Origin of the sequence: Nocardia carnea NBRC 14403 (genome assembly GCF_000308515.1) — a bacterium.
Classification (GTDB): Bacteria; Actinomycetota; Actinomycetes; order Mycobacteriales; family Mycobacteriaceae; genus Nocardia; species Nocardia carnea.
On record NZ_BAFV01000037.1, the window covers coordinates 1 to 57,298 of the forward strand.

Sequence of the window (57,298 nt, forward strand, 5' to 3'; positions counted from 1 at the left end):
CCGGCTACGCGGTACCAGTCGCCATCGCGTTGTGTGTGCTGGCCAGTGTGGCGGCGTCGGCGTTCGCGGCCCGCGCGGTGTACCGGGTACAACCGATCGAAGCGCTGGTGCCGGTGGGGGCTGCGGCCTCCGATACCGTGCGCCCGGCGCTGCGCTGGGCCGCGGTGGTCCTCGGCCTGTTCATGGTGGGCGCCGCGATCTACCTTGCCGAAACCGATTTCGGGATATGGTCGCTGGCGTCGATCTCCCTGTCCTTCGGTGCCGCGATCGTGCTGTGTTTCGCGGCGACCGGCCCGATTGTGCGCACGGCCGGCGCGATCGCCCGATTGTTCGGTGGTCCCGGCGCGTTGGGCGCCACCACCCTCGAACGCGCACCGCGACGGGTCTGGGCCACCGCGATGACGGTGTTGATCGGGGTGGCGGCCGTCGTGTCCACCGGCAGCGCGACCCGCAACGTCGTCGATTCGGCCGGGGCGAGTTTCGAAAACCTGGCCGCGACCGACTTCTGGGTCACCCCGGGTTCCATGGCGCAGTTCCCGACCGGCCCGCTGCTCCCCGACGGCCTCGAAGAACAACTCGCAGCGGTCCCCGGTGTGGCGGCGGTGAATCCGGCACAGCTGGCATTCGCCAGTGTCGGCGCCGGCCGGGTCCTGCTGCAGGGGTTCCCGGCGGCCTCCGACAATACGAGGTTGAGCTCGGAGATCAGCCCGGAAACCGCCCGCCTGCTCGTCACCGGTCAGGGCGTGGTGGTCTCCCGGGATGTCGCCCGGTCACTGAATGTCGCCGCGGGCAACACCCTCACCCTGCCGACGCCGACGGGCCGCCACGAGGTCCGTGTATTGCAGGTGATCCCGTACTTCTCCGCCATCGCCGGCGTGATCATGATGGATCTCGACCGGATGCGCGGCTGGTATCAACGGCCGGGGGAGACCACCCTGGCCGTCGATCTGACCCCCGGGGCCGACCCGGAAACCGTCCGTGCCGAACTCCGGCGGGTGGTGCCGCCGGAGCTCTATATCGATTCCGGCCGGGAAGCCGTTGCGGCCACTTCGGCGAGCCTGCGCCAGGGAACCGCGCTGGCGACGAATATTCTCTGGATCGTCGTCCTGGTGGCGACCATCGCGCTGCTGAACACCCTGATGCTGTCGGTACTGGACCGCCGCCGCGAGATCGGGGTGTTGCGGGCGATGGGTACCAGCCGTCGTTTCCTGCTGCGGTCGGTACTGGCCGAGGCCGCCGGGATCGGGGTGATCGGTGCAGTCCTCGGCCTGCTCGTCGGCGCCGCCGTGCAGTATCTGTCCGCGATCGCCATCGGCCATGCGATGACCATCGACGTCGTCTACGAACCGAGTCCGCTGCTGGTGGTCTACGGGGTGGTCGCCCTGCTGCTGGCACTGCTCGGTTCGATTCCGCCGGCCCTGCGGGCGGCACGGATGCCGATCGTCGAAGCCCTCGCGGTGGATTGAGGTCCGGCCTACCCGCGTTCGGTCGCGGCCGCCCGGATGAGCCGGCCCAGCGTGTCCAGATAACGCCGCACCGACTCGTGCGCGACCGGATTGTCCGGGTAGATCACGCTGATCGTGGTTTCGGCCGGTAACCGGTTGACCCAGATGAGGGCCTCCTCGCTGGCCGCGCGATTACCGTACAAGCCGCTGCGGGCGATATCGAAGAACTCGCTACCGGCGAAATCGCGGGCATCGACATAGGAGATCATCGGGTTGGACCAGTTCGGCCCGACCTCGATACCGCTCTCGGCCGGTGCCAGCTCGAGCACTCGGTGGATGGTGGTGGTTTTCAGCCGCATACCGTTCTCGTAGGCCCGCTGGGCCCGCGCCACCGTTCGTTCGAACGTGGCACGCGTCCCGATCGGGAACGCGACCGGAACCAGGGCCACATACCAGCCGATGGAGGCCATCTCCTCGAACGTGGCCCGGGTGTTGAGCGGTGTGATGCCGAAATAATAGTCGCTGTCGGCGAGTTCGCGTTCGGCCAGCGCCGCCGCGGCGAACACCCCACCGGCGAACTCGCCGCCATTGTCCCGGCAGACCTTCTCGAAACGAGCCGCCGCGTCCTCATCGAACAATGTCACCGTGCGATGTGCACTGTGGTGCGTACCGCCGTCGCGCAGACCGAGATCCAGCGGGAACGACGGCAGTTCGCCGTCGTTGCCGCGCAGCAGCCGCAACCAGGTGCCGACCTCGGGGGAGGCGAGCGACAGCTGCGCCGAGGCGGCGCGTTCGCGGGCGCAGTACTCGGTGTAGCTGGCGGGCTGCAGGATGGGCGGCGCCTGGTCCCAGGCGTGTTTCGCATACAGGCAAGCAAGTTCGAACGACGAGATGTGCTGACCCACACCGTCGGTGTGCAGGTGATCGATCGCCATGAACACGGTGGTGGATTCGTCGTGTTCGAGGGCCCAGAAGGTGAAACAGTCCCACCGGGTGGGGCCGGGAGTGCGTGCCTGGGCGAGCTCCCGGATCGCGGCGGCGTCGGCGATCGGCCCGTGATCGACGGGCGCGAATTCGATCTCGCCGGGTTCCATCAGGTGCCGCCGCAGCGCGCCGTCGGGTTCGAGGGCGAACCAGCTGCGGAAAGTATCGTGCCGGGTGAGGAATTCGTTGACCGCCCGGGTCATTGCCGCGCGGTCGAGTACGGCCGGGACCTCCGCGGTGACCAGGCACAACCCGGAACCCCGGTCGCCGGTGCCGGTAGTACGGTGCGCCTGTCGCAGATAGTGCTCCTGCTGATGCGACGGCGGTGCGTTGTGCGCCGGTGCCGCGGCGGCCGCGGCCCGCGCGGCGGGGGTCGCCTCCCAGCTCACCACCCGTCCGGGCGCGGGATTCCATTCGTCGATGAGTCCGAAATCGACCATCTCGTATTCCTCAGTTCACCGCCGGCGCGCGTGCCGTAGCGGAATTGTCCGGCGTGGCCGGTTCGGGAAGGGCCAGGGTGACGGCGGCCAGCACCAGTGCGAGCACCGCGATCGCCGACAGCATCACGGTGCTGCCGCCGAGCGTATGGGCGCGGAAGAACGCCGTCGCCAGCAGTGCGAGGCCGACGCCGTTGCCGATCTGTTCGATGGTGGGGACCAGCCCGGAGGCCTCGGCCATCTGCGCATCGTCGAGACCGGACAGCATGAGGGGTTGTAGCGGTACCGCGAAAACCCCGGCGCCGAACCCGCACAGGAAAACCGGCGCGGCGCACAGCAGCATATTCACCTGCCCGCCGGTGATGTTCACATACACGACGCCCATGAGCACACACGCCGCGTACAGCACGAGACCGCCCGCGAGTACCCGCACCCCCCACCGTCTCACCAGGATCGGTGACAGCAGGGCACCGGCGCCGGCGCCGAGCGCAAACGGGGTCATCGCGATCCCGGTGCGCAGGGCCGAGAACTCCAGCACATCCTGCAGGGTGATGGAAATGGCGAAGACGAAGGCGGTGAACAGCCCGAAGAAACCGGTGATCACGATCGAGCCGACCGCGAAACCACGGTCGGCGAACAGATCCAGCCGCACCAGCGGCCCGGTATCGCGGCGGGTGGCGGCGCGTTCGTGGAGCAGGGTGAGCGCGCCCAGCCCGAGCGCCGCCACGGCGATCAGGCACGGAATCGGGCGCCAACCGTGCAGGTGGATTTCCGAGAGCGCGTACAGCAGAGCGAAAAGCGTTGCCGCGCAGAGAACTACACCGGGGAAATCCATCGGAACGTGCTGCTGCGGCGTCTCCAGGCGCAGAAAACGCCAGGCGAGGACGAAGGTCACGACCCCGAGCGGCAGATTCATCAGGAAAATACTGTGCCAACCGAGCCCGGCGATATCGGCGGTGACCAGGCCGCCGCCCAGGATCGGCCCGAGCAGGCCCGCGAAACCCGAGGTGGCGCCGTAGAGCGCGAACACCTGGGTATGCATCCGGCGCGGGAACAGGGCGGTGAGGATCGCGATGGTCTGCGCCGCCATCCCCCCACCGGCCACACCCTGGACGATCCGCGCCAGAACGAGCTCACCGGCACTGTCGGCCGTACCGCACCACACCGACGCCGCGGTGAACGCGACGACTGCGAACAGGAACATCCGCCGCCGCCCGATCCGGGCACCCAGCCGGGCAGCGGCGAGCAGGGTGCACGCGAAGGCCAGCGAGTACCCGGACACGATGAGCAATTGCTGTGCGGAACTCGCGTGCAGATCGGCGGTGATCTCGGGGAGCGCGGTGTTGACGATCGTCACGTCGATCATCTGCATGAACACCGAGAGCAGACAGCCGGCGAAGGCCGCCCAAGCGCCCGCCCCGGCGCCGGCCCGGGTGTCCGCCGTAGTGCCGGTGATCACCGCGGAGCCTCCCTGCCGAGTAACACGCGCGCGCTCCCTACGGACTCGGTGCCGCTGCCCCCTACGGATTCGCCGCCGTTACCTGCCACGGGCTCGGCGCCGTCGCCACCCGCCGTCTCACCGCCGTTATCCGCTGCCGGTTCACCGCTCGTCGGCCCGCCGCCGTTGCCTGCTGCCGGCTCACCACTGGGCCGGTCTCCGTTACTTGTTGCGAACTCCGTGCTGTCGGCTCCTGTCGGGCCGCTGCCATCACCTGTTACGGGTCGGCCGTTGTTGTCGGTTATCGGTTCGCCATCGGTGCGTGGTGCCGGCCCGACGTGATTGTCTGCCGGCTTCCCCTCGCCGTTGCCCGCTGTCGATTCGACGCGGTGTGCTGCCGCCGGCCTGTCCTCGTGGCTGCCCGCCGCCGTGCCGTTACTGTCGGCTTTCCTGCTGTCGGCGGCGCCGTCGGCCCGGGCACTACCGTCCACGGTCCCCGTCCCGTTGCCGAGGGCAGTTCCGGGTTTCCAGGTCACGGCCACCTTCCCGGAGGAGACGGGCGTGGCATCCGGAGAGCCGTCCGGTCCGGGCGCGGAACCCGGCAGGGACGCCGCGAATCCGGCCGCCGGATCGGTGGCCAGAATCAGCTCGGCCACCTTCGGCCCCGCCTGTTCGAGGCTGAACGCGCGCCCCATCTGCAGCGACATGAGCTCGATGCCGAGCTGTTTGCTGACCCGGGAACCGAATTCGACGGCCATCAGCGAATCCAGGCCCAGTTCGGTGACCGGGACGGTCAGGTCGATGGTGTCGGGTTGTACCCCCATGACGACGGCGAGTTGGTCGGCGAGCATCCGGGCCATGGCCTGCCCGCGTTTACCCTCTTCGAGGGCGGTCAGGTCGGCTTTCAGTTTCGCCAGCATCGAGTTGTCCTGGACCGAGGCCGCGACGAGCGCGGCGAGCCGTCCGGTGCGGCTCATCTGCGGGAACGCCGCGGTGAGTTTCGACCAGTCGGTGGGGATGACGGCGGCCCGGGTGACGCCCAGTCGCAGGGCCTGTTCCAGGTAGAGGGTGCCGTCGGCCATATCGATCGGCCCGAAACCGGCCAGCTCCAGGTATTTCGCGACCTTCTCGTCGGCGGCCATACCGCCGGCGGCACCGGACATATGGCCCCAGCCCACGCACAGCACCCGTTCCCCGGCCCGCGACCATTCCTCGGCGAGGGCTTCCACGGCGAGGTTGGCGGCGGTGTAGTTGTACTGACCGAAGATCCCGAACATGGAGCCGCCGGAGGAGTACAGCACGAACATATCCGGTCGCGCCCCGGCCCCGGTGACCGCGTCGTGCAGTATCCGGGCGCCGTGCACTTTCGACCGGTAGACCCGCGCCAGCTGCTCGGCGTCCATATGTTCGACCCGGTTGTCCGCGACCGCCCCGGCAGCGTGGAAGACACCGCGCAGCGGATACCGCGGATCGTGGGCCCGGGCCACCAGCGCGGTGACCGTCGCGGCGTCGGCGATATCGGCCCGTTCCTCGATCACGGTGACCTCGGCGGCTCGCCACGCGGCCAGTTGCCGGCGGGCCGCGGGTGTAGCGGCACCACTGCGACCCACCAGCACCAGCCGGCGCGCGCCCTTGGCGACGAGCCAGGTCCCGGTGGCCATGCCGAAACCACCGAATCCGCCGGCGATCAGATAGGTTCCCGCCGGGTCGATCTCCAGTTCGGGCAGCATCGGCCGGACCGGCGGCGCCTCGTCGGACAGTGACAGGGCGATCCGGCCGATCTTGGTCGAGCGGATGGTGTCGTCGAACGCCTTGGCGACCTCGTGCGTTCCGTACAGCTCGTAGGGCAGCGGCCGGTATTCGCCGGTCTGGAACTTCTCCACCACCCGGCGCAGCAGATCCGCCAGTTGTAGTGGCCGGAACCGGCACATGCGGTCGAGGTCCATCGAGAAGTAGGACAAATTCTTGTCGAATACGGCGAGTTCGAGCAGCCCGCCGGTGTAGATATCGGCCTTACCGACCTCGACGATGCGCCCGAATTCCCGGATGGCCTTGAAGTTCTGCCGCAGGGCCTCACCCGGCGCCGAACTGAGAATCACGTCCACCCCGGCACCGTCGGTGAGGGCGAGGACGTCGTCGGCGAAGTTGAGCGACCGTGAGTTCAACGTATGGTCGGCGCCGAGTTCGCGGATATGTGCCCGCCGCTCTTCGGTACTCGCCGTCCCGATGATCCGCGCCCCGCGCGTTTTGGCCACCTGGATCGCCGCGGAACCCACACCGCCGGCGGCGCCGTGGATGAGCACGGTTTCGCCGGGTTCGAGGCGGGCGAGGTCGAGCAGGGAGTATTCGGCCGTGCCGAACGCGGTGGTGCTGGTGCACACCGCGGGATCGGTACCGGCGGGCAGCGGAATAACCGCGGTGCGGTCGACGATGTGGTATCGCCGCATCATGCCTTTCGCCGCCAGTGCGACCAGATCGCCGACCGCGATATCGGTGACCCCGGCACCGACCCGGGTGACGGCACCGACACCTTCCATTCCGGGACTCGTGCCGAAGAAGGTTTCGGCGAGTTCGCGTTCACCGAGAATCCCCATGACCTTGAGCGGGTCCTTGTAGTTGAGGCCGATGATGCGCATCCCGACCTCGACCTCGCCCGGCCCGGGATCCCGCCGCGGTGTACGCCGCCAGGCCAGTGCGGACAGCAGTTTCGATTTCGGGATCTCGAGCTCGAAATCGGCCTCGGGGTCGGTGAGTGGTTCGGCGGTTTCCAGGATATCGATACGTTCCTGCAGCGGGGTGGTGATCCGCGGCAGCCAGCGTGCGCCGGCGCGCAGTAGCACCTCGTCGGAGTTGTCGTACTGGAATGCGCCCGGGACGCCCAGTTCGATGACGAGGTCGTCGAGGGATGTACCGGGTTCGGTATCGATGAGCCGCCAGCGCAGCGCGGGCTGTTCGTTCAGCAGCACCCGCCGTGCACCGGCCAGCGCCGCCTGGCGCGAATCGGGCGGTGCGGGCGTATCGGGCAGGGCGAAGGCATGTTCGGTGACCAGCGTGATATGGCAGGAACCATCGCCGATACCGACGATCGGGGTATCGCCCTCACCGGGTGCGGCGAATTCGTGGGTGGCGACCGCGATCCGTTTCAGGGTCCACAGATCGGCCAGATCGTCCTCGATCCGCCCGGCCACGATCACCACATGGATGCGGTCGGTCTCGGGTTCTTCCGTGCTCGTGCGCAGCAGCTCGGTCAGCTCGGTCTCGAGATCGGGATCGTCGCCCGTGGTGAGCCGGTACCTGGCGCCGGGCAGGGTTTCGGCCAGTGCCCGGGCTCGGTCGCTGTCGCCCAGTGCAAGGATTACGGTCGCCGGGGTCCCGGTCTCACCGAGTGTCGCGGTATCGATGGGTTCGGCCGGCTCCATGGTGTCGGAGTAGTAGAAGTCGGCCATCCGCTGCAGTGGGCTGCCACCGGGCGTGAGGGCGCCGAGGCGCACCCCGATCAGATGCAGGCAGAGGGTCCCGTCGACGGCGAGCAACCGCACATCAGCGAGGCGCCCCGATTCCGGGTCACGCCGCGCGACAACGGTCACCTCCTCGGGCAACGCCCGGTACATCCGCACGGCCTCGACCCCGACCGGAACCATCGCACCGTCGCCGAGCCCGTCCTGCGCGAACAGCAGTGCGACGGTCTGCATCGCGGCGTCCACCACCGCGGGATGCGCGAGATGTCCGGAGCCGGCGGCGATGGTCGCATCGACGGTGGCAACCACCGCATCGCGTCCGGCACGCACCGCCGTGACCCGCCGGAAAGCCGGACCGTACTGCAGTCCGCGCGAGGCCAGGGCCGCATAGAACAGTTCGGGTTCGAAGTCGACCGCGGACTCCGGTTCCGGCACCGTATCCACGATCGTTTCGTAACTGCCGTTGAGGATGCGGCCCGTGGAATGCACCGTCCACACCGATCCGGTGGCGCTGCGCGACCGGATCAGGAACCGGCCGCCGCCTTCCTCGATACCCAGTTCCAGGAACGGCACATCCGGTTGCGCCATGACCATCGGCGCCACGAACCGTACGTCCTCGAGCGCGACCCGGGTATCACCGGAGCGGGTGGCGGCCGCGCTCAGTGCCGCGTCCAGATACGCCGCGCCGGGCATGATCCGCATCCCGCCCACGACATGATCGGGCAGCCACGGCAACAGTTCGGTCCCGACCTGAAGCATCCAGCCCGGCCGGCCTTCCATATCCGGGTCGCCGAGCATCGTATAGGTGCCGGGGCTGCCGAGCCGCAGCTGTTCGAACAGCGGCAGCGGATTGTGCAGCCGGGTGTTCTGCCACGGATACCGCGGTAGCGGCAGATGTTCGGTGGCGGGGCCCTCCGGCGGGAACAGTGCCGCGATATCGAGGACACCGGCGGCGTACACACCGGCGATCGCACGGCGGATACTGTCGGCGTCGTGCGCTTTACGGTTCAGAGTGGCAACCGTCGCACCGTTCTCGCCGGCGGCGAGCAGCACCTCCCGGATATTTCCGGACAGCACCGGATGCGGCCCGACCTCGACGAACACCCGGTGCCCGGCGGAGACCAGACCGGCGATAGCGTCGGCGAATCGGACCGGCTGCCGGACATTGGCACACCAGTATTCGGCATCGAAACCGTCCTCGGCCTCGACCACCGCCTGCGCGGTCACCGTGGACACCAGCGGGATCCGCGGCGCCCGCGGGGACAGCTCCGCGAGCGCGGTGCGCAATTCGCCGAGGATCGGGTCCATGAACCGGCTGTGGTAGGGCACCTCGACCCGTAGCGCGCGGGCGAAGGCGCCGTCCTCGGTGAGCTTCTCGGCGATCTCGTCGAGGCGGTCAACATCACCGGCCAGGGTGAGCGATCCGGGACTGTTGACCGCCGCGATATCCACCGCAGCGTCGTCACCGATATATTCGCGGACCTTCTCCGCGCCGGTGCCGACGGCGAGCATCGCGCCCGTCCCCGCGGTGGTGGCCTGTAGCCGGGACCGGTGATAGGCGACGGTGACGGCTTCGCGCAGGGTGAGCATCCCGGTCACATACGCGGCCGATACCTCGCCGACGCTATGGCCCACGATCCGCGCGGGAGTGATTCCGTACTGCGCGAGTTCGGCCACCAGCCCGACCTGCACCAGGAAGTTCGCCGGTTGAGCGACTTCGGTCGCGGTGACCCGGGACTCCTTCTCGGGCCGCAGCAGTTCTTCGAGGATCGACCAGCCGGCCACCTCGGCGAACGCGGCGTCGACGGTGCGCGCGGTCGCGGCGAAAACACCGTCGGCGGCGAGCAGGTCGCGGGCCATACCCCACCACTGCGGCCCCATCCCGGAGAAGACGAAGACCGGTTCGTCGGTGCGTTGGGAGACGGTGCGCACCGCATCGCGCCCTTCACCGCCCGCGTACTGCCGCAGCTCCGCGACGAGTTCCGCGCGTTCCCGCAGCGGTACTCCGGTGCGGAACTGGTGGTGCGCCAGCCGGGTCCACGCGGCCTCGGCCAGATGATCGGGGTCCGCGCCCGCCGCGAGGAGATCGGCGAACCGGCCCGCCATGGCACGGACCGCGGGAGCGCTACGCGCCGAGACCGGCAGCACCCCGAGATGGTGGCGTTCGCGGTCGGCCGGGGAAGTGGCGGCGGGCCGGAACTCCTGCAGGATCGTATGCGCGTTGGTGCCGCCGTAGCCGAAGCCGTTCACCGCGATCGTCATCGGACCCGCGTCCGCGGGCAGCGGTTGCGGTTCGAGCTGGATATGCAGATTGAGATCGGCGAACGGGATATCGGGGTTGGGTTCGTCGAGCCAGCCCTGCGGCGGGATGGTGCGGTGCTGCAGGGCCAGCGCCGATTTGATGACACTGGCGATCCCGGAGGCGGCCTCGGTATGCCCGAGCGTGGCCTTCAGCGAGCCCACACCGAGCGTTTCCGGACGGCTCTCGGCGGCGCCGTAGACCGTGCCCAGAGCGCGCAGTTCGATCGGGTCGCCCACCGGTGTGCCGGTGCCGTGTGCCTCGACATAGGTGATCTCTTCGGGTGTGAGCCCCGACCGCGCGCAGACCGCCCGGGCGAGCGCTTCCTGGGAATCGGCGTTGGGCACGGTGATGGCCGCGGTGCGCCCGTCCTGGTTGGACCCGGTCGCCTTGACCACCGCGTAGATGCGGTCGCCGTCGCGCACTGCTTCGTCGAGCTTCTTGAGAACGACGATGCCGCCACCCTCGCCGCGGCCGTAGCCGTCCCCGGCCGCATCGAAGGATTTACAGCGGCCGTCGGCTGCCAGGAAGCCGCCCTTGCACATCATGACGAAGGTTTCCGGCTGCAGCATGACATTCACACCGCCGGCCAGGGCCATCGTGCAGTCGCCGTTCTCGAGCGCCTGACAGGCCAGATGGAACGCCACCAGCGACGAAGAACAGGCGGTATCGATGGTGAGCGCGGGCCCGACCAGGTCGAGGGCGTAGGCGATCCGGTTCGACAGCATGGTGTAGGACGCCGACGCCGCAGTGTGCATATCCACATGTGCCAGCGCCGGGCCCACCACACCGACCACGGACTGGTCGACCACGAAACCGCCGATATAGACACCGACCGATTCCCCGCCGGCCTTACCGGCTACCCCGGCATCGTCGAGTGCCTCCCAGGTGACCTCGAGCAGGAGACGCTGCTGCGGGTCGAGACCGGTGGCTTCACGCGGGGAGATACCGAAGAAATCGGGATCGAATTCCCAGGGATCGGTGGTGAGGAACGCACCCCGTTTGGTGTAGCTGCGACCGGGTGTGCGTTTTTCCGGGTCGTAGTAGCGCCGGTAATCCCAGCGGTCGGCGGGGATCTCGACGACGGCATCGCGTTTACCGGCCACGAAATCCCAGAACGATTCCGGAGAGTCGATTCCCCCTCCGAATCGGCAGCCGATACCGACTATGGCAATGTCCGACATCTACGTGTCCTCCCGGATCCGGGTGAGCTGCGGTGTTCGCCGCCGGCGCCGCCGGAAACATCAGTTGCGATGAAAGTCCGACAGAAGTGCCAAAGGTTCGCAAAATATCCGGTGCCGCTACGGCATCGGGGCCGACGCTACCGATGCCGTTCGAGTGTCTGGAACCGCTTCCGGACAACCTTCCGTCACCACACAAGCGGTCACCGGCCGAATTGTGAAGTAGCCCAGTATGGTTGCGTTCACCCGCGCAACGCCGCAGCGAACAGCGGCCACGAATCATGGAGTTCCCGCTGCCAGTACCCCCAGGAATGCGTACCGTCGGGTCGTAGCGCCACCGTCGCCGGGATGCCCAGCTCGTGCAGGCGTTCACCCAGCCGGGCCGTACATTGCGCCGCGACCGTCTCCAGGGCGCCGCCGATCAGCAGCTGGTCGAGCAACTTGCCCGGATTATGCCGGATACCCGGGCCTTCCATGGTGTCGAGAGCGCCGGGTGCACCGGTTCCGGCGGAGACGTACAGGGCGAGTCCACGTAACTTCCCGGCGTGCAGGAACGGATCGTTGTCCGACCACGCCGGATCCTGCGGCGGACCCCACATGTTGAGTGGATTCCCCCCATAGCTGCGCACTACCATTTCGACCATCGCGCGACCCTGTGGATCACTGGTCCGGACACAGCCGCTGTAGGAGCCGAGCGCACGGTACCGGCCGGGGGCGGCGAGGGCGAGCTGGAATACCGACGCCGCGGCCATCGAGACCCCGGCGAGCGCGTTGGCGCCGCTGCCGCGGTAGGCGGCGTCGATCAACGGCGGCAGTTCCGCGGCGAGGAAGGTGGTCCAGCGCTGGCGGCCCAGTACGGGGTCGTCGGCACGCCAATCGGTGAAATAACTGCCTGCGCCGCCGATCGGGTTGACGACGGTGACCTGTTCGGAGCCGAAGAATTCGGTCAGATCGGTGCGGTCGAACCAGTTGCCCCCGTCGCCGCCGCCGGTGATCCCGTTCAGCAAGTACAGCACCGGCGCCGCGGCCGCCGGATCTGCGGCCGGTAACACCCGTACCGGGATCTCCCGGCCCATAACGGCCGAGTACACGGCCAGTTCGACCGCGCGCCCGCCGAGTGCCCGGGTGCCGGTTATCCGGGATTCCGGCGTCCCCGGCCGGTCGGGCGCGGCGGGCGCACCCGGGTACGGAGGTGCGGCGGAGCCGGGGGAGACCGCGACGGGTACGAGAGCGAGCACGGCCACGAGGACGAGCAGGATCCGGCGCGTGCGGCGTGGGTGACGCATCGCCGGAAGTTATTGCGCCCGGCGGCCTGCCGGACGGGATTCGGCTCAACTCTGTGATGTGGGCCAGCGCGTGATGGATTTTCCTGCCACCGGTCCCAAGCCGGTCCGGCCGGCGGGGGCGAGCCGGAGATATGGACATACGACTGGACAGGTGTCACCATCGGTGCGCAGCCGGTATTCCGTGGCTGTGCCGAGCGACGAGAGGAACAGACGCGTGGACATCCGTGCGAATCGGGGACCGGAGCACAGGATCGGCGGTGGCCGGCGATGAGCACCATGCGTCCTTGTGAACGGGTCGGGCTCGAATTCCTCGAGAATGCGCCGGTGCGGTGCAGTAACAGCGTGGACCTGGCGATCACTCCCGAGCAACTGTTCGAGGTACTGGCCGATGCCGAATCCTGGCCGCAGTGGGCGAGCGTGATCACCAAGGTCACCTGGACCAGCCCGGAGCCCCGTGGCGTCGGCACGACCCGGATGGTCGATATGCGTGGCGGGCTCGTCGGTGACGAGGAATTCCTGGTCTGGGAACCGAACACCCGGATGGCGTTCCGGTTCAACAGTTGCTCCACCGGCGCCCTCGGGGCATTCGCCGAGGACTACCGGATCGAGCCGACACCGGAGGGCTGCCGGCTCACCTGGACCCTCGCACAGCGCCTGGCCGGGCCTGCGCGTTTCACGGCGTTCGCGGCGACACCCTTCATGAATATGGCGTTCCGCCGGTTCCTGGCCAACCTGCGCCGCTACACCGATCAGCGGTTCGCTCCCGCGCAGCCCTGAATGCGACCGGGGCGGACTGCGTCGTCCGCCCCGGGCCGGGTCTCAGCCCATCAGCAGTGAGCCCGCCAGCCAGGCGGCCAGCACCAATACCACCCCGATCAGCGCGCCCGGATACAGCGCACGCCCGCTGCGTGCCGCGTTCACCGAGGTGGCGGCGCCGATCAGGAAGCCGAAGCAGCCACCCAGCACGATGATCCAGTTCCCGGTACTCGGATCGGTATTGCAACCGGTACGCCCTTCACAGACGCCCATCGCCAGCAGGAACCACGGGGAGATGACCACCGAGACGATGGCCAGCGTGGCGAGCAGGAACCACAGCAGCGCGGTGATCACCAGATCGGGCCCGCGCGGAGCGGGCAGCGGCGCGCCCCGGCCGTAGGCCTCGTCCGGGATGGGGGCGACGGGGTAGTCGGTGGACATCTGATTCGGGAACATATGCCTCGCGATCGCTCGAGCCGACAGGGCCGCTGATAGGTATTTCGGAACCGTGCCTGTGCCGCAACTGATCCGGCACGCGCGCGACACTACACTGCGTGGCCGGTCCATGGTGGGGTCCGTGATGATCGGGCCCCGGCCGGCCTCGCGAACCGGACGGTGCGGTGTGGCCCGCGTCTAACGTTGCGGTGTCCCGGGCGGCCGGGCGTCATCCGGCGGATCGCTCTCCACCCCCCGCACCCCTTCCGGTTCTGCTGCCGGGGTTTCCACGGCCGGCGCCGGCGCCGGTGCCGGTGTCCGATCGGCGCCCGTCGCCACGTAATTGCTCGTCGTCGCCCGGGACACACTGACCCGCCAGGGAATCCACGACCACGGCGACCCGTCCGTGCGGCGCGGCACCATCGCGACCGCCACCACCGCCCCTGCCACAGCGGTCACCACTGCGGCAATCGCGGCCGTGGTGACCGTACCCGAGGCCACGTAGTCGATCCGATTCAAACCGGCCACCGGTTTGGTGCCGTCGTTGAACGCCCAGTCGATCCAGGAGCCGATCTGACCGCCGAGATCCCAGCGCCGGGCCGTCATATCCTTGAGGCTCTTCTGCCGGGACGTCAGATACAGCAGGTTCACCACGACCAATATCGCGGTGAGCACGGAAGCGCCGGTGGCGATCCGGGCGAAACGTGGTGAATCGGTGACGATGTAGATCGCCACGGCAGCGAGGCAGACCGCGATCGCGGCACTGGCGGTCACCGCCCACGAACCCGTCAGATCGGCGGCGGGCGGTGCGCCCTTGGAGGACCATACGGACAGGTAACGGGTGGTCGTATCGATCCGCCCGAACGCCGTTGCCGCGGCCGTTCCGTCCGGTCCGTTCGCCACCATCCAGTGCTGGAACATCAGGATGAACGCGACGATGCCCCCGAGTGCACTGAATACGTAGCCCCACTTACCGGTCAGCCGTGGTGCCGTGCGGATATCGTCGGCCCGGCCGCGGGCTCGCCGCAACAGGGCGGTGGCCGCGGCCCGGCGCTCGTTCCACCGCTGTATCCGGTCCCGGGCCGGGTCCGTGGCCCCCGCGCTACCCGGGGTACCGGCAAACGAGGAGCGCACCGCGTCGGTATCCGCGCTGCGGCCCCACGGGGTCGGTTTTGCCATCACCCCAGTGTATTTCTGCGCCCACTGCTGGGAATAGGTGATAGAAACGCCTGTGCCTCAACAGGTTCGACGCTACGCGGCATCCGTTGGCTGTGCGTGCCCGTTGGCCACCAGATCGACCACGGTATCGCGGAGCACGGCCTGGATACGGTGCGCATGCTCGAGGAGCGCGGCCGAGGATGCGCCGTGACCGGGCGGCTCCGCTTCGGCGGCGGCTACCAGGTCGTTGGCGGTATGACACAGTGCCAGCAAGCGCCGCACCATATCCCGCCGCTCGGCGGCCGGTATGACTTCTGCTTCCACGAAGATGTCATCGTCTCCGGCGGATTCGTTGTTTCGCGGTCCCGGCAGATCGCCGAATACACCGGACCGGAGAGCCCGGGCATACCGGCGCCCCGCACGGCACCGGATCGTCCGGTCCCGCATCGCTTCGGTAGCGTCCACATCACTGTCGATCTACCCGCCGGGAGGTAAAACGGTGTACGCAGGCCGGGTTCTGCTGACGCTACTGGCTGCTGTGCTCGTGGTGCCGGTTGCCGCCTGCGGTTCCTCCGACGACGGGCAGGCCACCGCTCCCGCGAACCGCGGGGAGATCGTATCGGTGACCCCGATGCCGGCGATGAACGCCTCGGAAACCAGCGCCTATCTCGACAAGTGGCAATACCCCCTGCTGCAGGCAGGGGGTGTCCGCCGCTACAGCGTCGAATACCGGACCGTCGCCGCGGACGGTGCCCCCACCACCGCCAGCGGATTGGTCGTGGTGCCCGATACCGAGAATCCCCGCCTGCGCGCGGTGTCCTACGCGCACGGCACGATCATGCGCCGCGACGAGGCACCGACCGCCTACGGCGAAACCGACCGCGCCCGGGCGACCCTGTTCGCCGCCGCCGGCTACCTCGCCGTGGCCCCGGACTACCTCGGACTGGGTACCGGGCCGGGACCACACCCCTATGCGCACGCGCCGTCGGAGGGCACCGCGTCCGCGGACCTCCTGCTCGCGGCCCGCGAGCTGCTCGACCGGCAGGATCGTGAGCTTCACCCCGAGGTCCTGGTCACCGGATTCTCCCAGGGTGGGCAGGCCGCACTCGCCCTCGCGCGGGATCTGCGCGAAGGCGAGGTGGACGGTTTCGGTCTCGGTGCGACGGCCGCGGTGAGTGGACCGTACGCCGTCCAGGAGGTCCAGGCGCCGGCGGCGTTGGACGGGCGGGTGGGCCCGCGCCAGGCGGTGGTCTACCTCGCCTACTGGATCACCGCGATGAACCGTATCTACCACCTGTACGACCAGCCCGCCGAAGCATTCCGGCAACCGTACGCACAGGGCGTCGAGGAACTCTTCGACGGCCGCCACGATATGCTCCGGATCGGGGCGGGCCTCCCGCGGACACCGCAGGAACTGCTCACCCCGGAATTCCTGTCCCTGGCCCTGAACCCGACCGGTGCTGCCCTGCGTGCCATGGCCGACAGCGATGCGGTGTGCGACTGGCAGGCCGGTGTTCCGGTCCGGTTGTACGCCGCTCCGGGTGACCGCAGTGTGCCGTTCGAGAATTCGCAGCGCTGTATGAAATCCGAACTCGGCGCCGATGCCGAGCTCATCGAACTCGGCGATCTCGACCACGGCGGTACGGTACGTGCGGCCCTCCCGCAGATCCTCGAATGGTTCCGGAATACGGCACCGCCCGCCTGAACCGGTGGGTTCGGGCGGGCGGTGCGCTGGGGAGCGGCGGAATCAGTGCATCAGCACCGGCGCCGGAGCGTTCTCGCCGGTCTTCGGCACCGAACTCGCCTTACGCGGGAGCAGCAGCGAGAAGACGACGGTCACCACACACAGCACGAAGGCGACCCAGAAGCTGGTCGCATAGGCATCCGCCATCTCGCCGAGCATGATCTCCTCGAACTTGTCGCCCAGACTCGCCAGGTACTGCAGCACCGACGGATCCGGCTGTGCACCGGTCCGCTCCGCCTCCATCATCGCCTGACCGGCCGAGACCGCCTCCGAGCTCTGCATCCGGTTGGTGAGCACCACGGAGATCACCGCGACACCGACCGAGCTGGCGATCTGCTGAATGATATTGAGCAGCGTGGACCCCCGCGCCACCTGCGCCTCCTTCAGCGTGCGCAACGCGGCGGTCATCAGCGGCATCATCGTCAGACCCATACCGAGACCCATGACGAACAGCACGCCGAGAACGTAGAAGTAGGAGCTGTCGGCGCCGATCTGGGTCAGGCCGAACATGGTCGCGGCGAGAATCGCCAGGCCGACCGGGACGACCCGGCCGACCGGGACCTTGTCCACCAGCATGCCGGCGATCGGCATGGTGAGCAGCGATCCGAGGCCCTGCGGGGCCACCAGCAGACCCGCCATCAGCGCGCTTTCACCGCGCACCTGCTGGAAGTAGGTCGGGATCAGCAGCAGGCCACCGAAGAACGACGCCGAGAACAGGAACATGGTGACCGTGGCGACGGTCAGATCGCGGTTCTTGAACAGCCGCAGATCCAGCAGCGGATTCTTCGGTTTGAACGAGTACACGATGAACGCGGCCACGAGCGCCCCGCCGACCAGCATGGTCGCCCACACCTTCGGCGTGTTGACGGTGCCTTCCTCCGGGATGGAGGAGATGCCGTACAGGAACAGTGCCAGACCCGGCGACAGCATCAGCATGCCCACGAAATCGAACTTCTCGGTGGGCCGCGCCTCATCCTTGGGCAGGGCGAACCAGGCGTAGACGATGGCGATCGCACCGAGCGGCAGATTGATGAGGAAGATCCAGTGCCAGGACGCGTCCTCGATCAGCCAGCCCCCGAGGATCGGGCCGAGGATCGGGCCCAGCAGCATCGGCACACCGAGGATGGCCATCAAGCGGCCCATCCGCTCGGGTCCGGCGGCTTTGGTCAGGATGGTCATACCGAGGGGCATGAGCATGCCGCCGCCGAGGCCCTGGATCACCCGGAAGCCGATGAGCGCGCCGATGTTCCAGGACAGCGCGCACAGCACCGATCCGGCGGTGAACAGCAGCAGTGCCATCATGTAGAGCCGTTTGGTGCCGAAGCGGTCGGCCGCCCAGCCGGTCAGCGGGATCACGGTGGCAAGTGCGAGGGTGTAGGCGGTGACCGTCCACGCGACCGTCGAGTAGTTGGCGACGTCGAATTCGGACTGGAACGTCGGCATGGCGACGTTCACCACCGTGATGTCCAGAATGGACATGATGGATCCGAGAACGACGACACCGGCCAGTTTCAGCACCGATGCGTCGATCTTCTCCGGGGCCCCCGCGGCGGGCGCGGGGGCTGGACTTGCGTTCACGAATTCTCTCCTGAAGATGCTGGGGGGCACGCCACGACGTTGTGTATGGCCCCGGATTCGAGGACAGCGGTGAGGACCCGGCAGAGGTCTGCGCGCAGTGGGTCCGGCAGGCCGGCCACCACCTGGTCGATCGTCGCGCGGTGGATGGCGATCTGGTCCCAGGCGAGCTGACGCCCGTCTTCGGTGGGGCCGACGAGTTTCACCCGCCGGTCGGTCGGGCTTTCCTCCCGGGTGAGCAGTCCCAGGCGCACCAGCCGGTCGACATTGCGGCCGGCCGCAGTCATCGACAGGCCGAGTTCGCCTGCGATGGTGTGGATCGGTTGCGGCTCGCTGCGCCGGACGACGCTGAACAGTACGCGCGCCTGGGCCAGGGTCAGATCCAGCTCGGCGAGCCGGTCCACCCCCTCCCACCGTCCTGGATCGCAGACCGCGAGCACGAAGTGCTCGATCAGTGTGCCTGTTTCCGCCTCACTTGCCACCGCGCGATGATATGGGCCGCCGTGATAGTTGCGGAAGCGGGATTATCGCGTCTGTGATGGGAAACATAACCGGGCTCCGGTTCGTATCACGGGTGTGTGTCCCGAGAGGTACCTCCCGAAGCGGCCCCGATGACGACAACCGATCGCCGGAACCGATCAGCTCCGCGGCACGGAGCCGTCGGTGAAGAAATCGCCGATCAGTCCGGCAATCGCATCGGGCTGTTCCAGATGCAGGAAATGCCCCGCCCCCGGAACCATCTCGACGGCCCCGCCCGCCGGGGCGAGGACATCGGCGACACCGGCCGTGAACGCCGGATGCAACGTCGTATCCGCCGAACCGTGCAGATACAGCATCGGCACCCGCGGAGCCTGATTCCAGAACCGGTGTGGTCCGGCATACGGTTCGGGAACCTTCGCGGTCACCCGCACGAACGCGCGATAGTAGGACAGCGCCGCCGTCCGGTGGGCGCCCATGGGCAGGGCATCGAGCGCATGCGCGATATCGTCCGCCGCCGGGTAGCCGGGCGACCAGTCCTCCCACAGTCGCGGAACCAGCCGGTCGAGTGCACGTTCGGCGACGCCGGGCAACTGGTTGAACAGGATGTACCAGCTGTAGCGCAGCTGGCGCAGATACGCCCCCGCCGACCGCAGTGTCGCCGCCCGCTCCGGCCGCATACCGGGCACCGGCGGCACGGCGAGTGAGACCACCTTTCCGAACGGACACTCGGGATCGGCGGCAATTGTACCGGCGGTCAACGCTCCCCAGTCGTGGCCGATCAGCACGGCATCGTCCGGAGCGCCGAACGCGCGATGGATCGCGAGCGCGTCGTACGCGAGAGCGCCGAGGTGATAGACCCCATCGGCCGGTACCGCCGTCGGGGCATACCCCCGGGTGAAGGGGGCGATCACGCGGAAACCGCGATCGGCGAGCGCGGGGCCGAGATGACGCCAGGTCCAGGCACTATCGGGGAAACCGTGTAGGCACAGCGCGAGCCGCCCGTCCGGTGCACCCCAGGCGAGAGCGGTCATCGCCAGGTGGGGGAGTCCGAACTCCAGGGTCTCGGGTTCGTCGCCGCGGTGTGTGTTCATCCGGCCGATCCTCTCTGGTCTGCCCGTCACGGTAGCCCGCCGGCCCGTATTCCGCCCCGGCGTCGGAGCATTCGCCCTTGGCGGTATGCTCACATCCCCCGGGAGAGGTGGCGGTGCCGGTGCTGCGGGCAGGCCCGGATTTCGCGCGGCCGCGGGGTTGTTGATGTCATAGGTGGCAATGTATTCGGGGATCGGAGGAGTAGGCCCATGGCGCGCAAGGTCGTCATCAGCTTGATCGATGACCTCGACGGCGAATCACCCGCAGCCGAAACGGTGGTGTTCGCACTCGAGGGAGTGACGTACGAGATCGACCTGACCGAAGCCAACGCGGGGGAATTGCGCGCAGTCTTCGGAAAATGGACCCCGTTCGCCCGCAAGGCCGGACGGGCCGGGCGGACCAAACGGGAACGGCCGGGCCGGTCGGCCTCGGCGAGGGTGGTCCGGGAATGGGCCCAGCGCAACGGTCACGAGGTATCGGCACGCGGCCGAATCCCGGCCGGAGTGCTCGCCGCATTCCATGCCCTGAACGGCTGAGCTGCGGGGCCGGGAACGGCCGAGCGGACGGCGTTTCGATCCCGGTCGTGCTGTGCGGCCGGGTTCCTCTCGTATCCTCGCTGTCACCGGTGGTTTCGGCCGGGTGCACGCGGGGCGGACAGCATTTTTTCCGAACGCTCGGAACGCGGAACACAGACCTGGCGAGGGCCGGCCAGTGGAATCTTGCGCGGCGACGTGGGGAGACAGCCGCCGCGACGGTCGATGCGCCGGCGTCTCAGGGTTTGTAGGCGATACCGCCGACCATGACATTCTCTTCCGGGAACCGCTCACGCAGCGGCGGACCGGCGGGCCACCATTCGTCGAGCTGAACCAGACCCGGTGCGACGAGTTCGAGACCGCCGAAGTATTCGAGGATTTCCTCGCTGGTGCGGTACCACCCCGAGCCCAGCCCCTTTTCGGTGAACCGTCGTTCGAGTTCGCGAGCCAATGCGTGCAGTTCCGGATCCTGTGGGCCGGGATCGTAGAAATGGCTGATCGCGAGATAGGAACCTGCGGGAAGTAGTTCGACGTAGTCGCGCATCAGGCCCACCGGATCGAACTGCTCGTCGATATGGTGCAGCAAACCGCACAGGATGAGCCCGATGGGGCGGTCCATATCCAGGTATTTGGTGATATCGGATGCGGCCAGCAGCGTGCCCTCCTCGAGGAGGTCCGCGGAGACGAAATGGGTGTTCTCGTTCTGTTCGAGCAGGACCCGCCCGTGCGCATTGCACACGGGATCGTTGTCTACGTAGACCACTTGAGCCTCGGGGATGAGCTGCTGCGCGATCTCGTGCGTATTGGCGACCGTGGGCAGGCCGGCGCCGATATCGAGGAACTGGTCGATCCCCGAGGTTCCGGCCAGATACCGGACCACGCGATGCAACCATCGACGGTTCATGATGGAGACATCGCCCTGCCGCGGTGCCACCTCCAGGATCTGCTGGTAGGCCGACCGGTCGACGTCGTAGTTGTCCTTACCGCCGAGGCTGTAGTCGTAGACGCGGGCGATACTGGCGCGGGTGGTATCCACCCCGACGGGCTTGCGGGGGCGGATCCGGGAAGCCGGCTCGGCCATATCGACCTCTCTCTGCTCTGCACGAAATGAACAAGCGAACGAAGTGTGAGTCGGATCACTCAGCGTAGAACGTCGCCGCGAGGTGAGCAATATCGTGAACACCGTGCGCGGCAACATTCTTCGCGCCGGAGCGCGGTACGCCCGAATGCGGTGCTGCGTCATCGCCCGGATGGGGGCGGAAAGTGGTGTCACGTAACCCGATTCGAGATACACGCTACCGCAGCGTGCGTGGCCGCCCCCGGATCCCGGCTATCTGCCTCCGTCGATACTGTGCAGCCGCGCTGCGGGAACGCCCGGTTTGTACCCGACCCCGCCGATCACGACCTGTTCCTCCGGCAGTCGCTGCCGGGTGGGCGGGCCCGACGGCCACCAATCCTCGAGCTCGGTGAACCCCGGCGGTATGAGTTCCAGTCCCTCGAAGTATTCGAGCTGCTGTTCGCGGGTGCGGTACCACCCCGAGCCCAGACCCATTTCGGTGAAAGCCCGCTCGAGTTTCTTCGCGAGTGCGTGGAGTTCCGGGTTCTCGTCGGCCGGATCCCAGAAATTGGTGATCGCGACATACGATCCGGCCGGGAGCCGGGAGATGTATTCGCGCATCACGCCCGGTGGGTCGAGTTCGTCGTCGAGGTGATGTAGCAGCCCGCACAGGATGATCGCCATCGGCCGGTCCGGATCCAGGTACTGCAGAACGTTCTTGTTCTCCAGGAGCGTGCGCTCCTCGAGGACATCGCCGGAGACGAAATGGGTGTTCTCGTTCTGCTCGAGCAGGACCCGGCCGTGCGCGTTGCACACCGGATCGTTGTCGACGTAGACGACCTTGGCTTCCGGGTTCTCCTGCTGCGCGATCTGATGGGTGTTGCCCACGGTCGGCAGGCCGGCGCCGATATCGAGGAACTGGTCGATTCCGGCCGGCCCGGCCAGGTACCTGACGACCCGGTGCAGCCAGCGCCGGTTCATCCGGGAGACATCACCCTGCCGCGGGGCGTATTCCAGGATCTGCTCGAAGGCCACACGGTCGACGTCGTAGTTGTCCTTACCGCCGAGGCTGTAGTCGTAGACGCGGGCGATGCTCGGCCGGGTGGTATCCACCCCGACCGGTGCGCGAACCCCCGTCCGAGGAGCCGGTTCGGCCATGAAAACCTCTCTCTGCATTATCGATCCAACAGCGTGATGGTAAGACCGGGCGGCAGCGGGCGTGCGCTCAGGCTCCGTTGCCGCGTTCGAGCACCTTGCCCGGCAGCCAGCCGCCACCCAGATGGGTGACCCGCCACCAGTCGATATCGATGACGACCGCGGTGACCGGTGCGGCGAAGAACGGTTCGACCTGCGGTTCCTTGCGCAGCAACGCCTGGAAGGTCTCATCGCGTTCGCTGTCGTCGCGCAGGGTCACCGTGCCGAGGCCCTGGGCGAACGGATCGGCGATACCGCCCGGCACGACTTTCACTCCCACATTGGGATTGGCCCTGAGCTGATCCAGCGTGCGGCCGCGGTTCTCGAGGATCAGTGTGAGGCGGAACAGGTCTTCGTCGAGGTTGGCGAAGAACGCGCTGGTGGCCCAGTTGACACCGTCTTTGGAGGTCGCGAGGTCGATACTGGAATGAGTGAGGACCTCGGTCAGTTTCTTGCGGATCTCGATGGCGGTGACTTCGTCGGACATACGACCCTCCAGTTTTTCTCGGTGTATCAGGTGGTGATTCGTTCTCGAAATGCCGCGGGTTCACGGCGAATCCGGGCCCGGATGGTTGCGCGCGAGCCTAGCGTTCCGCACCGATGCAGAACAGTCCGGGGCATCGCGGGGACGCGACGAAAAGTAGTTGCCGCCCAAGGTCTTACGGGTATCGGTGGGGTAGCTGCAGTGGCAGCCGACGGGGACGCCGGGCGAATGTGACCGCCCCGGCTGTAGCGGCGTTTCCGCCCGGTGGGCTCACCGAGGAGGTGTGCGACCGGACCGGCCGGTCGGTTGTCGCGATTCGGGCGGGCAGGCGGTATGCTGGGGACGGCTTCCGCGGTACCCGCACCTGCTTCCGGTGCCCTCATCGATGTCATCTCCCCAGGTCTTCGTGGTTGTGAGGCCGGATCGTCGTGTCGTGGGGGAGTTTACGCAAACAGTGTCGACAGCGCGCGCAAACGTGCGAGAAGCTACGGATATGCGGCGCTGTAGAATTCGAGGCGAGGGGCGCGGCAGCGGGTTGCCGTGGGGATGCCGGGGCCGCCCGGTGTGGGCGCGTTACCGATATTCAGTGCCTACTTGAGAGTAGGATCGCCTGCCGACCGGTGCGGTTCGTCGGCGGCGGGCGCCGTACGATGCAGCACAGCACGAATTGGCCAGAGGCGATCATGACTAACGAGCAGGACGATTCCGATCTCCCGGATAAGGCAGAAGCCGATCGCGGGCCTACCGTATTGCGTATATCGCTCGGTAGCCGGCTGCGGCAACTGCGCGAGGCGTGCGGTATCAGCCGCGAGGACGCGGGGGAGCATATCCGCGGTTCGCACGCCAAGATCAGTCGCCTCGAATTGGGCCGCACCCGGTTCCGGGAACGCGATCTGCTGGATCTGCTGAGGCTCTACGGTGTCGACGATCCGGAGAAGCTTTCGGTCTATCTGGAGTTGATGAAGAAGGCCAACGATCCGGGCTGGTGGCAACCGTTCAACGATCTGCTGCCGCCGTGGTTCGAAACCTATATCGGCCTCGAACAGGCCGCTACCACGATCCGCACCTATGAGGCGCAGTTCGTCCCCGGCCTGCTGCAGACCGAAGCCTATGCGCGCTCGGTGATCAAACTGTTCAACGAAGAGGACACCGAACGTCGGGTGGGCGTGCGGATGCGCCGCCAGGAGATCCTCAGCCGCGCCTCGGCCCCGACACTGTGGGCGGTGGTGGACGAGAACGCGCTGCGCCGCCCGGTCGGGGGTTATGCGGTGCTCCGCGGCCAGATCGAACACCTGATCGCGGTGTCCGACCGGCCGAACGTGAAGATCCAGGTGCTGCCCTACGAGATCGGTGGGCATCCCGCTGCGGGCGGTTCGTTCAGCATCCTGCGCTTCCCGGAGCCGGAGCTGCCGGATATGGTCTACATGGAGCAGTTGACCACCTCGCACTACCTCGAGAAGAAGCACGAGGTGGAGGTGTATATGACGGTGATGAACAAGCTCAGCGTCATCGCACCCACCCCGGGGGAGAGCCGCGATCATCTGCGTCGGGTGCTCAGCGAACTGCCCGACAAGTAGGCGCACGCCCCGCTCGCCGGCAGGTACCGGCGGGGGAGTCGGCCCCGGTGGGAGGCCCTGAAAGTACTTGGGCCGCAAGGTTTCACAGAAGTGCGCACCTGGAAGCGTGCGTTTCCCACGAACAGGTAACCCGCGCCATGAGGCCTCGTCGTGGTGCTCGGAGTCGACCGCAGAAGATAAATTGTCATACGTAGATATGCGCATCAAGGCATTGATGTACAGATTGTCGCGCGGGCTCACCGACACACGCAACGCACCACACAACACCGAAAAGAATCAATGACGCGCTTGATGGTAGGAAGGGTGCGTGGCCGCGACAGGTGATAACTCTGGCTCCGCTCGTTCCCGTGCCGTCTCCGAGGTGGTGGATCTGGTCAGCTCGCTGATCCGTTTCGATACCTCGAACACCGGCGACCCGGCGACCACCAAGGGGGAACGCGAATGTGCCGAGTGGGTCGCCCGGCAGCTGGAAGACGCCGGTTACACCACGGAATACGTGGAATCCGGCATGCCGGGCCGGGGGAACGTTTTCGCGCGGCTGCCCGGGGCCGATTCGAGCCGCGGTGCGCTGCTGCTGCACGGGCATCTCGATGTGGTGCCGGCCGAGGCGGCCGATTGGAGTGTGCACCCCTTCTCCGGTGCGGTACAGGACGGGTACGTCTGGGGCCGCGGCGCCATCGATATGAAGGATATGGTCGGGATGATGCTGGCGGTGGCCCGCCAGTTCAAGATCGAAGGCACCGTGCCGCCCCGCGACCTGGTGTTCGCTTTCCTGGCGGACGAGGAGAACGGCGGCAAATGGGGGTCGCAATGGCTGGTGCAGAACCGGCCGGATCTTTTCGCCGGAATCACCGAGGCAGTGGGGGAGGTCGGCGGTTTCTCGCTGACCGTGCCTCGTCCCGACGGTGGTGAACGGCGGCTCTATCTGGTGGAGACCGCGGAAAAAGGCCTGGGCTGGATGCGGTTGCGGGCGAAGGCTCGGGCGGGGCACGGGTCGTTCCTGCACGAAGACAACGCGGTGACGATTCTGGCGGCTGCGGTGGCCCGGCTGGGGACACATACCTTTCCGCTCGTACTGTCCGATTCCGTGGCGGAGTTCCTCGCGGCGGTATCGGAGGAGACCGGGCTCGCGTTCGAGCCGGGCAGTAAGGATATCGAGGGCACACTGGCGAAGCTGGGATCGATATCCCGGATCATCGGTGCCACCCTGCGCGATACGGCGAACCCGACCATGCTGAACGCCGGGTACAAGGCGAACGTGATTCCGCAGACCGCGGAGGCCGTGGTGGACTGCCGCGTGGTGCCCGGCCGGCTGGCCGAGTTCGAACGTGAAGTGGACGAGCTGATCGGCCCGGACGTGGAACGCGAATGGGTCACCAAACTCGATTCCTACGAAACAACTTTCGACGGCCATCTCGTGGACGCGATGAACGAGGCGATCCTGGCGCACGATCCGGACGGGCGTACGGTGCCGTACATGCTGTCCGGCGGTACCGATGCGAAGGCGTTCGCGGATCTGGGGATCCGGTGCTTCGGGTTCGCGCCGCTGCGGTTGCCGCCGGAACTGGATTTCGCGGCGCTGTTCCACGGCGTCGACGAACGGGTGCCGGTCGATGCGCTCGAATTCGGCACCGATGTCCTGGAACACTTTCTGTTGCACAGCTGATCCGATTCGAGAGAGGTTCCCATGACCTACAACCCCTATGACGCTCTGCCCTCGGTGCCGTCGTTCACCGTGACGTCCGCCGATGTGTCCGACGGCGCGCCGCTCGGCAACGACCAGGTCAGTGGCGTGTTCGGGGCCGGTGGTAAGGATGTGTCCCCGCAGCTGAGCTGGTCGGGTTTCCCGGCGGAGACGAAGAGTTTCGCGGTTACGGTGTACGACCCGGACGCGCCGACCGCCTCGGGTTTTTGGCATTGGGCCGTGGCAGAAATCCCCGCCTCGGTCACCGAACTGCCGTCCGGCGCGGGCAGTGAGGGCGGCACCCTGCCTGCGGGCGCGGTGATGCTGCGCAACGACGGCGGTTTCGCCGGATACGTCGGTGCGGCACCGCCGGCCGGGCACGGGCCGCATCGGTACTTCATCGTGGTGCACGCGGTGGATGTCGAATCACTGGGTGTACCACCGGAAGCCACCCCGGCCTTCCTCGGGTTCAACCTGTTCTCGCATACGCTGGCGCGGGCGACCCTGGTGGGTACCTACGAACAGAAATGAATCCTGAACAGCACTGTGGCCCCGGGGAGATCCGGGGCCACAGTGCTGTCGGAGTACGGTTCGGCTCAGCCGCGTACGTCGATCACGGTGCCGGCTACCTCCTCGGCGTAGAGCGCGGTGATCTGCTCGGCGTACTTCTCGGCGATCGGCGCACGTTTGAGCGACATCTTCGGAGTGAGTTCGTCGCCGCCGGGTTCCCATACGGTATCGACGATGGTGAACCGTTTGATCTGTTCCACCCGGGACAGTTTCGCGTTCCCGGCCTGGATCGCGGCGCGGACGTCGTCGACGATGCGGGTGTGCCGGGCGAGGGTCGCGATATCGGCGTCGGTGGCGTCGATTTCCTTCGCGCGGATGGCCGCCATATCGGGGTCGAGCACGATGAGCGCGGTGATATACGGTTTGGCGTCCCCGAGCGCCACTGCTTGCCCGACGAGCGAGGAGGCGGCCTTGACGGCGTTCTCGATATTGCTCGGGGCGATATTCTTACCGCCTTCGTTGATGATGAGTTCTTTTTTGCGGTCGATGATCCGCAGATAGCCGTCGGTATCGAGAGTCCCGACATCGCCGGTGTGCAACCAGCCCTCGGCGTCGAGCGCCTCGGCGGTTTTCTCGGGCATGGCACGGTAACCGTGGGTGATGATCGCGCCGCGGACGAGTACCTCACCGTCGTCGGCCAGCCGTAGTTCGAGTCCGTCGACGGCGCGGCCGACGGATCCCGGACGGGGTTTGTCGAGTTCGGTGTAGGTGGCGACACCACTGGTTTCCGACATCCCCCATACCTCGGAGACGCAGAAACCGAGACCGAGGAAGAATTCGAGGGTTTCCGGTGGGATCGGTGCCGCACCCGAGGAAGCGACACGGAGTTCCCCCAGGCCGAGTGCCGCCCGGACCTTGGACAGCAGCAGCTTCTCGGCGATGCGGTGCTGGATATTCAGCAGCGGCCCGCGACCGGTGCCGGCCAGATCGGCTTTGGCGGCAGCGATACCGGTGGCGACCGCCCAGCCGGCAATCGCTTTCTTGGCTCCGGTTTCGGCGGCCAGTTTGGCCTCGACACCGCCTTTGATCTTCTGCCATACCCGTGGGACACCGAAGAAGACGGTCGGCCGCGCATCGGGGAGGGCGGCAGCGATCTCACGGGGATCGGGCACGGTGGTGATCTGGATACCGGTGACCAGGTTGATGGCATGCCCGGAAATCCGGTCCGCGACGTGGGCGGCGGGCAGATAGGACAATGCGCGGTCCTCGATACCGACGTCGAGTGGACCGCTGGTGAGGGCGAGGATCTGGGCCAGCACATTGCTGTGGGTGAGTTCCACGCCCTTGGAGGGGCCGGTGGTGCCGGAGGTGTAGATGAGGGTGGCGAGATCGCCGGGTTCCACGGCCTGCCAGGCGGCGTCGAAATCGAACTCCGGATCGGGGTTCGCCTCGAGGTCGGCGAGTGTGGTCGCGCCTTCGGCAGGCCCGTCGACAACGATGAGGTGGTCGATCGGTACGCCCGCGGCCCGGATGGTGCCGAGGAACTGCTGCTCGGTGACGACTATCTTGTTGCCGGCGTTGCCGAAGACATGCGCGATCTGCTCGGGTGAGCAGGTGTTGTAGACGGAGAACGGGGTGGCGCCCACATGCAGGGCGGCGGTGTCGAGAAGGTTGAACTCCGGCCGGTTGGTGAGCATGATGCCCACTGTGTCGCCGCGGGTGAGGCCGAGGGCGGCCAGACCTGCGGCGATAACGCGGACCCGTTGCCCGTAGTCGCGCCAGGTGATCTCCTGGGTGCCGCCGACGGTGCGCAGGGCGACCGCGTCCGGGCGGAGGGTGAGGGTCTGCTGGAAGGCCGCGGGCACTGTGCGGGCAGTGACGCCGGTGCGGTGGGTGTAGGCGATATCTGTGGTCATGGGTCCGTTCCCGAGGTGCTGGGGTTCCGGAACACTCGCGGTGGTTGCCGCCGGAGGCCATAGGGGCGGCCGGTGACCGGTGAGTGACGCGGATCACCCATGATATCGGGGGAACGAAATCGGCGGGGCGGTTCTGTCTGGGTCAGGGGTTCCGGGGACGGGCCGGTGGAGGGGTCGGGTGGGCCGGGTTCCCCCCGGTGCCGATGTCAGCGCCTGCTCGGGTTCGCCACGCGGAATCCAGTGGCCGCGGCGGCGGCGCTTGGATTCGAGGTAGGCGGAGGCACGTTCGCTCAGCGGTGTTGTATAGATCGGCTCGGGGTGGACGAGGAGACCGGCTTCGCGTAGCGCTTGCACTTTGTCGGGGTTGTTGGTCAGGAGGCGGATCCGCCGAAGTCCGAGTCCGCGCAGGCTGTCGGCGGCGTACTCGTAGCGGCGGGCGTCGACGGGAAATCCCAAGTTGTGGTAGGCCGTGAAGCTATCGACTCCGGTACGTTCGGATTCTCGATAGCCCATGGCTTTCGCGACGAGGCCGGCGCCGCGTCCTTCTTGTTCGAGATAGACGAGAACGCCCACACCTTCCTGCTGGATGAAGTCGAGGGATTTGTGGAGTTCAGGCCCGCAGTCGCAATCCTGGGATCCCAGTGATTCGCCGTAGAAGCACCGGGAGTGGACACGCACCAGGCAGCCATCTGCTGGCCTACCGAAGACCAGCAGATGCCCGAGGTCCGGGTCGCCGGCGACCGGGATGACATGCACGTGGGATTCGTGTCCGTTACGAACGAACCGGTGCCCGTTGTCGGCAGCGGAGGAATCCGGTGCTGCTGTCATTGTCGTTCCCGAGGTGATGGGGCTGTGGACCTGTCCGCCGGGGCGTCGGTTCACTTTTGTCGATCCGGCCCGAGACGTGTGCTCCTTCCCGATAGTAGCGTCGGAAATCGATACGGGGATAGTCTGTTCCGTCCCGAAAGGTGACCGAACTGCGGTGAGTGCTGGGCTGTCTGCTGGTCAATGCCTGTCGGCTGCGAGTCTGATGATTCGGTCGACCTCGTCGACCGGCGGCATCGCTCCCGGAATGTCTCCGGAGAAATTCTGGGTGGCGACCATGGCCGCGGTAGCCCAGGTGAAGTCCTGCTCATCGGCATAATGGGCCGTGCTCGACGAGGGGTCGGGTATGCGGCGTTTGGACAGCAATCGATAGATGAGTGCTCCGGTGAATGCCGACCGCGAGCCGGGAACATCGGTGAGGGCCGCTGCCTGGAAGCGCGGAATATCGAGCCTGAGGAGATCGGAACGGACGGTGCAGCCGAAGTCCTCGACGACACAGACTGCGCGGGCGCCGAGCATTTGGAGGAGATGGGCGATATCTGCACCGGACTGTGCCGCAACCTCGGGAATCAGGAAGTCGAGTTCTCGGGTGGAGCCTATGAGGTAGTCGATCGAGGAGAGGTACGGGTAGAGCAACCGCGGTGTTTCCACGCTTGCAGCGGTGACGAGGACCATCGGACGTTCGGGGAGTGAGTTCAGAGTGGCCAGCGTTTGTTCGATCACCGGCAAGGGGGGTTCCAGGGTTATGAGCACGGCGTCCGATTCGGCGAGCGCCGTTCGGACACCGCTGGTGCCCAGTTCGTCGCCGGTCAAGCGGGTCCGGTCAACGGTGCAGGTGATGGTGCCCGAAAGCCCGGCCCGGTCGATGATCAGTGCCGTAATCGGGGTGGCCGCGTTCGGTACGACTTCGACCAGCGAGGTATCGATGTTCTCCGAGCGCAGGTAGTCACGGATTCTGCGGCCTGCGTCGTCGTCACCGACTGCGGAGACGAAGCGGACGTCGATCCCCAGACGCGCTGCGGCGACTACGCAGTTGAGGCCTTTGCCTCCGGGGCCGCTCTTGAACATTCCGTGGGCGTAAGCGCGGGCGCCGGGGACCGCGTCGACTTGGTAGATGTGGTCCATTACGGCGTCCCCGACGACGGTGAGAGTACCGATTCTCCCGGTCGACCGGTGCCGGTCGGTACCTCGGAGGGGCTGCGAGTCGGTGTAGACGTTCCCGGTGACCAGCAGCGCGGCGAGCGCGGTGAAGGCACGCCGTTCGGGGGTGGCGCGCAGAGAGCGCACGGTGGGCGTGGGGGGAATGGCCTCGGCGTCGGCGATCTCGTGTAGCCGGCGCCAGTGCGCCGAAAGGTATTCGCGGCGGTCACCGAGGTCCTGCGAGTAGAGGTCGTCGGGATCGACTCCGGTGGTCTCGGTGTCCCGCAGCAGGCCGAGGGACAGCTCGGCGTCGGTGATGACGCGGTGGGTCGGCGGGAGGCGGCGGGCGTGTTCGCGGACGACGGGCAGGACGGCGGCGGTGCGGGTGATGCCGTGGGTGGCGGCGTACCGCCGGATGACCGGGAGGTCGAGCAGGGGGGTGGTGTCGATTTCGGTGGTGGTCAGGCGGTCGGGGCTGAGCCCGGAGCGTTTGCACAGCCGGGTCAGGATATTGCGGATAGCGACGATTGCGGTGTCGTCGGTCGGGGACATACCGCGGGCCTTTCTCGTATTTCGCCGTCGCCGAGGGGTTTCGACCCGGTCACATATGGCAATAACCATAGTGCAGGACGGCGTTTGACATATGGATTGACCCGCGGAACTGTCAAATGACACACTGGAAATAGCGTTTCCCTCGATCAGAGGTACGGGAGGGCCTGGTGATGACAATGACGACAGCCCGGTTCCGCGCACACGGTTATCCAGCAGCATGCCGATGCGTCGCCTGCGCCGGGACGGATCCGGAGGCATCCTCCGCGACGGCGCGCTGAGCGCGCCCGGCGGTCCGCCCTTATCCGACGGCAGCGATGCCGCGCCGGCTGTGGTGCCGGCCCGGTATCGGTGCCGAGCCCCTGAGGAGGCAGCTGTGAGCATCCATATCACCGACTGGCTGATGGTCAGCGATATCTCCCCCGAATACGCCGAGCGCGTGCAGACCCGTCACGGATCGTCGTGGCTGTTGAGCTGGTTGCCGGGCGTTGGCCTGTCATTCGAACAGGCCTATGCCGCAATGGAACTCGACGAGATCCTTTCCGACCCCCGGTCGGTGGACGACACCGCTGCGCTGACCCGGGCACAACAGCAGGCGGAACTGGCAGGGCTGGTGCTCGAACAGGTCGTGCATCTGCTCGCCAACCGGATCGAGGCGAGGCTGATGGAGGCCCAGATCCTGCAGCACCCGGCTGCGGCCGAGCCGGCGCCGTACCGGGACGATCCCGGCATCATCCGTAGCGGTTCGGCCGCCTGACCTGGCCGGTCAGCTGTTCCCGGTGTGGCCGGCGCCCACGGCGTCGGCCAGGCTGCGGTAGCCGCCGGCACGGAGCCGCTCGGCGATCCCGCGGTGTATCCGCCACGTCCACAACGGCCCGCCATAGATGAAACCGGTATACCCCTGGAGCAGCGAGGCGCCCGCCAGGATCCGTTCCCAGGCCTGGTCGGGGGTTTCGATACCGCCCACCGAGATCAGCACGAGCTGCCCGCCGACGCGGGCGTAGAGCCGTCGCAGGACATCCAGCGAGCGGTCGGCCACCGGCGGCCCGGACAGCCCACCGGCCCCGATGGCTTCGACCGCGGCGGGATCGCTGTGCAGGCCGTCGCGTCCGATGGTGGTGTTGGTGGCGACGATTCCGGCGAGGCCGAGTTCCACGGCCAGATCGGCCACCGCGTCGACATCCTCGTCGGACAGATCCGGCGCGATCTTCACCAGCACCGGCACCCGCACACTCTCGAGTACCGCGGTCAGGACGGGACGCAGCGATTCGACCGCCTGCAGGTCCCGCAGACCGGGAGTGTTGGGGGAACTGACATTGACGACCACGAAATCGGCGTGCGGTCCGAGCAGGCGTGCGCTGGTGGCGTAATCGCCGGCGGCGTGCTCGGCGTCCACAACCTTGGTCTTGCCGATATTGGCGCCGATCGGTACCGACGGCACGCGGCCGTGCAGCCGGGCGGCCGCGGCGGCGGCCCCGTGGTTGTTGAAACCCATCCGGTTGATCAGGGCACGGTCGGCAGGCAGCCGGAACAACCGGGGTTGCGGATTACCCGGCTGGGCGGCGGCGGTGACGGTGCCGACCTCGGCGAACCCGAAGCCGAGCGCACCCCAGGCGTTCGCCCCGGTGGCGTCCTTGTCGAAACCGGCGGCCAGCCCGAGCGGCGCCGGGAAATCGACCCCGAACACGCGGGTGCGCAGGAGGGGATCGGGTACGGCGAAGAGGCGGTGCAGCAGGGCACGGGTGGGTGCGAACGCGGTGGCCGCGCGGATCACCCCGAATACGAGGCGGTGGATCCGTTCCGGCGGCACCAGGAACATCAGGCGGAGCAGTAATCGGTACAGCACGTTCATAGCTCCGTGGTATGCCCCGCCGGGCTGGTGAGCGCGGTTTTGCGGCGGCGCAGCAGAACGCGGCGGCTGCCGTCGGTGTAGGCGCGGACCCGGGACAGTTCCCAGCCGCCGAATTCGGCCTGGATGGCCAGCCGCATCGACGCGGTCACACGGGTGACGTCCGGGGGGAGCCGCAAGGGGATGTACTCGTAGTCGTCGCCGGTGGTTTCCCACCCGGTGGGGAGTTTTGCCCGCGTCGCCGCGCCACGGTGAGTGGATGCCATCACTGCCCTCTCTCGCGCTGGTCCGCGGATATCCGTTGCAGACCCGGTTCGGTGGCCGAGCCGATGTAGAGGTCGCCGGTATCGGCGTCGACGGTTACCGCGTTCGGCTGCCGGACGGTGGGGTAGCGGCCCACCTCCTGCGGTGCTCCCGTCGACAGGTCGTAGCCGACGACCTCGTTGCTCTGCGTGCACGTCACCCATACGGTGTCAGAACCCCGGTCGTAGGCGAGTGCGTAAGGCGACGATCCTACCGGGTAGCGCTGCCGGAGGACGAGCGGTTCGGTGGTGAACACCAGCAACTGGCCGCTGTCGGGGTCGGTGACGACGACCCGGTTGTCGGGGGCTTCGATCAGGTTCGCGGCGCCGATTCCGGCGCGTAGTGCCAGCCCGAGGCTCTCGTAGCCGGGTTCGATCTCGGTGAGCAGTGTCTGGGGGCGGTCGAGGACAGCGAGGGTATCGCCGGTGAGCGCGATCCGGTCGGCGGAGACCAGCCCGGTGACGGTCTGCTCGACCTCGCCCGTGCCGTCCAGGACGAGGACGCGGCCGTCGGCGGTCCCGGCGATCAGGGTGCCGTCCGGGCGGGCGCGGACGGTCTGCAGATCGCCGTCGACCGCGACCTCGGTGACCGTGCGGTCGGCGGCGTCGATCCGCAGGATCACCCCGTCGCCCGCGGCGAGGAATTCGCCCGGGGTACCGGCGGTGAGATCGCGGGCCGGAGTCGGTAGACGTACCTGATGGCCGGTGGGCGGCGTGGTCGCGGGATCGAGTACCACCAGGCCGGTGCCCGCCGGGTCGAGGCCGGCGAGGAAACCGCTGCCGGGATCGGCGGTGAGGGAGGTCAGGGGAGCGGGGACCGGATACACGTCCCCGGCCGGGGCGGAAGCCACGGGCGGGGATACCGCCGGTGTCGCCGGTTCCCGGGTGGGTGCATCGCCTGCACCGGAATCGGAATCGGAATCGCCGGAGCAACCCGCCAGCAGGGCGGCGACGAGCAGCACGACGACGACGGTACCGCGGGGTTGCCGGTGTCGCGCTCGTCTCGCTGTGCCCGGAAACGACCGATACTGCATGGGATTATCTGATCACGACCGGGTGGTCACCTGTACCGGCGGGGTGTGGGGTGTCGGCGGCCGGTCGGGTGCGGGGCGGGTTACCGTACGGATCTGACGGTGCGGAGTTCAGGAGTCGACGATGCACGAGGTGCCGGGGTTTTCCGCCGAGGAAGTGGCGACGGGTCCGTTCGCGCACGGGTTCGGTCGTACCGGGGACGGGCGGACGTTCGCGTTCCGCACGGTCCGGGCGACCCTGCAGGTGGAGATCTACCGTCCGGACCTGGATTCGGAGGTGCCGGGGCCGGAGGATGTGGTGGCCGTGGCCGAAGCCCGGGTGAGCGATATCGATCTCGACGACGCGCGCAGTGTGGTCGCGTTGGTGCGGGATCTGCTGCCGCGGGCGACTTCCCCGCCGGGGGGCCGTAATGTTCCGACGGTACGGGCCCTACTGGCGCGTATCGGCTCGGTGATCGAAGGCAGGCAGTGAGAGTGGTATGCAGGACGTGATGCGGTACACAGCTGTTTCTCGGCGGGTGCGCGCGATGCGTGCAGGCGGCGCCGTGGCGGCCGCGGCCGCGGTGGTACTGCTCACCGGCTGCGGAACCGGTGTCGACGAGGATTCGGTGGCGGCGGCCCGGTCGTCGGCGAAGGCGGCGTTGTCGTCCTCGGCGGCGGCGACCTCGCAGGAGCTGGCATCGCGTTCGCTGCCGACCGCGGCGGAGCTGGACACCCAGATCAAGCGGGCGCTGGATCCGGCGCTGCCCGATTCGGAGCGTACGAAACTGATCGAGGACGGGGACGCGTTCCGGGACGCGATTCCGGATATGTACAAGGCGTTGCAGGACAACCCGCGGGCGGTCTACGGGGTCACCGATCCGGTGTTCGACAATCACGACGGCACCGTGACGGCGACCTTGCGGCTGGACAAGGACGGTTCGGGCACGGCGGTCCGTACGACGGTGGTCCATTTCATCTATCTGGACGGTGCGTGGAAGCTTTCGCGGACCGACCTGTGCGGGATCCTGCGGTCGGCGGACTACCGCACTGCGGCCTGCGGTTAGTAGCGGGCCGGCGCAATGTTGACGGCGGGCACCCACCGGTGGGGTCGTTTCGTGTACCGGCACCGGATCGCGGTGCTGGTGATTTCGCTGTTCGTGGTCGCGCTGTCCGGGCTGTACGGCCGGGATCTGGCGGATCGGCTCACTCAGGACGGCTGGTTCGACGAATCCAGTGAATCGGTGGCGGCCTCGAAACTGGCCGATGCCACCTTCGGCCGCGATACCGACAGCGATGTGGTCGCCCTCTACACCGCGCCACCGGGAAAGACGGTCGACGATCCGCAGGTGCGGGCGGCGGTGACCGCACAACTGGCGGGTCTGCTGCGCGACCATCCGGACCGGGTGCTGCGCATCGACAGCTACTGGGACAGTGCCCTGGCGGGACAATTCGCCGACGACTCCCGGACGTACGCGTTCGCCAGTATCGGGCTGCACGGGGAGGGGTCGGCGACCGTCGACAACTACCTGGCGATCGCCGGGGACCTGGAGGCCGATACACCCGGCGCCGGACCGGCCGGGACGACCGTGGAGCTGGCCGGGCTGCAACCGGTGGTGGAGGGCATCAACACCGGGATGCAGGACGATATCCGGCGCGCGGAGATGATCGCGCTCCCGCTGGTGGCGCTGCTGCTGTATTTCGTGTTCGGCGGCGTGGTGGCGGCACTGCTCCCGGTACTCGTCGGCGGTATGACGATCCTGGGCACCCAGGGCATCATGCGGCTGCTCACCGGCCATATCGACGTGAACGTGTTCGCCAGCGCGGTGGTGACCCTGGTGAGCCTGGGGCTGGCGATCGACTACGGTCTGTTCACGGTGACTCGGTTCCGGGAAGAACTGGCCGCCGGCGGCGTGGGTGAGTCAGGCCCGGAGGCGGCAGCGAAGCGTAACCACGGAGGGCCCTCACCCACGCCCGATAGAGACAGCGGTGTGGAAGATGCTGTAGCGCGGACGGTGGCGACGTCCGGCCGCACGGTGGTGTTCTCGGCGGCGATTATCGCGGTGAGCCTGGGCGCACTGTTCATCTACCCGAACGGTGTGCTGCGTTCGGTGCCCTACGGCGGAATCAGTGCGGTGCTGCTGGCGGCCGTGCTGTCGGTGACCGCGCTGCCGGCCATGCTGGCGATCGTGGGCCGCCGTATCGATCTGTGGAAATGGCGCCGATTCGCCCGCGCCAGTACCGAGGCCGAAATCGATCGCGGGATCTTCTCCCGGCTGGCGGTCCGCGCGATGGCGCGGCCGTGGGCGGTGATCGTGCCGGTGGTGCTGGGTCTGCTGCTGCTGATGGTGCCGTTCCGGCATATCGAGTTCGGTGGGCTGAGCGAGAAATACCTGGCGCAGGACAATCCCGCGCGGGTGGCGCAGGAGAAGTTCGACGCGCTGTTCCCCGGTTTCCGCACCGAACCGCTGCGGCTGGTGGTGACGGGCGCGGATGCCGCGCAGTTGAGCGATATCCGCCTGCAGGCGAATGTCACCCCCGGCCTGACGGGGCCGTTCGAACCGGCGGCACCCACCCGGGACGGGATCAATGTGCTGGAAGCCGGTCTGGTGGACGAACGGGCCGCCGATACCGCGATCGCGGTGTTACGCGGTATCGAGGAACCGGGCGGTGTGCGGGTGATGGTGGCCGGGGTACCGGCGCTGGAGCGCGACAGTATCCACGGATTGCTGGAGGGTCTGCCACTGCTGGCGTTGCTGCTGGTGGTGGCCGCGGTGGCCTTGATGTACGCGGCGTTCCGGTCGCTGATCCTGGCGGTGAAGGCGGTCGTGATGTCGGCGCTGAGTCTCGGCGCCACCCTCGGCATCCTCACGTGGATCTTCGTGGAGGGCCACGGCGCGGAACTGTTCGATTTCACGCCCGGGCCGCTGATGTTCGCGGTCCTGGTGCTGATCGTGACCGTGGTGTTCGGGCTGTCCACCGACTACGAGGTGTTCCTGCTGTCCCGGGTCGCCGAGGCGCGCGCGAACGGTGCGGACCCACCGGAATCGATCCGGTACGGTATCGCGCACACCGGCGGTGTGATCACCTCGGCGGCCGCGATCCTGATCGTGGTGACCGGTGCGTTCGGTTTCTCGGAACTGGTGATGATGAAATACATCGCCTACGGCATGATCGCCGCGCTGATCCTGGACGCCACGGTGATCCGGATGCTGCTCACTCCGGCGGTGCTGAAGTTGATCTGGCGACCGAAATCTCCCATCCCGGCGGCAGATGTCGTGGTGGAGCCGGAAACGGCGGTCGCCGGGCCGCAGGCCGCCGAGAAGACGTAACCGGCCGGTTGCCGGGTCCGCAGGTTTTCGGATCGGACCCGCGGGCCGAATCGGTATCGGCGCCGGCCGCGACCATCGCCTCGAAACGTTCGAGGCCGTCGCCGGGCCCGGGGCGAACAGATTGCCGGGGCGCGAACGGTATCGGTGACTGTGAATGATGGTGTGGAACATATCGGCGACGTGGGGCGCCGGGTTACATCTACCCGGTGGCAGGACTACTCCGAGGTCGGTGTGGGCGGTGTGCCGGGGGGTCCAGTGCGGGCCGGCCGGGCCGGAAGTACCAGTTGTGCACCGGTGTCCGGATGGTCGAGGACCTCGATCGGGTAGCGGTAGACGCGGCTGAGCAGTTCCCCGGTGAGGACCTCGCGCGGTGTACCGGTCGCGGCGAGCTGCCCGTTGTCGAGGACGGCGACGCGGTCGGCGTAGGCGGCGGCGGAGGCCAGGTCGTGCAGTACCACGACCACCGCGGCGCCGGCGGCGGCCCGGTTGGCGGCCAGGTTCAGCACTGCCTCCTGATGGCCGAGGTCGAGGGCCGCGGTGGGTTCGTCGAGCAGCAGGGTGGCGGTGTCCTGGGCCAGTACCCGGGCCAACGCGACCCGGGCCCGTTCACCGCCGGACAGGCTCGGAAACGACCGCCCCGCCAGATGCCTACAGTCGGTCGCGGCCATGGCGTCGGTGATCACCGCATCGTCGCGGTCGGCTCGGGGAGTGCGCTGCCAGGGGGCTCGGCCCATGGCGATCACCTCGGCCGCGGTGAACGGAAACCCGACGGTATGGGATTGGGGGAGGACGGCGCGGCGACGGGCCATATCGATCGGAGTCCAGTGATCGAGTGGCCGGCCGTCGAGTTCGACATCGCCCTGACCCGGGACGAGCTCTCCGGCCAGGACGGCGAGCAGGGTCGATTTACCGGCACCGTTCGGCCCGACCAGTGCCAGTACCTGCCCGGCGGTGACGTCCAGGTCGACCTTGTCGAGGACGCGGCGGCTGCCGCCCCCACCGCCATGCCGGTCCAGGGTGACGCCGTGGGCACGCAGGGTGACAGTGCCCGGTTCGGTTGCGGTGGGCAGCCGGTGTGCGCGCTGCAGTAGTCCGGTGACGCGGCGGGCCAGACTGGACGCGGCCGTCTCCTGCCTCGGCTCGTTCATGCCCAGCCTCCCGAACGCGCGCGGGTGCGGCGCAGCAGCCAGAAGAAGAACGGACCGCCGATCAGCGAGGTGAGCATGCCCAGGGGGAGGTCGGCGTTGTCGACCAGCGAGCGGGCGGCGACATCGGCGGCGAGCAGGACGACAGCGCCGGTCACGGCGCTGACCGGGATCAACGCACGGTGCCCCGGCCCGACGATCATGCGCACCACATGCGGGACGATCAGCCCGACGAACAGGATGATGCCGGTGAACGCCACCCCGGCGGTGGTGAGGACCGCGACGATCACGATCACGGTGCGCCGCAGCCGTTCCACATCCACCCCGAGGTGCCGGGCCGCGGATTCGCCGAGGGCCAGCAAATCCAGCCGCGGTGCGACGAACACCGCCGCCGCGATCCCGGTCGCGGTGAGTACCGCGACCACCGCGACCGCGTCCCAGGTCGCGCCGTTGAGGCTGCCCAGCTGCCAGAAGACGATCTGGTCGCGGGCGGCGGGGGAGGCGACGAACAACAGGAAGGCGATGAGCCCGCCGGCGAAAGCGTTGATCGCGACACCGGTCAGGACCAGGGTCACCACTTCCGTGCGCCCCCCGGACCGGGACAGCACATACACCAGCACGGTGGTGATCAATCCGGCGACGAATGCCGCGGCGGCCACCGACCAGGCGGCGACGAACGCGCCCCCGAACACGATCACCGCGCCTGCACCGACCGCGGCACCGGACGACACCCCGATCACCCCCGGTTCGGCGAGCGGGTTGGCGAAAACGCCCTGGAGCAGCGCACCGGCGGTGGCGAGCGCGGCACCTACCAGGATCGCGAGCAACACCCGCGGGAACCGCACCTCCCACAGGGTGACCTCCCCGGCCGGGTGGGCGGGGAGCGGCCCCCAATCGAGGCCGATCCGGTGGGCGATACTGCCGGCCACTTCGGCGGGGCCGGTGGGGACCTGCCCGATGGCGGCGGAGGCGACCGCCAGTGCTACCAGCGCGAGAAGCGCGACTGTGAACGCGAGCGCCGCCCTGCGTGTGTGATGGTGACCGAGGTCCGGGGTGCCGGACTGTCGCGGTTTGTCCAGCTCTACGGTCATGCCGGTACGTCCGTCGGCACGCTCGGGACACCATTGCGGCGCCGGTGCCGCGCCGCCGCGCACGGGTTTCGGTGATCGGCTTGGTCCGGGGCCTCTGCGCGGTCACCGCGCAGAGGCACCTCCGGGCACGGCACTGTCGTGCCGCGTTGATCGATGACCACGGGCTGTGCGTGCCAATGCTTCGCCCCGGGGGGCGGACCTGCCGCGCTCATGCGGTGGGATGACCGTAGACGGCGACGGACAGGGCGGTGATGACGCGGCCGGTGTTGGGGCCGAAGGACAGCAGCACCGAATCCGACATATCGACGATTCGCTTGTTGCGGCCCGCAGGCGTCTGGGCGATACCGGGTATTTGCGAGATACCGTCCACCCCGCCGATCGATTTCATGCCGTCGGTCATGACGAGCAGCACATCGGGCGCCGCTGCGATCATCGCCTCGCTGGTGATCGCCGTGAACGGTTCGCTCACCCCGGATTCGACTCCGGCGTCGCGCGCACCGAGCGCGGCGATGAGCGCGTCCGCACCGGACCCGGGGCCGGCGAGCATCGTGATGGCACTGGAGCGCAGGTACAGGAACGCGATCCGCAGCGGCGGGTCCTGGGCGGGCACCGCGGCCGATGCGGCGGCTATCTCGTCCTGGGTGCGCTGCGCGAGCTGCTGCCCGCGCTCGGGGACACCGAGGGCGCCGGCGACGGCCTCGATCTGCGGGACGACCCCTTCCATGGTGCGTTCGGGGTCGAAGTAGACGACGGTGATCCCGGTCGCGCGCAACTGTTCGCGTACGGCGGGCGAAGCGCTGGTGGTATCGGTGAGGAAGACACTGGGCCGCAGCGCGAGGATCGACTCGACATTCAACGCGCCGTTGCCGCCGGTGACGTTCGGCAGATCCGCCACCGCGGGGAACGAGGCGGCGGTGCTGCGGCCGACCAGGTTGTCGCCGAGCCCGAGCCCGTACACGATCTGGGCGAGGGTGCCGTACCGGTCCGCGGCCACGATCCGGCTCGCGTCGGTGACCGTGACCTCGGCGCCGTCGAAGGATCGGACCGTCGCGGGTAACGCCGGGACCGGGGGCGGGGTGAGCGGTACCGGGTCCAGGTTGTCCAATACTGCGGTGGCCGGTCCCTGCTGACCGGTCGTGGCGGCCGGTTCGGTACCACCGCAGGCGGCAGTCAGCACGAGCAGCCCGGCAGCGAGGCCGGCCAGCAGCGCCCGCGCCCGCCGTGTGCGGGCCCCCGAGGTGAATATGCTGCGCACGAGCGCGGTCCCTCCGTGATTACGTTCCGCTGCCGCCTCCGGACCCGACTCGCTCATGCAGGCAAGGCTAATCCGTGCCACGGTGTGGTGATCGCCCCCGCCCCCCGGCTACGGGGTGGAGCTCACATCGTCGAGGGCGGCGGCGATCGCGCGCGGCAGTTCCAGTGTTTCGGCGGCCAGCACCCCGGTGAGCTGACCCATATCGCGGGCGCCGACGAACATGCTCGCCACTCCGGGCCGGTCACGCACCCAGGCCAGCGCGACCGCCAGCGGTGAGGTCGCCAGCCCGTCGGCGGCGGTGACGAGGGCATCGACCACGGCGGTGGCGCGATCATCGTCGAGGCGGCCGCGGATCTCCGCGGCGGTGGTTTCGTCGGCGGCGCGGGAATCCGCGGGTACACCGTCGCGGTATTTGCCGGTGAGTATTCCGGCCGCCAGTGGCGCGGTGGCGACGATTCCCGCGCCGTGATGGGTGGCGGCCGGTACCGTATCGTCCTCGGCGCCGCGGGTGAGCAGCGAATACGGCGTCTGTACGGCGGTGACGGGGGTACGGGCGGCCAGGCTCGCCAGTTGCCAGGCGGTGAATCCGCGGACCCCTGCGTAGCGGACGCGACCGGAACGGACCGCGTACTGCAGGGTGTCGGCGATCTCGTCGAGCGGTGTGGCGGTATCCCAGGCGGTGACCTGCCACAGGTCGAGGTGGTCGGTGCCGAGTTCGAGCAGGGTGCGGTCGAGTTGACGCAGCAGGGTGCGGCGGGAGCAGTCGACCGTGATCCGCGCCTGCTCGGGCATCGGCGGTTCGCTTCCGGCGGGGACAGCCGGTAGGTACGGCACCTGCCCCGCCCCCGCGCACAGAACGAGTTCGTCGCGGGACACCAGGTCGCCGAGGAGATCGGCGAGGATGCGCTGCGCGGCGCCGCCGCCGTAGGCGGGGGAGGTGTCGACGAGGGTGCCGCCCGCTTCGGTGAACGCGATCAATTGCGCGGCGGCGGTCTCGGCATCGGTGCGGCTGCCCCAGGTGTGGGTGGCCAGCCCGATACGGGAGACCCGCAGCCCGCTGCGGCCGACGGTGCGCTGTTCCATCACCGGGTCCCCGGGCTCGCAGGACACGGCACGAGCGGGGCAGAGCTCGAGGGGGTAGCGGAGCGTATCCACGCAGTGCCCGCGCTCGCGCCGGGATGACACAGTACGAGCGGGTCGCGCCCGGAGGCGGTAGCGGAGCGTAACCGAGTAGGGCCGGCGCTCATGCACAGCAGCACGGTTCGACGTTTCCTCACGGCGACCAGCCTAGAGCGTGACCGGCCGGTGACCGTTCGCGGCGAACGGTGGGCGCGGCGTGTCCGCCGCCAGGGATACCGAGTTCGCTGCCGGCGATATCGACACGGCAGGGCCCCGGTCGCCGCGCGCGCCCGGGATAGGGCACTGTAGGGTCGCTGCGGTCGATCGCCGGGGATCGTGCAGCGGCTGCGGTGCCGTCGAGTGAAGGAAGAGCGGGGTTTTCGGCGTGGTTCAGGAGGATGTGTGATCGTCGAGTCGATGACCTGGGTGCAGGCGTTGGTACTCGGTTTGGTGCAGGGATTGACGGAGTTCCTGCCGGTTTCGTCGTCCGGGCACTTACGGATCGTGTCCTCGGTGTTCTTCGGTGAGGACGCGGGCGCGTCGTTCACCGCGGTCACCCAGCTCGGTACCGAGGCGGCGGTGCTGTTGTTCTTCGCCAAGGACATCTGGCGGATCGTGAAGGTGTGGTTCGCGACCGTGTTCGAGAAGCTGAGCGCCCGGGAACGAGTGCCGCTCGCCGAACAGGTCACCACGAAGCTGCCGGTCGTTACCGGTTCCGGGCCCGTGGGTTACGACCCCGAGGCCGAGGCGCAGCGCGAACTCGACTACCGCATGGGCTGGTATGTGATCATCGCCACGATCCCGATCGGGGTGCTGGGCTTCCTGTTCAAGGACGAGATCCGCACGGGCGCACGCAATCTGTGGCTGGTGGCGACGATGTTGATCGTTTTCGCGCTGGTCATTGCGGCGGCCGAGCACTACGGCCGCAAAGAGCGCCCGATGGAACAGCTCACCACCCGCGATGGCGTGGTGATGGGTTTGGCGCAGTGCCTGGCCTTGATTCCCGGTGTTTCGCGTTCCGGCGCCACGTCCAGTGCGGGACTTTTCCTCGGCCTGAAACGCGAGGCGGCGGTGCGGTTCTCGTTCCTGCTGGCGATTCCCGCGGTCACCGCGTCGGGTCTGTTCAGTCTGCCGGACGCGTTCGAGCCGGCCGGTGAGGGTTTGAACGCCTCGGGTATGCAACTGCTGGTGGCGACACTGATCTCGTTCGTGGTCGGGTACGCCTCGATTGCGTGGCTGCTGCGCTTCGTGGAGCGGCATTCGTTCTACTGGTTCGTCGGATACCGGATTGTTCTGGGCTTCGTGATCATCGGTTTGCTCGCCGCCGGTGTCGTGTCGGCGACGTGAACGAGCCGGCACGGGAGGTGGCGCGGGGCGGGCTCATCGGGCATCGTCGCGCCGTGGCCGCCGTTAGGCTGGCAGCATGACGGTGATCCTGTTGCGACACGGCCTGTCGACATCCAATACCGGAGGAACCCTCGCCGGGCGCAGTCCCGGGGTGGAACTCACCGACCGCGGCGGCGAACAGGCGCGTGGGGTCGCGGCGCGGCTCGCGAACCTGCCGATCACCCGGATCGTGACCTCCCCGATGCTGCGCTGTCAGCGCACGGTCTCGCCGCTGGCCGCCGATCTGGAACTGGAACCGGTGGTCGACGACCGGCTCGCCGAGGTGGATTACGGCGAATGGACCGGTCGCAAGATCACAGACCTGCTGGCCGAACCGCTGTGGCAGGTCGTGCAGCGGCATGCGTCGGCGGCGGTGTTCCCCGGTGGGGAAGGGCTGGCACAGGTGCAGGCCCGGGCAGTATCGGCCATCCGGGAACACGATCGCGCCCTGGCGGAGTTGCACGACGGGGACCGGCTGTGGGTGGCCTGCACCCACGGTGATGTCATCAAGGCGGTACTGGCCGATGCGCTGGGAATTCACCTCGACGGATTCCAGCGGATCATGGTCGAACCCGCCTCGCTCAGCGTTGTCCGCTACACCCGGACCGCCCCGTTCGTCACCCGGATGAACGACACCGGTTCGGACCTTTCCGGTCTGGCGCCGTCACCGGCCCCCGAATCCGGGGCTTCGGGCCCGGTACCCGGCGGGGAGATCGGCGCGGGAAGGAAAGACGGATAATGGGTATGCCCGATACCGGCGGATGCGCCACCTCTCGGCGGCGTCGGGCGACTCGGCGGTTGCGCCGGGAAACGGCGCGGCGGAGCACCGCAGCCGAACAGGGTCACGTATCAGGAGGTGCATGTGTCACGAGCAATCCATGTATTCCGCACCCCCGAACGTTTCGTCGCCGGAACTGTCGGTGAGCCGGGCGATCGCGCGTTCTACCTGCAGGCGGTGGAGGAACCCCGGGTGGTGAGTGTGCTGCTGGAAAAGCAGCAGGTGAAGGTACTCGCCGACCGGATGGGTCTGCTGCTGGACGAGGTGGCGCGCCGGTTCGGTGAGGAGGTGCCGCCGCAGGCCGAGCAGGTCAACGACAACGACCCGCTGGTGACCCCGATCGACGCCGAATTCCGTGTCGGCACCATGGGGCTGGGCTGGGATGCCGACGCGGGTGCCGTGGTGGTGGAGTTGCTGGCGATCACCGAAACCGAGGTGGACGAATCGGTGGTCCTCGACGATACGGAGGAGGGGCCCGACGCGGTGCGGGTGTTCCTCACCCCGGACCAGGCGCGGGAATTCGCGCTGCGGTCCACCCGGGTGATCGCCGCCGGGCGGCCGCCGTGCCCGCTGTGCGGGGAGCCGCTGTCGGCACGCGGGCATATGTGTGTGCGTACCAACGGGTACAAGCGCGGCGAACTGTTCGGCGCGAACGATCTGGAGGAATGATCGTGGCCGGGGACACACTGTCCACCGGCGAGCTGACGGTCCTGGGCCGGGTGAGTGTCGCCAGTAACGTGACCCTGGTGTGCGATCTCGCGACCGGTGACGGTGCCGTGCGAGTGGTGTACAAACCCGTGCGCGGGGAGCAGCCGCTGTGGGATTTCCCCGACGGCACCCTGGCCGGTCGGGAGGTGGCGTCCTATCTGATCTGCACCGCGCTGGGATGGCCGGTGATCCCGGAGACGGTGCTGCGGGACGGACCGTACGGTCCGGGAATGGTGCAGCGCTGGATCAGCACCCGCGAGCCCGGCGCACCCGGCAGTACCCGCCTGGATCTGGTGGATCTGTGCCCGCCCGGTCTCGTTCCGGACGGTTACCGGGAGATCCTGCGGGCCTATGACGGCGCCGGTGACGAGGTATCGCTGGTGCACGCCGACGACCCGCGGTTACAGCGGATGGCGGTGCTGGACGTGCTGTTGAACAACGCCGACCGCAAGGGCGGGCACGCGCTGGAGGGCCTGGACGGCGAGGTGTACGGCGTCGACCACGGAATCTGCCTGCACCAGGAGAACAAACTGCGCACCGTGCTGTGGGGCTGGGCAGGCGAACCCGTTCCGTCGGATCTACTCGCCGATATCACCGCCTTCACCGACGCCCTCCCCGGAGAGCTTGCCGACGGGCTGGCCGAACATCTCACCGACCCCGAGATAGACGCCGTGCTGCGCCGCGCCAAACGGCTGCTCGACGATCCGGTGATGCCGTTACCGGTCACTTCCCGCCCCATTCCGTGGCCGGCGTTCTGACGCCGCCACCGGCGGTTCATCGGATGATTCATTCCCGTTGAGGGCAATGCTTGCCATCCCTGATCCGCGGGTTCGGTGCAGGTCCGCGTGCCGCGGCGGCCCCGGCCCGAGCCGGGGCGGCGGGGTGGTCGGTACCCGGCCGTTACCGACCTCTACTCTCGAAGGTATGCAGTCCTGGTCCGACACCCCGATTCCCGCGGTCCCCGGAGCAGGGCCCCCGTTACGTTTGCACGACACCGCCGACTCCGGTATCCGCCCGGTGACCCCGGGGGCGACGGCCACCATGTACGTCTGCGGGATCACCCCCTATGACGCCACGCACCTCGGTCATGCTGCCACCTACCTCACCTTCGATGTGGTGAACCGGGTGCTGCGCGATAACGGGCACGACGTGCACTACGTGCAGAACGTCACCGATGTCGACGATCCGCTGTTCGAGCGCGCGGCCCGCGACGGTGTGGACTGGCGGGATCTGGGAACCGGAGAGATCGAACTGTTCCGTGCCGATATGGCCGCGCTGCGGGTGCTGCCGCCGCGCGACTACGTGGGGGCGATCGAATCGGTGGACGAGGTGATCGAGCTGGTGCGCAAACTGCTGGCCGCGGGCGCCGCCTACACCGTCGAGGACACCGAGTTCCCGGATATCTACTTCCGCACCGACGCCACCGAACAGTTCGGCTACGAATCGGGTTACGACCGCGAGACCATGGCGCGGCTGTTCGCCGAACGTGGCGGCGATCCGGACCGCCCCGGTAAACGCGATCCGCTCGATGCGCTGCTGTGGCGGGCCGAACGCCCCGGCGAACCGTCGTGGCCGTCACCGTTCGGCCCGGGCCGGCCCGGCTGGCATATCGAATGCGCCGCGATCGCGGTGAACCGGCTCGGCACCGAATTCGATATCCAGGGCGGCGGCAGCGATCTGATCTACCCCCATCACGAATATTCCGCGGCGCACGGTGAGGCGCTGGTGGCCGGCCGCCGGTTCGCCCGCCACTATGTGCACACCGGGATGATCGGCCTGGACGGGGAGAAGATGTCGAAGTCCAAGGGCAATCTGGTGCTGGTGTCGAAGCTGCGGGCCGCCGGTGTGGATCCCGGCACGATCCGGCTGGGCTTGTTCGACGGCCACTACCGCGCCGACCGGATGTGGACCGATGAGGTGCTCACCGAGGCGCAGGCGCGGCTGGATCGCTGGCGGCAGGCAGTGACTGCCCCGTCCGCTCCGGCGGCAGCCGATACCGTTGCCCGGCTGCGCACGCACCTCGCCGACGATCTCGATACCCCGCGGGCGCTGGCCGCGGTCGACGCCTGGGTCCGCGACACTCTCGATTACGGCGGCACCGATACCGGTGCGGGCGCGGAGATCGCTACCGCGGTCGACGCCCTGCTGGGTGTGCGGTTGCGCTGACCGGCCGGCGGGGCCGGTTCGGGCGCAACACCTTCGACCGCCCGCAGGGGCCGTGAACCCTCACAACCCACCCTCTCCGCGATCAGGCCATGCGGTACTGTTCGGTGCTCGAGATCCCCTCCGTTCCCCGAGCAGATCGGCGCCGTATGTCTCGTATCGTCAGTAAGGACAACTATTTCGACACCGGTCTGGAGGTGCTGTCCGATCTCGGGTTCCGGCATCTCAATATCGGTGTGCTGTGCCGCCGGCTGGGGGTGACCAGCGGTTCCTTCTACCATCATTTCGGTAGCTGGCAGACGTATGTGGATGCGCTACTGGAACATTGGGAGAACCGGCAGGTGCTGATCCTGCGGTCGCTGCGATTCGATCCCGCCACTCCCGATTCGGCGGTCGGGGCGCTGTCGGATCTGACGCTGGGCCTGCATCATCGGGCGGAGGCGGCGATCCGGGCGTGGGCGGCGAACGACGAATCGGTGGCGGTGGCGCTCAAACGGGTCGACGAATCCCGCCGGCGTACCGTCCGCCGGACCATCTCCGGTGTGGTCGGTGACGAGGAGATCGCCGCGGTGGACACCGAATTGGGGATGGCCATGCTGATCGGGTACCAGCAGATGGTCGCCTCCGGGCAGGATATCCGCCTGGAGCAGTTGCTGGGTGAGTACGCCCGGCTCGTCTACTCCCATCGCCGGCCCACCGCACAGGACTGATCGGGCCGAGAGGAGCCGGGACCGCGGCCGGTATCGGCCACCGTTCGGGGCATGCGCCGGGCTGCCCGGGTTATTTCAGGACGAGCAAGGCGGCACGTTCCAGCCGGTCGGCGATATCGGCATAGGACTCGTATCCCATTCCGGCGCGGACCAGTGCCCCCGCGTACAGCAGTTCCAGTGATTCCACGGTATCGGGATCGGTTTCCGGTTCCAGCGCGCGGGTGAGGCGGTGGCGGATCTCCACTCCGATACGGGTGCGCAGATGCTGGACATCCGGGTCGCGGCCGAGTAGCGCGCTGGTCACCGCACCCGACAACTCCTGTTCGTCGGCCACCAGCAGCGCGATCCCGCGCAGTTCGGCCAGTACCCGCACCGTGGGGTCGGCGTCCTCGCTGACCGGTGTTTCCGAGGATCGCAGGCGACGCCAGAAGATCTCCGCGACCAGATGTTCCTTCGAGGAGAAGTAGGTGTAGGCGGTGGCGGTGCCCACGCCGGCGGCACCGGCGACCATCCGGATGGTGAGTCCCGCGAAACCTTCCCGCGCGAGCACTTCCATAGCGGCTCTGGTGAGCTTGTCGACAGTGTCCGCCTGCTTTCCGCTCAGCCGGCGCCGGGTGGCCTCGAGAATTCTGGAATCGCCTTCGGACATGTGTCTAGATAGTAGTGTCGGTGCGGTACCGGATCAACCGACTCCCCGGCCACCGGGACGAGTAGTGTCGGTCACCGCCCGTGTCAGACGTGTTTTGCCGAAGAGAGACCACACCTGCGATGACTGCCCCAGCCCCCACCGCACCGCTGACCGACGAGCAGCTGTTCGACCATGCCCGCCGCGCCACCGGGTTCATGCCGGACGACGAGGGCCGGGCCCTGCACGCCGCCGCGGTGCAGTACTGCCGCGGCGGGGTGATCACCGAAATCGGCACGTACTGCGGTAAATCCGCGATCCTGCTGGGTGCCGCGGCCCGCGCTCGAGGCGGGGTGGTGTTCACCGTCGACCACCACCACGGCTCCGAAGAACACCAGCCCGGGTGGGAATACCACGACACCTCCCTGGTCGACCCGGTCACCGGCCGCTTCGACACCCTGCCTCGCTTCCGGCACACCATCGACACCGCGGGTTTGAGCGATACCGTCATCGCGATCGTCGGCGCCTCCGCGCGCGTCGCACAATCCTGGCGCACCCCCGTCGAATTCCTGTTCATCGACGGCGGGCACACCGAGGAGGCCGCCGACCGCGACTACCGCGGCTGGGCGAAATGGGTCGTGCCCGGCGGCGGCCTGGCCATCCACGATGTCTTCCCCGACCCCGCCGACGGCGGGCAAGCGCCCTACGGTATCTACCGCCGCGCCCTCGACAGCGGCGAATTCCGCGAGGTCTCGGCCACCAGCTCACTGCGCATCCTCGAACGGATCGCCCCGTCCGCCGAAACGCCGGCCGGCTGACCGCGAAGGCCGGGCATGAGCCGGTGACCGAGGTGATCGCCGGCACCGACCCGGTGGGCGCGCCCGAGCAGAGCACGAGATCGGCCACCGCTGCACGGGGCTGACCGGACCCGGGCCTGCCGAGGGTCCGGTGTCGTTGCGTATACGGATGAGTAGTGGCGAGATTCGATCGTATCCGTGAGGCAGTGACAGCCGCCCTGGATCAGTCCAGGCAGAACTCGTTGCCCTCCGGGTCGCGCATCACGATGAAGCCGCTGCCCATCGGAGGCTCGGGTTCGAAACGTTTCATCCGAGTGGCTCCCAACGCGACCAGACGCTCACACTCGGCCTCCAGGGCCGCCATCCGCTCCTCACCCTGTAAGCCCGGCGCAGCCCGGACATCGAGGTGCACCCGGTTCTTTGCCACTTTGTCCTCTGGAACTTGCTGGAAGAACACCCGCGGACCCCGGCCGTCCGGATCCTCGATGGCCGAGCGTGTATTGCGCTGTTCGGGCGGCACACCGATCCCGGCGAGGAACTCGTCCCACGCGGCCAGCGGATCGGCGCCTTCGGGCAACCGGACTCCCGGCGGGCCGGGATGGATATAGCCGAGGACGTTACGCCAGAAGGTCGACAGCGCCCGTGGATCGTGGGCGTCGAAGGTGATCTGCATATCGCGGCTCATCGCGATTCTCCGTTCGTGGCGTGGGTGTGCAGGAAGAGGTCACGCAGCAGGCAGACTTCGGACAGATGATGGATCAGTTCCCGGTGAATATGTAGCACCAGATCGGCCATGGGCGCGTCCGGGTACGGCTCTTTCGGGCCGACCGGTTCGGCCAGCGCCGCGTTACCGAGGCCACGCACTCCGTCCAGCCAGATACCCAACTGGGTCTCGAGCTGATCGAACGCCGTTTCCGCATCACCGGCGTATGTCCAGGATTCGTAGGATGCGGCGGGCGCGCCGAAATGTGCCGCGTTCCGGGCGGCGAGTACGCCGACGATGACATGCCCGAGTCGCCAGGCGATGGTGGTGAACGGTGCAGGCTCCGGCTCCGGGAAGCCGAAGTCGATGGTGAACTCCCCGGCGCCGCCCTGAATCGGCGCGGACGAGGTGCCGCGCGGCCGCACGCTCCAGGCTCCCGGCACCGGCGACCAGAAGTACTCGTCATCGGTGAGGTCCCGGAGCCGGTCGCGGAGCTGATGCTTCCAGTGGAACTCGACTTGCTCACGCAAGGTCCGATTCCAGTCGAATGTGTCGGTGTCCATAACGCCACCTTGGCACCCATGGCGGACAGGATCGGTCCGCTATCTCTGGAAAGCTGGACTGTGTGGCAGACAGTGACGAACGGGGTACCACCGAGCGGGTGCTCACCCTGCTCGGGTTGTTGCAGCAGCGCCGGGTGTGGACCGGCCCCGAACTCGCCGGCCGGCTGCGGGTCACCGCCCGCACGATCCGGCGCGATATCGAGCGGCTGCGCGCGCTCGGGTACCCCGTACATGCCGGTCAGGGCGTCGGCGGCGGCTACCGGCTCGGCCCGGGACAGGATCTGCCGCCGCTGCTGCTCGACGACGAGGAAGCCATCGCCACCGCGGTATCGCTGCTCGTCGGCGCGGGCGGTGCCAGCACCGGCGATGCCGCGTTGCGGGCGCTGACCAAAATCGACCGGGTACTACCCACCCGGCTGCGGCAGGAGGTACGCACCCTGGCCGGCTCGGTGGAGTCCTTCGGCAGCGGCCGCCCACCGGTCGATGCCGAAGCGCTGATGACGCTGGCCCGAGCCTGCCGCGACGAGGTGGAGGCAGGTTTCGACTATCCCGCCGCAGACGGGAAACAACGCCGCCGGGTCGAACCGTATCGCCTGGTGGCCTCCGACCGGCGCTGGTATCTGCTGGCCTACGACCTCGGCCGCGACGACTGGCGCACCTTCCGTGTCGACCGGATGACCGCGGTCACCGCACGCACCTGGCGTTTCCGCCCGCGACCTGCACCCGCCGCCGCCACGTACGTGCAGGAGGGCGTGGCAAGCCGGGCCTACCCTCACAGTGCACGGTTCCTCGTCCATGCCCCGGCAGAAACCGTCCGCGACCAGGTCCCGGCGGCCGCAGCCGTGATACGGCCACGAGGCAGCGACCACTGCGAACTGCTCAGCGGCGCCGGTGAACTCGATCGCGTACTCGCGCACGTACTGTTGCTGGGGCACGAATTCGAGGTGCTCGACCCGCCGGAACTGGCGGCTCGCTGCCGGACACTCGCACAGCGACTCGTACGAGCCGGCGCGTCGACCGCCCCGCAACCGGATCCGGAGTGGTAACCGGTTCCGGTGTGCCGCGTTCGGCGAACCGTTCCGGCGAACCCGCAGTCACGGTGGTGGTCGCGTGATTACGGATACTGAACCGGACGCACCAGAAGGGATCTTGCGTTCACCGACCTCTCGACCGCCGGGATCGCGGCGCATCCGCATCCTCGGTGCCGGCGCGGTGATCTTCAGGGTTTCATTGCACACACCGGCGGGGCGGGCGGCCGGCCACGTCGGGCTCGGCCCCGCGGATATCGCAGAGCACGGGTTCCGTGCTCTGCGATATCCGTGCTGTGCCTTCGATCAGTGCTCGGACGGGTAGTGATTCGGCCGCGGGCGTGAATCGGAGCCGTGAACTGTCGGCGTGCGCGACGTTCGGTGCCGACTACTCTCGATCGGCACGGTAGTCGGGCGCGCGTTCCGTCGCGTAATTCCGCGCCCACGTGTAGTCGGGTTTCCCGCTGGGGGAGCGGGTCACCGTCTCGGTGACCCAGATCGCCCGTGGCACCTTGTATCCGGCGAGATGGCCGCGGACATGGGCCTGTAGATCGGGCAGGTCGAGCGCCCCGCCGGCGTCGGCCGACAGGCTCACCACAGCGGCCACCTGCTGACCCCAGCGTGGATGGTCGACCCCGATCACGGTTGCGTCGTAGACGGCGGGATGGGCCTTCACCACGCCCTCCACCTCTTCGGCGAATACCTTCTCCCCGCCGGTGTTGATGACCATATTGCCGCGGCCGATCAAGCTGATCGTGCCGTCGTCCTCCAGGATCGCCCGGTCGTCGGTGATGACGATCCGTTCACCGTCGACCGTTTTGAACAGCTTCGCGGTCTTGGCCTCGTCCTTGTAGTAGCCCAGCGGCACCGCCCCGGTTTTCGCCAGCCAGCCCTGGTCGCCGGGCTGTACGGGCCGGCCGTCGTCGTCGACGACCACCGCGCCGCGGCCGATCGAGACGCGTGGTTTACGGGACGGGTCGGTATCGCGTTGGGCGAATCCGATCCCGCCGAAACCGGTTTCGGAGGAGCCGATGGAATCGGAGACGAACAGGTTCGGGATGAGATCGAGGAGATCGTTTTTCGTGGCCTGGGTGAGCAGCGCCGCACCGGAGGCGATCATGAACAGGCCGGTGCTGTCGACCGGTGTGGCGCGGTAGGAGTCGATCAGCGGCCGGGCCATGGCGTCGCCGGTGATCACCATGACCCCGGGGTGTTCCGCGGCCACCGTCTGCCAGACGGCGTCCGGATCGAAGCGGGGTTCGAAGATCACGCAGTTCCCGGACCACAGCGCGATGAACGTGGGCATCATTGCCGCCAGATGCATCAGCGGCGGCAGGATCAGCCAGGTGGAGGGGTCACCGGCCGCGCCGGTGCGGGACTGCTGGTATTCGTCGGCGACGGGTTCGTTGCTGTAGAAGTCGATTCCGCCGCCGAGGACCCGCCACATATCCTCTTGCCGCCACAGCACCCCTTTGGGCATCCCGGTGGTGCCGCCGGTGTACATGATGAACCGGTCGTCGGCGGTGCGGGTGATATCGGGCCGGGTCGCAGGCGTGGCGGCGGTGACGTCGGCCAGGCAGTCCACGCCCGTATCCGCCGCGGTCCGGTCATCCGCGGCGCACAGCAGGTACTTCAACCGGGGTGACCGCTGCGCCGCCGCGCGCACCGCGTCCCCGTAGCAGGCGTGGTAGACGAGATGTTCGAGGTCGGCGTTGTCGTAGAGGTAGGCGAGTTCCTCCGGCCCGTACCGGAAGTTGATGTTCACCGGGGCCGCCGCCAGTTTGAAGCAGGCGATCAGCGTTTGCATCGTATCGATGCTGTTGTGCATCTGGAACCCGACGTGGGTTCCGCGTCCGACGCCCACCGACGCGAGATGGTGGGCGAGCCGGTTGGCTCGCTCGTCCAGTTCGCGGTAGGTGATGCGCCGGCCCTGTTCGATGAGGGCGATCCGGTCGGGCATGGCGTCGACGGAGTGTTCGAACAGGTCGGCGAAATTATGTGCCATATCAATCCTGCGGTGCCGGCGAACCTCCCCGGGTGGGAGGATCAGAGAACAGTGAGGGGCAGCGGTATCCCGCGGTCGGTGAAGGTGAATTCGACACCGGTGCTGAACCGGGTGATCGCCACTTCCGAGGCCTCGGCGAACGGTTCGGCCGCCGCGGTGATCTCGGCGGTCCAGCCGCCGGGACCGCTATCGGTGACCCGGCTGTAGAAGTGCGGGTTCACCCCCCGCACCAGCGAATCCAGCGGGGCGAGATGATCGGGGTCGATCATCGACGGCCACGCGCGGTCGGTGAGTGCACCGCTGGCGCCGGGGAACCGGATCTGCACGCTATCGATGCCGGGCTCGACTTCGACATCGGTGTAGTGCAGGGGGTTCAGTGCCGGGTGGATGCGCAGGACCTGCGCGAGCGCATCCATATCGTCGCCCAGCCCGAGGCAGGCGCGGATCCGTTCGGAGGCGACGCCGGCGATCCCGGTGAACTGTTTACGGCCGATTTCCAGCGCGGAATCGTCGTCGGTGCGTTCGTGTACGGCGATCATGAAACCGAGTACCAGCAGATGTTGCTGCAGGCACACCTCCTCGGCGATGCGCACGAGTGCGGAATGGGAGAAGTCCGGGAATCGCAGATCGCTGAGCAGTGGCCCGCTGTAGTCGGCGCGGCCCTCGCCGCCGGGGTCGATCGCGGCGAGCGGCAGCCCGGCGGCCACCGTTTCCGCGACCAGCGGCGCATTGCGCGGAACCTCCGGCGGGGTATGCGATTCGTCGATGACCACCGTCCACGCGCACACCGGATGCCGGTCGGCGGGTACGCGCGGCGGGCGGTGGATCGGCCGGACCTGGGCGTATTTGTTGGTTGCCAGCGCGGTGGCATCGAAGGTGGGGTCCTCGATGTCGTGGCACATCGCCTTCACATAGGGCTCGCCCATGGGCTCCACATCGGTGAGCGCCCCGCAGTGATCCAGCCAGAACTCGCCGTGGCGGGAATCGTCGACGCGGAACCGGAAATCCATGAACTGCGGTGGCGCCCCGATATCGAGCTGCAGGCCCTTGAAGATGGTGACGATATCGTCCCCGGTGTATCCGAGGGCCTGCTGCATCCGGCGGGTGTAGATCGGGCTCGACAGCTGCCATTCCTCGATCGCGACTTCGGCCATCCCCTCCCGGCCGAAGGCGGAAATACAGTGCGCCATCCCCGATCGGTCGATGAGCTGCCCGCACAACAGCAGCTCGGGTACCAGTGCCGCCAGAGCCTCCCGGCTCAGCGCATGGAACCTGCTGGTGGGTACGGTCATCGGAGTCACCACAGCGACGCCGGGGCGGTGCCGATCCGGTACCAGCCGGGCAGCCGGGAGGCGGTGGATTTCGCGATCCGCTCGTTCATCGGCTCCGACATCGCCTTGTTCGTCATCATTTCCAGGAACAGCGCCGAGACATTGCCGAAATCGAAGAAATCGCGCTGCCACGACCACTGGTAGTCGCCGCCGTAGCGGAACCAGCTGCCGCCGATGCCGTTCACCGTGTACAGGCTGCCGTCTTCCCGGGGCGTGGTGGTGTACTGCTGTTTCCAGAACCCGATGCAGTCACCGCTGCGTTCGTCGATGACGAACTGCTGGTACGGGTACTCCCAGCCCTGCAGGCCTTCCATTTCCTGGCCGAGGGCCAGCTCGCGGATCTCGTCGCGGCCCACCGCCATGAACTCGTCTTTGGGGCCGTAGTTCCAGCCGTAGGTGGCGTCCGCGGTGTACATATCGGCCAGCGGCTTCCAGTCGCCCAGCTTCTCGCAGCGCTCGTTCTCGGCGATCCAGCGGCGCACCATCTCGTCGAGTTCGGCGCGATCGAAACCTGTCATCGGTGTTGTTCCCTTTCGAAAAGAATCTGCGGGCTGTGCATCGGTTCGGTTGTTGTGCTCGTCGGGCCGGAAGGCGCATATCCGCGCGGCCGGAGCCTGCGGGCTGTGGCTCGCTCAGTCCGTGTCGGCGACGAGCAGGGCCTGGGTCGGGCAGTAGCGCACGGCATTCTCGACATCGGCCTTGTGTTCGGGGCCGGGGTTCGGGTCGAGGATCTCCACCTGGCCGCGTTTGGGTACGGCGAAGATGTCCGGTGCCTCGGCGGCGCAGACGGCGTGCCCCTGGCACAGGTCCATATCGGCCACGATCTTCATGGTGTGTGCTCCCTCGGCGTCGGATATTCCGAGAACGAGTTCTTCCCGGTTCGCGGCGGGCGAACCCGTGGGGAAGACACATTGCTGGACATGTGTCTGGACGCTACCACCGGCAACTGCGTCCGACAACGATTCAGCGATTTTTCCAGAACTCGGCGCCGCTTCGGGGCGATTTGCGAATGCCGTCACGGCCGGCGGACGGCCGAGCGGCGACGGGGCCGACGAGAACACGTTCTTGCGTGGCGGAGAGTGTCCGAATTATATTCCGTACACCTGTCCAGACACTTTCGCCGGACCGTTGCGGCGCCGAAGGAGCAGCATGACCGACCCCACGACCCAGCCCGCGGCGAACGACCCCGCCGCGCAACCCACGGTGCGGGAGCGGGGGCTGGCCAAAATGGCAGAAGTCTACGGATGGGAATTCCAGGACGGCCCCGGCGACCATTTCGCCGTGACGGCCGATCACCTGTTCGCCGATATCTGGTCCCGCCCCGGGCTGTCGTTGCGGGACCGGCGGCTGCTGCTGCTCGGCGCGCTCACCGCACAAGGCCTGTTCGATGTCGCCGGTATCCAGATCGGCGCCGCGCTGAAGAACGGCGAACTCGACGAAACCGCGCTGCGCGAGATCTCCCTGTTCCTGTGCCACTACGTGGGCTGGCCCGCCGGCACCTCGCTGGACCATGTGATCGGCGCCCAGATCGATCAGCACACCAAAGCCGCGAAGAAGGCCGCTCGCAACGGTCAGTGACCACCTCCTCCGGGACGCTGCCGCGGCCCGTTCCACCACCCCGACAGACAAGGCTCAGGTATGCGCTTCGGCATCGTTCTGTTCACCAGTGATCGCGGGATCAGTCCCGCCGCCGCCGCCCGTGCGGCCGAGGACAACGGATTCTCCTCGTTCTACGTCCCCGAACACACCCATATCCCGGTGAAGCGCGAGGCCGCGCACCCGCAGACCGGGGACGCCACCCTGCCCGACGACCGCTATATGCGAACTCTCGACCCGTGGGTCTCGCTGGCCATGGCGGCCGCCGTCACCGAACGGATCGAACTCGCCACCGCGGTCGCGCTGCCGGTCGAACACGATCCCATCACCCTCGCCAAAACCATCGCCTCCCTCGATCACCTCTCCGGCGGCCGGGTCACCCTCGGCGCCGGTTTCGGCTGGAACACCGACGAGCTGGCCGATCACGGCATCCCCGGCAACAAACGCCGCACCGCGCTGCGGGAATACCTGGAGGCCATGCGCGCCCTGTGGCGCGAGGACGAGGCGTCCTACGACGGCAATTTCGTGCAGTTCGGACCGAGCTGGGCCTGGCCCAAACCGGTCGACC

At 67.9% G+C, this 57,298-nt stretch carries 51 protein-coding genes (1 of these 51 cut by a window edge); 21 read left to right on the forward strand and 30 right to left on the reverse strand.

What is annotated here, in order from left to right; translation table 11 throughout:
- Positions 1 to 1,466: ABC transporter permease (locus ON22_RS12375; protein ID WP_043740101.1), on the forward strand; the 1,466-nt coding region annotated here is incomplete at its 5' end.
- A gap of 8 nt (positions 1,467 to 1,474) precedes the next feature.
- Here the strand turns inward: ON22_RS12375 and ON22_RS12380 are convergent.
- The 4 genes from ON22_RS12380 to ON22_RS12395 form a co-directional block, all read right to left on the reverse strand.
- Positions 1,475 to 2,869: a condensation domain-containing protein gene (locus tag ON22_RS12380; RefSeq protein WP_033246179.1), complete on the reverse strand. Its 1,395-nt coding sequence runs from the start codon at positions 2,867 to 2,869 to the stop codon at positions 1,475 to 1,477.
- A 10-nt stretch (positions 2,870 to 2,879) separates the two neighbouring features.
- Entirely contained in the window at positions 2,880 to 4,325 is a 1,446-nt protein-coding gene (locus ON22_RS12385) for an MFS transporter (RefSeq protein WP_051157549.1), read from the reverse strand.
- Positions 4,322 to 11,245 carry a type I polyketide synthase gene (locus ON22_RS12390; RefSeq protein ID WP_081595531.1) on the reverse strand — a complete coding sequence of 2,308 codons (6,924 nt, stop codon included), beginning with the start codon at positions 11,243 to 11,245 and terminating at the stop codon, positions 4,322 to 4,324. The genes ON22_RS12385 and ON22_RS12390 overlap by 4 nt, the downstream gene beginning before the upstream one ends.
- A gap of 239 nt (positions 11,246 to 11,484) precedes the next feature.
- The gene (locus ON22_RS12395) at positions 11,485 to 12,528 is read right to left on the reverse strand and encodes an alpha/beta hydrolase (protein WP_033246178.1); all 1,044 of its coding nucleotides are present in this window, start codon (positions 12,526 to 12,528) and stop codon (positions 11,485 to 11,487) included.
- 276 nt (positions 12,529 to 12,804) lie between these two features.
- Between ON22_RS12395 and ON22_RS12400 the strand changes: the two genes are divergently transcribed.
- The gene (locus ON22_RS12400) at positions 12,805 to 13,305 is read left to right on the forward strand and encodes an SRPBCC family protein (RefSeq protein ID WP_033246275.1); all 501 of its coding nucleotides are present in this window, start codon (positions 12,805 to 12,807) and stop codon (positions 13,303 to 13,305) included.
- A 42-nt stretch (positions 13,306 to 13,347) separates the two neighbouring features.
- Here ON22_RS12400 and ON22_RS12405 read toward each other — a convergent pair whose 3' ends face one another.
- The 3 genes from ON22_RS12405 to ON22_RS12415 form a co-directional block, all read right to left on the reverse strand.
- Positions 13,348 to 13,725, reverse strand: a complete 378-nt coding sequence (locus ON22_RS12405) for a hypothetical protein (RefSeq protein WP_156052379.1) — start codon at positions 13,723 to 13,725, stop codon at positions 13,348 to 13,350.
- Positions 13,726 to 13,917: 192 nt separating this feature from the next.
- A complete protein-coding gene (locus ON22_RS12410) occupies positions 13,918 to 14,898 on the reverse strand; it encodes a hypothetical protein (RefSeq protein ID WP_033246176.1) in 981 nt (326 codons plus the stop codon).
- 72 nt (positions 14,899 to 14,970) lie between these two features.
- On the reverse strand, positions 14,971 to 15,201 hold the full coding sequence (locus ON22_RS12415) for a hypothetical protein (RefSeq protein WP_033246175.1): 231 nt from the start codon (positions 15,199 to 15,201) through the stop codon (positions 14,971 to 14,973).
- Between the two features lie 175 nt (positions 15,202 to 15,376).
- Between ON22_RS12415 and ON22_RS12420 the strand changes: the two genes are divergently transcribed.
- Entirely contained in the window at positions 15,377 to 16,582 is a 1,206-nt protein-coding gene (locus tag ON22_RS12420) for an alpha/beta hydrolase (protein ID WP_051157551.1), read from the forward strand.
- Between the two features lie 42 nt (positions 16,583 to 16,624).
- On the opposite strand, the gene ON22_RS12425 is transcribed toward ON22_RS12420, so the two are convergent.
- The 3 genes from ON22_RS12425 to ON22_RS12435 form a co-directional block, all read right to left on the reverse strand.
- Complete coding sequence (locus ON22_RS12425; protein ID WP_051157552.1) at positions 16,625 to 18,199, reverse strand: DHA2 family efflux MFS transporter permease subunit; 1,575 nt, start codon at positions 18,197 to 18,199, stop codon at positions 16,625 to 16,627.
- Positions 18,196 to 18,678 (reverse strand): MarR family winged helix-turn-helix transcriptional regulator, encoded by a 483-nt coding sequence (locus ON22_RS12430; protein ID WP_051157553.1) that lies wholly within the window; start codon positions 18,676 to 18,678, stop codon positions 18,196 to 18,198. The genes ON22_RS12425 and ON22_RS12430 overlap by 4 nt, the downstream gene beginning before the upstream one ends.
- 156 nt (positions 18,679 to 18,834) lie before the next feature.
- Positions 18,835 to 19,767, reverse strand: coding sequence for an alpha/beta fold hydrolase (locus tag ON22_RS12435; protein WP_033246174.1), 933 nt, complete (start codon positions 19,765 to 19,767; stop codon positions 18,835 to 18,837).
- A 207-nt stretch (positions 19,768 to 19,974) separates the two neighbouring features.
- On the opposite strand from ON22_RS12435, the gene ON22_RS12440 reads away from it, so the two are divergent.
- A complete protein-coding gene (locus ON22_RS12440) occupies positions 19,975 to 20,301 on the forward strand; it encodes a histone-like nucleoid-structuring protein Lsr2 (RefSeq protein ID WP_033246173.1) in 327 nt (108 codons plus the stop codon).
- Positions 20,302 to 20,536: 235 nt separating this feature from the next.
- Here ON22_RS12440 and ON22_RS12445 read toward each other — a convergent pair whose 3' ends face one another.
- The 3 genes from ON22_RS12445 to ON22_RS34600 all read right to left on the reverse strand — a co-directional run bounded on the left by ON22_RS12445 (position 20,537) and on the right by ON22_RS34600 (position 23,036).
- Positions 20,537 to 21,379: an SAM-dependent methyltransferase gene (locus tag ON22_RS12445; protein ID WP_033246172.1), complete on the reverse strand. Its 843-nt coding sequence runs from the start codon at positions 21,377 to 21,379 to the stop codon at positions 20,537 to 20,539.
- Between the two features lie 249 nt (positions 21,380 to 21,628).
- A complete protein-coding gene (locus ON22_RS12450) occupies positions 21,629 to 22,531 on the reverse strand; it encodes an SAM-dependent methyltransferase (RefSeq protein WP_231508713.1) in 903 nt (300 codons plus the stop codon).
- Between the two features lie 49 nt (positions 22,532 to 22,580).
- A complete protein-coding gene (locus ON22_RS34600; protein ID WP_051157555.1) occupies positions 22,581 to 23,036 on the reverse strand; it encodes a hypothetical protein in 456 nt (151 codons plus the stop codon).
- Positions 23,037 to 23,716: 680 nt separating this feature from the next.
- Here ON22_RS34600 and ON22_RS12460 point away from each other — a divergent pair.
- The 3 genes from ON22_RS12460 (at position 23,717) to ON22_RS12470 (ending at position 26,825) form a co-directional block, all read left to right on the forward strand.
- Entirely contained in the window at positions 23,717 to 24,610 is an 894-nt protein-coding gene (locus tag ON22_RS12460; protein WP_033246171.1) for a Sco1979 family transcriptional regulator, read from the forward strand.
- A 307-nt stretch (positions 24,611 to 24,917) separates the two neighbouring features.
- Complete coding sequence (locus ON22_RS12465; protein WP_081595533.1) at positions 24,918 to 26,276, forward strand: M20/M25/M40 family metallo-hydrolase; 1,359 nt, start codon at positions 24,918 to 24,920, stop codon at positions 26,274 to 26,276.
- 21 nt (positions 26,277 to 26,297) lie between these two features.
- Positions 26,298 to 26,825: a YbhB/YbcL family Raf kinase inhibitor-like protein gene (locus tag ON22_RS12470; protein ID WP_033246170.1), complete on the forward strand. Its 528-nt coding sequence runs from the start codon at positions 26,298 to 26,300 to the stop codon at positions 26,823 to 26,825.
- A 65-nt stretch (positions 26,826 to 26,890) separates the two neighbouring features.
- Here ON22_RS12470 and ON22_RS12475 read toward each other — a convergent pair whose 3' ends face one another.
- From ON22_RS12475 to ON22_RS12485, 3 genes are all read right to left on the reverse strand, one after another.
- A complete protein-coding gene (locus ON22_RS12475) occupies positions 26,891 to 28,720 on the reverse strand; it encodes an AMP-dependent synthetase/ligase (protein ID WP_033246169.1) in 1,830 nt (609 codons plus the stop codon).
- 93 nt (positions 28,721 to 28,813) lie between these two features.
- Complete coding sequence (locus ON22_RS12480) at positions 28,814 to 29,548, reverse strand: GTP cyclohydrolase II (protein ID WP_081595534.1); 735 nt, start codon at positions 29,546 to 29,548, stop codon at positions 28,814 to 28,816.
- Positions 29,549 to 29,725: 177 nt separating this feature from the next.
- Positions 29,726 to 31,237, reverse strand: a complete 1,512-nt coding sequence (locus ON22_RS12485; protein WP_033246168.1) for a carbohydrate kinase family protein — start codon at positions 31,235 to 31,237, stop codon at positions 29,726 to 29,728.
- 373 nt (positions 31,238 to 31,610) lie between these two features.
- On the opposite strand from ON22_RS12485, the gene ON22_RS12490 reads away from it, so the two are divergent.
- On the forward strand, positions 31,611 to 31,991 hold the full coding sequence (locus tag ON22_RS12490) for a hypothetical protein (RefSeq protein WP_063820583.1): 381 nt from the start codon (positions 31,611 to 31,613) through the stop codon (positions 31,989 to 31,991).
- Between the two features lie 9 nt (positions 31,992 to 32,000).
- Here the strand turns inward: ON22_RS12490 and ON22_RS12495 are convergent, their stop codons facing one another.
- The 3 genes from ON22_RS12495 to ON22_RS12505 are packed head-to-tail and all read right to left on the reverse strand — an operon-like array spanning position 32,001 to position 34,347.
- Positions 32,001 to 33,077: a quinone-dependent dihydroorotate dehydrogenase gene (locus ON22_RS12495; RefSeq protein ID WP_033246266.1), complete on the reverse strand. Its 1,077-nt coding sequence runs from the start codon at positions 33,075 to 33,077 to the stop codon at positions 32,001 to 32,003.
- Between the two features lie 5 nt (positions 33,078 to 33,082).
- A complete protein-coding gene (locus tag ON22_RS12500; RefSeq protein WP_033246167.1) occupies positions 33,083 to 33,349 on the reverse strand; it encodes a DUF5703 family protein in 267 nt (88 codons plus the stop codon).
- Positions 33,349 to 34,347: a YncE family protein gene (locus ON22_RS12505; RefSeq protein WP_033246166.1), complete on the reverse strand. Its 999-nt coding sequence runs from the start codon at positions 34,345 to 34,347 to the stop codon at positions 33,349 to 33,351. Before ON22_RS12505 ends, ON22_RS12500 begins: the two co-directional genes overlap by 1 nt.
- A gap of 193 nt (positions 34,348 to 34,540) precedes the next feature.
- Here ON22_RS12505 and ON22_RS12510 point away from each other — a divergent pair, with 193 nt between their 5' ends.
- From ON22_RS12510 to ON22_RS12520, 3 genes are read left to right on the forward strand one after another with little or no spacing between them, the layout of a single operon-like run.
- A complete protein-coding gene (locus ON22_RS12510) occupies positions 34,541 to 34,888 on the forward strand; it encodes a hypothetical protein (protein ID WP_033246165.1) in 348 nt (115 codons plus the stop codon).
- A gap of 55 nt (positions 34,889 to 34,943) precedes the next feature.
- Complete coding sequence (locus ON22_RS12515; RefSeq protein WP_086007722.1) at positions 34,944 to 35,462, forward strand: WKL family lipoprotein; 519 nt, start codon at positions 34,944 to 34,946, stop codon at positions 35,460 to 35,462.
- Positions 35,463 to 35,477: 15 nt separating this feature from the next.
- Complete coding sequence (locus ON22_RS12520) at positions 35,478 to 37,727, forward strand: MMPL family transporter (RefSeq protein ID WP_081595535.1); 2,250 nt, start codon at positions 35,478 to 35,480, stop codon at positions 37,725 to 37,727.
- A gap of 215 nt (positions 37,728 to 37,942) precedes the next feature.
- Here the strand turns inward: ON22_RS12520 and ON22_RS12525 are convergent, their stop codons facing one another.
- The 4 genes from ON22_RS12525 to ON22_RS12540 all read right to left on the reverse strand — a co-directional run bounded on the left by ON22_RS12525 (position 37,943) and on the right by ON22_RS12540 (position 42,301).
- Positions 37,943 to 38,875, reverse strand: coding sequence for a heme ABC transporter ATP-binding protein (locus ON22_RS12525; RefSeq protein WP_051157556.1), 933 nt, complete (start codon positions 38,873 to 38,875; stop codon positions 37,943 to 37,945).
- On the reverse strand, positions 38,872 to 39,963 hold the full coding sequence (locus ON22_RS12530) for a FecCD family ABC transporter permease (RefSeq protein WP_033246262.1): 1,092 nt from the start codon (positions 39,961 to 39,963) through the stop codon (positions 38,872 to 38,874). The genes ON22_RS12525 and ON22_RS12530 overlap by 4 nt, the downstream gene beginning before the upstream one ends.
- 208 nt (positions 39,964 to 40,171) lie before the next feature.
- Positions 40,172 to 41,218: a heme/hemin ABC transporter substrate-binding protein gene (locus tag ON22_RS12535; RefSeq protein ID WP_033246261.1), complete on the reverse strand. Its 1,047-nt coding sequence runs from the start codon at positions 41,216 to 41,218 to the stop codon at positions 40,172 to 40,174.
- A 108-nt stretch (positions 41,219 to 41,326) separates the two neighbouring features.
- Positions 41,327 to 42,301: an aldo/keto reductase gene (locus ON22_RS12540; RefSeq protein WP_033246164.1), complete on the reverse strand. Its 975-nt coding sequence runs from the start codon at positions 42,299 to 42,301 to the stop codon at positions 41,327 to 41,329.
- 453 nt (positions 42,302 to 42,754) lie between these two features.
- Between ON22_RS12540 and ON22_RS12545 the strand changes: the two genes are divergently transcribed.
- The 6 genes from ON22_RS12545 (at position 42,755) to ON22_RS12570 (ending at position 48,082) form a co-directional block, all read left to right on the forward strand.
- Entirely contained in the window at positions 42,755 to 43,684 is a 930-nt protein-coding gene (locus ON22_RS12545; RefSeq protein ID WP_033246260.1) for an undecaprenyl-diphosphate phosphatase, read from the forward strand.
- Between the two features lie 76 nt (positions 43,685 to 43,760).
- On the forward strand, positions 43,761 to 44,462 hold the full coding sequence (locus ON22_RS12550; protein WP_033246163.1) for a histidine phosphatase family protein: 702 nt from the start codon (positions 43,761 to 43,763) through the stop codon (positions 44,460 to 44,462).
- A 123-nt stretch (positions 44,463 to 44,585) separates the two neighbouring features.
- Positions 44,586 to 45,170 (forward strand): DUF3090 domain-containing protein, encoded by a 585-nt coding sequence (locus ON22_RS12555; RefSeq protein WP_033246259.1) that lies wholly within the window; start codon positions 44,586 to 44,588, stop codon positions 45,168 to 45,170.
- Positions 45,167 to 45,967, forward strand: a complete 801-nt coding sequence (locus ON22_RS12560; protein ID WP_033246162.1) for an SCO1664 family protein — start codon at positions 45,167 to 45,169, stop codon at positions 45,965 to 45,967. The genes ON22_RS12555 and ON22_RS12560 overlap by 4 nt, the downstream gene beginning before the upstream one ends.
- A gap of 166 nt (positions 45,968 to 46,133) precedes the next feature.
- Entirely contained in the window at positions 46,134 to 47,375 is a 1,242-nt protein-coding gene (gene mshC, locus ON22_RS12565; RefSeq protein ID WP_033246161.1) for a cysteine--1-D-myo-inosityl 2-amino-2-deoxy-alpha-D-glucopyranoside ligase, read from the forward strand.
- Between the two features lie 146 nt (positions 47,376 to 47,521).
- Positions 47,522 to 48,082, forward strand: coding sequence for a TetR/AcrR family transcriptional regulator (locus ON22_RS12570; RefSeq protein WP_033246160.1), 561 nt, complete (start codon positions 47,522 to 47,524; stop codon positions 48,080 to 48,082).
- A 70-nt stretch (positions 48,083 to 48,152) separates the two neighbouring features.
- Here the strand turns inward: ON22_RS12570 and ON22_RS12575 are convergent, their stop codons facing one another.
- Positions 48,153 to 48,731, reverse strand: coding sequence for a TetR/AcrR family transcriptional regulator (locus ON22_RS12575; protein ID WP_033246159.1), 579 nt, complete (start codon positions 48,729 to 48,731; stop codon positions 48,153 to 48,155).
- A 119-nt stretch (positions 48,732 to 48,850) separates the two neighbouring features.
- Between ON22_RS12575 and ON22_RS12580 the strand changes: the two genes are divergently transcribed.
- Positions 48,851 to 49,525 (forward strand): class I SAM-dependent methyltransferase, encoded by a 675-nt coding sequence (locus ON22_RS12580; protein WP_086007719.1) that lies wholly within the window; start codon positions 48,851 to 48,853, stop codon positions 49,523 to 49,525.
- A 202-nt stretch (positions 49,526 to 49,727) separates the two neighbouring features.
- On the opposite strand, the gene ON22_RS12585 is transcribed toward ON22_RS12580, so the two are convergent.
- Positions 49,728 to 50,189, reverse strand: a complete 462-nt coding sequence (locus ON22_RS12585) for a VOC family protein (RefSeq protein ID WP_033246158.1) — start codon at positions 50,187 to 50,189, stop codon at positions 49,728 to 49,730.
- Positions 50,186 to 50,770: a DinB family protein gene (locus tag ON22_RS12590; protein WP_033246157.1), complete on the reverse strand. Its 585-nt coding sequence runs from the start codon at positions 50,768 to 50,770 to the stop codon at positions 50,186 to 50,188. The genes ON22_RS12585 and ON22_RS12590 overlap by 4 nt, the downstream gene beginning before the upstream one ends.
- Before the next feature lie 62 nt (positions 50,771 to 50,832).
- Between ON22_RS12590 and ON22_RS12595 the strand changes: the two genes are divergently transcribed.
- Entirely contained in the window at positions 50,833 to 51,816 is a 984-nt protein-coding gene (locus ON22_RS12595) for a helix-turn-helix transcriptional regulator (RefSeq protein WP_197039716.1), read from the forward strand.
- Positions 51,817 to 52,186: 370 nt separating this feature from the next.
- Here ON22_RS12595 and ON22_RS12600 read toward each other — a convergent pair whose 3' ends face one another.
- The 4 genes from ON22_RS12600 to ON22_RS12615 form a co-directional block, all read right to left on the reverse strand.
- A complete protein-coding gene (locus tag ON22_RS12600) occupies positions 52,187 to 53,803 on the reverse strand; it encodes an acyl-CoA synthetase (RefSeq protein WP_033246155.1) in 1,617 nt (538 codons plus the stop codon).
- A 41-nt stretch (positions 53,804 to 53,844) separates the two neighbouring features.
- The gene (locus ON22_RS12605) at positions 53,845 to 55,095 is read right to left on the reverse strand and encodes a hypothetical protein (protein WP_086007720.1); all 1,251 of its coding nucleotides are present in this window, start codon (positions 55,093 to 55,095) and stop codon (positions 53,845 to 53,847) included.
- 5 nt (positions 55,096 to 55,100) lie between these two features.
- The gene (locus ON22_RS12610; protein WP_033246153.1) at positions 55,101 to 55,652 is read right to left on the reverse strand and encodes a hypothetical protein; all 552 of its coding nucleotides are present in this window, start codon (positions 55,650 to 55,652) and stop codon (positions 55,101 to 55,103) included.
- 114 nt (positions 55,653 to 55,766) lie between these two features.
- On the reverse strand, positions 55,767 to 55,964 hold the full coding sequence (locus tag ON22_RS12615; RefSeq protein ID WP_033246257.1) for a ferredoxin: 198 nt from the start codon (positions 55,962 to 55,964) through the stop codon (positions 55,767 to 55,769).
- Between the two features lie 319 nt (positions 55,965 to 56,283).
- Between ON22_RS12615 and ON22_RS12620 the strand changes: the two genes are divergently transcribed.
- Positions 56,284 to 56,712: a carboxymuconolactone decarboxylase family protein gene (locus ON22_RS12620; RefSeq protein ID WP_051157557.1), complete on the forward strand. Its 429-nt coding sequence runs from the start codon at positions 56,284 to 56,286 to the stop codon at positions 56,710 to 56,712.
- Positions 56,713 to 56,772: 60 nt separating this feature from the next.
- Positions 56,773 to 57,298: the 5' portion of an LLM class F420-dependent oxidoreductase gene (locus ON22_RS12625; protein ID WP_033246152.1), read on the forward strand. It continues 344 nt past the right edge of the window; only the first 526 of its 870 coding nucleotides appear in the window; its start codon is at positions 56,773 to 56,775; its stop codon lies off the right edge, out of view.

What these genes read in the sequence shown, in the direction of transcription:
- ON22_RS12435 (WP_033246174.1), bottom strand. Translation starts at nt 19,767, where the DNA reads ATGAACACACACCGCGGCGACGAACCCGAGACCCTGGAGTTCGGACTC.
- ON22_RS12445 (WP_033246172.1), bottom strand. Translation starts at nt 21,379, where the DNA reads ATGGCCGAGCCGGCTTCCCGGATCCGCCCCCGCAAGCCCGTCGGGGTG.
- ON22_RS12475 (WP_033246169.1), bottom strand. Translation starts at nt 28,720, where the DNA reads ATGACCACAGATATCGCCTACACCCACCGCACCGGCGTCACTGCCCGC.
- ON22_RS34600 (WP_051157555.1), bottom strand. Translation starts at nt 23,036, where the DNA reads ATGTCCGACGAAGTCACCGCCATCGAGATCCGCAAGAAACTGACCGAG.
- mshC (WP_033246161.1), top strand. Translation starts at nt 46,134, where the DNA reads ATGCAGTCCTGGTCCGACACCCCGATTCCCGCGGTCCCCGGAGCAGGG.
- ON22_RS12380 (WP_033246179.1), bottom strand. Translation starts at nt 2,869, where the DNA reads ATGGTCGATTTCGGACTCATCGACGAATGGAATCCCGCGCCCGGACGG.
- ON22_RS12440 (WP_033246173.1), top strand. Translation starts at nt 19,975, where the DNA reads ATGGCGCGCAAGGTCGTCATCAGCTTGATCGATGACCTCGACGGCGAA.
- ON22_RS12410 (WP_033246176.1), bottom strand. Translation starts at nt 14,898, where the DNA reads ATGGCAAAACCGACCCCGTGGGGCCGCAGCGCGGATACCGACGCGGTG.
- ON22_RS12605 (WP_086007720.1), bottom strand. Translation starts at nt 55,095, where the DNA reads ATGACCGTACCCACCAGCAGGTTCCATGCGCTGAGCCGGGAGGCTCTG.
- ON22_RS12485 (WP_033246168.1), bottom strand. Translation starts at nt 31,237, where the DNA reads ATGTCCCCGACCGACGACACCGCAATCGTCGCTATCCGCAATATCCTG.
- ON22_RS12405 (WP_156052379.1), bottom strand. Translation starts at nt 13,725, where the DNA reads ATGTCCACCGACTACCCCGTCGCCCCCATCCCGGACGAGGCCTACGGC.
- ON22_RS12610 (WP_033246153.1), bottom strand. Translation starts at nt 55,652, where the DNA reads ATGACAGGTTTCGATCGCGCCGAACTCGACGAGATGGTGCGCCGCTGG.
- ON22_RS12620 (WP_051157557.1), top strand. Translation starts at nt 56,284, where the DNA reads ATGACCGACCCCACGACCCAGCCCGCGGCGAACGACCCCGCCGCGCAA.
- ON22_RS12470 (WP_033246170.1), top strand. Translation starts at nt 26,298, where the DNA reads ATGACCTACAACCCCTATGACGCTCTGCCCTCGGTGCCGTCGTTCACC.
- ON22_RS12550 (WP_033246163.1), top strand. Translation starts at nt 43,761, where the DNA reads ATGACGGTGATCCTGTTGCGACACGGCCTGTCGACATCCAATACCGGA.
- ON22_RS12510 (WP_033246165.1), top strand. Translation starts at nt 34,541, where the DNA reads ATGCACGAGGTGCCGGGGTTTTCCGCCGAGGAAGTGGCGACGGGTCCG.
- ON22_RS12515 (WP_086007722.1), top strand. Translation starts at nt 34,944, where the DNA reads ATGCGTGCAGGCGGCGCCGTGGCGGCCGCGGCCGCGGTGGTACTGCTC.
- ON22_RS12400 (WP_033246275.1), top strand. Translation starts at nt 12,805, where the DNA reads ATGCGTCCTTGTGAACGGGTCGGGCTCGAATTCCTCGAGAATGCGCCG.
- ON22_RS12545 (WP_033246260.1), top strand. Translation starts at nt 42,755, where the DNA reads ATGACCTGGGTGCAGGCGTTGGTACTCGGTTTGGTGCAGGGATTGACG.
- ON22_RS12530 (WP_033246262.1), bottom strand. Translation starts at nt 39,963, where the DNA reads ATGACCGTAGAGCTGGACAAACCGCGACAGTCCGGCACCCCGGACCTC.
- ON22_RS12390 (WP_081595531.1), bottom strand. Translation starts at nt 11,245, where the DNA reads ATGTCGGACATTGCCATAGTCGGTATCGGCTGCCGATTCGGAGGGGGA.
- ON22_RS12580 (WP_086007719.1), top strand. Translation starts at nt 48,851, where the DNA reads ATGACTGCCCCAGCCCCCACCGCACCGCTGACCGACGAGCAGCTGTTC.
- ON22_RS12600 (WP_033246155.1), bottom strand. Translation starts at nt 53,803, where the DNA reads ATGGCACATAATTTCGCCGACCTGTTCGAACACTCCGTCGACGCCATG.
- ON22_RS12615 (WP_033246257.1), bottom strand. Translation starts at nt 55,964, where the DNA reads ATGAAGATCGTGGCCGATATGGACCTGTGCCAGGGGCACGCCGTCTGC.
- ON22_RS12450 (WP_231508713.1), bottom strand. Translation starts at nt 22,531, where the DNA reads ATGCAGAGAGAGGTTTTCATGGCCGAACCGGCTCCTCGGACGGGGGTT.
- ON22_RS12590 (WP_033246157.1), bottom strand. Translation starts at nt 50,770, where the DNA reads ATGGACACCGACACATTCGACTGGAATCGGACCTTGCGTGAGCAAGTC.
- ON22_RS12525 (WP_051157556.1), bottom strand. Translation starts at nt 38,875, where the DNA reads ATGAACGAGCCGAGGCAGGAGACGGCCGCGTCCAGTCTGGCCCGCCGC.
- ON22_RS12560 (WP_033246162.1), top strand. Translation starts at nt 45,167, where the DNA reads ATGATCGTGGCCGGGGACACACTGTCCACCGGCGAGCTGACGGTCCTG.
- ON22_RS12500 (WP_033246167.1), bottom strand. Translation starts at nt 33,349, where the DNA reads ATGGCATCCACTCACCGTGGCGCGGCGACGCGGGCAAAACTCCCCACC.
- ON22_RS12570 (WP_033246160.1), top strand. Translation starts at nt 47,522, where the DNA reads ATGTCTCGTATCGTCAGTAAGGACAACTATTTCGACACCGGTCTGGAG.
- ON22_RS12520 (WP_081595535.1), top strand. Translation starts at nt 35,478, where the DNA reads ATGTTGACGGCGGGCACCCACCGGTGGGGTCGTTTCGTGTACCGGCAC.
- ON22_RS12575 (WP_033246159.1), bottom strand. Translation starts at nt 48,731, where the DNA reads ATGTCCGAAGGCGATTCCAGAATTCTCGAGGCCACCCGGCGCCGGCTG.
- ON22_RS12480 (WP_081595534.1), bottom strand. Translation starts at nt 29,548, where the DNA reads ATGACAGCAGCACCGGATTCCTCCGCTGCCGACAACGGGCACCGGTTC.
- ON22_RS12585 (WP_033246158.1), bottom strand. Translation starts at nt 50,189, where the DNA reads ATGAGCCGCGATATGCAGATCACCTTCGACGCCCACGATCCACGGGCG.
- ON22_RS12540 (WP_033246164.1), bottom strand. Translation starts at nt 42,301, where the DNA reads ATGGAACAGCGCACCGTCGGCCGCAGCGGGCTGCGGGTCTCCCGTATC.
- ON22_RS12395 (WP_033246178.1), bottom strand. Translation starts at nt 12,528, where the DNA reads ATGCGTCACCCACGCCGCACGCGCCGGATCCTGCTCGTCCTCGTGGCC.
- ON22_RS12460 (WP_033246171.1), top strand. Translation starts at nt 23,717, where the DNA reads ATGACTAACGAGCAGGACGATTCCGATCTCCCGGATAAGGCAGAAGCC.